We start from the raw sequence: 46523 nt of genomic DNA, 5'->3' as shown, positions 1-46523 counted from the left end.
CTACCCCCGGTACCCGATATCCGCACCGGTCGGTACTCGATACCGCCCTACCGGTACTAAATAGCGTCGCGCGTCAGTGAAAATCAAGAGCTTTGCGACACTAATGAGCTACTGAAGGCTGCGTCAGCTTTTTTCGCGTCGGAACACGACCCCAAACGTCGGAAATGATCCGGTTCATCGATAAATACCGGAATCGTTTCTCTGTCGAGTTCATCTGTAAGACGTTGAAAAATAACCGGGCTGGTGGGTTCATCACCTCGCGTGGTTACCGCCAGTCCAAAGCCCGTGGGTTAAGCGCTCGTCGCCTTCGTGATGCTGTTCTAGTTGAACGCATTAGTGCTGTTCATCGGGATAATTACGGTGTTTTAAGCGTGCGGAAAATGTGGCATGCGCTTCACCGTGACGGAATCGATATCGGTCGTGAGCAAACCGCCCGGCTGATGCGCCTGGCCGGTTTTTCTGGCAAAGGCAAAGGCGGATCACCTATTACAACCCGTAAGCCTAACATGCCGGATCTGCGCCCAGACTTGGTCGAGCGTGAGTTCAAAGCCCAAGGCCCGAACAAGCTGTGGGTGGCCGACATTACCTACGTGCGCACGAAGAAAGGCTTTGTGTATGCCGCATTTGTCACTGACGTTTACTCCCGACGGATAGTTGGATGGGCATTATCGGACTCGATGCGCACCGAGGCATTACCGCTGCAAGCACTCAACCAAGCGATTGTGAAGTGTCCCAGGATCTGTTCCGTTTAAGTAGAAGAGAAAACCTTGGAAACCTCACCGCGCCAACATTAAATGTTGTCTAGTTCGCGAACCCCACAACTCAACAAATTCGGATATGCGGGCAAAACCCCGCTTCCTCCGTGGATATTTATCCGGAAGGAAGCGGGGTTAAAATGTGCCCCTGGTGAGACTCGAACTCACACTGGACGGGTTTTGAATCCGTTGCCTCTGCCAATTGGGCTACAGGGGCAATCAAAAGCGAGTGCCTTTGACTGTTGGAAATACTAGCGCAGGGGTTGGCGCAATTCCTAATTGGGGTCCCTTTCCGGTGAAAAGTCCTGCTCAAGACGGTGAGCTTGGGCGGGGTATCGCCGTGTCCATTGTGTTGCCTAGTATGGGGCAGGTGACTTCCAATAAGACCCGCCTTTTGCTCATTGACGGCCATTCCATGGCATTTCGTGCCTTTTATGCCCTCCCGGTGGAAAACTTTTCTACCTCCGGTGGCCAGCACACCAATGCCGTGTATGGCTTTTTATCCATGCTGTCCAATATCGTCTCTGAGGAAAGGCCGGATGCTATCGCGGTTGCTTTTGACGTTGGCCGGAAGACTTTCCGCACGGAGATGTTCCCGGATTATAAGGCGCAGCGCGAGGCCGCACCGGAAGAGTTTAAGGGCCAAGTAGATATCATTCGCGATACCTTGGAGACCTTGGGTATTACGACGCTCTCGCGTGAAAACTACGAGGCCGACGATATTTTGGCCACCCTTGCCACTCAGGCACAGGACTACGAGACGCTGATTGTCACTGGTGACCGCGATTATCTGCAGCTGGTTACGGATTCGACCACGGTGCTCTATCCCATGAAGGGCGTATCCACGCTGCACCGGTTTACCCCGGAAGCCGTCGAGGATAAATACGGGCTTACCCCCGCGCAGTATCCCGACTTTGCTGCCCTGCGCGGCGATCCTTCCGATAACCTCCCTGGCATCCCCAAGGTGGGAGAAAAGACCGCCACCAAGTGGATAGTCCAGTATGGAGACTTGGCTTCCTTGGTAGAGCACGCCGAAGAAATCAACGGAGTGGTGGGAAATAACTTCCGCGAACGCATCGAGCAGGTGCAGATGAACCGGAAGCTCACCCAGATGATTACAGATATGGATTTAGACGTCGGCCCAGATGATCTGGCCTTTAGAGAAGCCAAGGTTGCCGATGTTGCCGCGAAGTTTGATGAGCTGGAGTTTGGCACCAACCTGCGCGATCGTGTGTTATCCGCCATTCCCAACGATGGTGCAGAGGCTGTTGAGCAAGCCGCGGATGCCCCAGAAGTCGAGCTCACCATCGATGACGCCTCCCTGAGCGAGTGGCTACCTAGCCGCGAGCACGTAGCCGTGTATGTGCAAGGCGAGGGCACCCCGGGCCAGGGCGATGCCTCTGCCATCGCTTTTGTGGACCGCGATCGCCACGGCCTGCAGGTGGAACTCGGGGAACTTTCCGCCGATGAGGAAAAGGCCTTGGTCCAGTGGCTAGAATCGCCGGCCCCTAAGTATTTCCACGCCGCGAAGGCCGCGTTCCACATGCTGGCAGGGCGCGGAATTGAGCTCAACGGGCTTGCGCACGACACGGCCTTGGCGGCGTATATCCTGCGCCCCGGCCAGCGCACCTACGAGCTTTCCGATGTCTACCAGCGCCACCTTCAAAAATCCCTCGGTGCCGCCACTGAGCAGATGTCGTTGCTCGATAGTTCCTCCCTGGTAGATCAGGCAGCGGCAATCATGGAGCTGGCGGAAAAACTCACCGCGGAGCTCCAGGACATTGACTCGTTCGAGTTGTACACCGACCTGGAACTGCCCCTGGTGACCATCCTGGCGCGCATGGAGGCTACGGGTATCGCGGTTGATGTAGACATTTTGGAAACCCAAAAGGATGCTTTTGTGGAGCAGGTGGCGGAACAAGAACGCTCCGCGCGCGAGCTTGCTGGCGATGACAAGCTCAATCTAAATTCTCCTAAGCAGCTACAAAAGGTGCTTTTTGAGACCTTCGATATGCCCAAGACCAAAAAGACGAAAACGGGCTATTCCACGGCCGCGAAGGAAATCGAGCAGCTGGCCATCAAGCACCCGCACCCGTTCTTGGACCACCTTTTGGCCCACCGCGAGTACCAGAAGATGAAGACCACGTTGGAGGGCCTCATTAAGACCGTCCAGCCGGATGGGCGCATTCACACCACCTTTAACCAGACGGTGACCTCGACGGGGCGTTTGTCCTCGACGGAGCCCAATCTCCAAAACATCCCGGTGCGCACGGAGGCCGGCCGCCAGATTCGCTCGGCGTTTATCGTAGGCGAGGGATTTGAGCAGCTAATGACCGCGGACTACTCGCAGATTGAAATGCGCGTGATGGCGCACCTGTCTGCCGATCCCGGGCTGATTGAGGCCTACAAGGCCGGCGAGGACCTGCACAATTTCGTTGGTTCTAGGGTCTTCGATGTACCCGTGGACCAGGTGACCCCTGAGCTGCGCCGCCGCGTAAAGGCCATGTCCTATGGCCTTGTCTATGGCCTATCCGCATTTGGATTATCGCAGCAGCTGGGAATCCCGGCGGGCGAAGCCAAGTCCATTATGGAAAGTTACTTCGAGCGGTTTGGCGGTGTGAAGAAGTACCTGGATGATGTCGTGGAGCAGGCCCGCAAGGATGGTTATACGGCCACGCTCTTTGGCCGCCGCCGCTACCTGCCAGAGCTTAACTCCGATAACCGGCTGGCCCGCGAAAACGCGGAGCGCGCTGCGTTGAATGCCCCGATCCAGGGAACGGCTGCGGATATCATCAAGGTCGCGATGATTCGCGTGGACCGTGCTTTGCGGGACATGAAATCTCGTGTATTGCTCCAGGTCCACGATGAACTGGTGGTGGAGGTCGCCCCCGGCGAGGCCGATCAAGTCCGCGAGATTCTTGAGCGCGAGATGGATTCTGCCATCGAGCTGAACGTGCCCCTCGAAGTCTCTGCCGGCGCCGGCACGGATTGGGATGCCGCGGCCCATTAGTTCGATGATGATGCTCAACCGGCGCGAGCGCGCCCGCATGCGCTTGGCCGCCCAGGGGCTGACAACCCAGCGTTGGCACACCGCTGCAGAGGCGGTGCGCGCCTTTGGCGTCATGCAGGGCCAGGACCTGCATTCGGTGCGCCGCTCCTTGGCATTGCGTTCAACAGATGAATCGGATAAGTCCGCGATCGTGCGCGGCTATGCCATGCGCAACACGCTGTTCGCCGCCTCCGTCAAGGATATGGGCTGGATAACCGAGCTATGCGCGAAGCCTCGCAAGGGCGATGCAGCGGTACGGGAAGCCGTGCTGCAGCTTTTCGATGCCCCAATAACGCGCGCAGAATTGAAAGCACGCGCCGCCCGGGCCTTGCCCGAGCTGCCTTTCTGGCACGTGGTACGCATCGCCATGGAAAGCGGGCATGCGTGTTATGTAGGCGAAGAGCAGCTCATTACTCCGGTGGAGCTAGACGGCATCGAGGTACTTTTTAACGGTGACTCGGTGGCCGCCACGACGGAACTGATGACGCGCTATTTCCGCACCCATGGGCCGGCGACTGTGCAGGACTTTGCCTGGTGGTCCAAGCTGCCCCAAAAGCTCATTCGTCCCGCAGCCGAGAATTTGCCGGATGACCTCATCCGAATAGGCAGGGAAGGCGAGGAGCTGGTCTCTGCAGAGGTGCTGGAGCTGCCAGAGGTGAGAAGGAAGAAATCGGTGCTGCTATTGGGCGCCTTTGATGAATACATTTTGGGCTACCAAGATCGACTTTTTGCCATGTCAGCGGATATGCACCACGCGCTCGTTCCCGGGAACCAGGGCATTTTCCGCCGCGCCATCGTTATCGACGGCCAAGTGCGCGGCATGTGGAATAAGCAGGGCATTGAGGACTGGGGAATTCCTGCCTATGCGGCACGCCACGTGGAACGGCAGTGGAAAGACTGCTGAGAAGTGCGTGAAGCAGATGAGGATTTTAAAGTAGTTTCATGGAGTTTCTCGGAAAACGTATTACCTGGAAGTCCCATCCCTACGTCTTGCGCTTTTTTGAGACTACGTGGGCAGTCATGGTCGCATACCCGGCGGGACAAATTGCTGAGAGCGGCTTAAAAGAAGCAGTAAGCAGCGATAAATCTTACTTCATTTTCTATGCGGTTATAACTTTTGGGTTTTTCCTTTCTGCTGGCAACGCCGCCAGAGAAGGCGAGAACCCGTGGCGCTACCGAATTCAGGCGGCCGGTGTAATGATCGCGGTAACTGTCATTGCCGTGGCCTTCCCGTATTCGTGGGTATTTGCGCTCATTACTATTGCTGCCGTGGTGTACTACCTCTGGCCGCGCATCGCTGTGGAATCCTCCTGAGGTCGCTTTTCCACTAGGCAGCCGGCCAAGAGGTCAAAGGGTGTTTGGCCGATGGCTAAAACAGAAAGGCCTAGAATCGCAAGGATAATGCCGTCGATGTTCCAGCCGGTAAGCGTCAGGGGTGTGAGCAGCAGCCATGAATTGCGCAGGCACGCGGTGACAAGCGGCGAGCGGGCCGGGATGATTTCGAGCTGCATCGACCATTTGCCCAGGGAGGTTGACTTCTTCGTTTCCACCCACACGCGGTAGATATAAAAGATCACGGCGAGAGCGACCGCCTCGTAGATTTCTTGGGGGCGCCCGGCTAAGGGGGTACTGGCAAGGGCATTAATCACCCATCGCACCACGGTGACGATGGCGGCGACGAGAAAGGCGTCGATCCACCATGCCACGGCGCGGCGCAGGGCAATTCCTAGTCTTTCGGCGATCATGTCCTCCACGTTAGCTGTATGCGCGGCAGATGAAAATCATGCTGCCAGGGAAAAGTTCCCCGCGCTGCGGGGACCATTGGCCCCACGTAATGTCCAAGTCTTCGGGCCATTCCGGTTCGATGATGTCCTCGATCAGAAATGGTCCGCGACCTTGGAGCGTGCGGAACCAATCGCTGATGGTGCGGTGAAATTCGGCATAGGTTAGCGTCCCGGCGGAATCGTGTTCCAGATAAGCGCGGTCGAAGTAACTTATCTCAGCGGTGAGGCTAGTGGGATCATCGGGGAAGATCCAGCGCATTGGGTGGGTCACGGAAAATACGAAGCGCCCACCTGGGCGCACAACGCGGGCAACTTCCGCGAGCGCGGCATCGAGATCAGCGAGGAAGGGGAATGCGCCGAATGCAGAGAATGCCACGTCAAAGGAGTCGGTGGCGTAGGGCAGTGCCAGCGCATCGGCTTGGATGAGCGCCAACCCGGGATCTGCGTGGGCGAGCATTCCGCGGGAAATATCGCAGCCGGTGGCAAAGCGGGCGCGGGTGCTGAGCCACTGGGTGCAGGCGGCAGAACCGCAGCCGATTTCGAGGACGGCGGCAGAGGAGACATCGCCAAGCAGCTGCGCATCGGCCTCGTGCAGCATCTCTGGGCACCAATAAAAAGAGGAAAGGTACTCGGGGTGCTCGGCATGGTAGTTGGCCGCATCACCGTCCCAGTGGGATTGATTGGCGTGAGAAGGCGAAGTCACTGGGGTGGGTTACCTTTCTGGTTGGCGTGCAATATTTGCCGTATAAGCTGGACAGATGTAGGCTCTTACAAGCATGTCTATGCCACGGGTTGTTGCAGGCTATTGTAGGAAAGCTTGGGGCAATCACGCGGCGGGATCGAATGTGGCCTCTATCTCCTGTATTTGTGCAGCGCAGATGGGCTTTTAATTCGAGAGACACGCAGTTGTCCACGAACGATTTCCTACATTTATTCGGAGCATTTTTACAATATGCCATCTTCTACTACCCCTCAGGTTGCGATCAACGATATCGGAACCGCAGAGGACTTCCTCGCAGCTGTAGACGCCACCATCAAGTACTTCAACGATGGTGACATTGTCGGGGGTACCGTCGTCAAGGTTGACCACGACGAGGTACTGCTGGACATCGGATACAAGACCGAAGGCGTTATCCCTTCCCGCGAGCTGTCCATCAAGCACGACGTCAATCCCGACGAGGTCGTCGAGGTCGGCGATGAGGTTGACGCGCTTGTCCTGACCAAGGAGGACAAGGAAGGCCGCCTGATCCTGTCCAAGAAGCGCGCACAGTACGAGCGTGCTTGGGGCGCCATCGAGGAGCTGCAGGCCAAGGAAGAGCCGGTTACCGGTACCGTCATCGAGGTTGTCAAGGGTGGTCTCATCCTGGACATCGGCCTGCGCGGCTTCCTGCCTGCTTCCCTCGTTGAGATGCGTCGCGTCCGCGACCTGGAGCCCTACATTGGCCAGGAGCTGGAAGCTAAGATCATCGAGCTGGACAAGCAGCGCAACAACGTTGTCCTGTCCCGCCGTGCATACCTGGAGCAGACCCAGTCTGAGGTCCGTTCCGAGTTCCTGCACCAGCTGCAGAAGGGTCAGGTCCGCAAGGGCGTTGTCTCTTCCATCGTCAACTTCGGCGCCTTCGTCGATCTTGGCGGCGTCGACGGCCTGGTTCACGTGTCTGAGCTGTCCTGGAAGCACATCGACCACCCATCTGAGGTTGTCACCGTTGGTGACGAGGTAACCGTTGAGGTTCTGGACGTTGATCTGGACCGCGAGCGCGTTTCCCTGTCCCTGAAGGCAACCCAGGAAGACCCATGGCGCGTCTTCGCCCGCACCCACGCTGTGGGCCAGATCGTTCCGGGCAAGGTCACCAAGCTCGTTCCGTTCGGTGCGTTCGTTCGCGTCGAGGAAGGCATCGAGGGCCTGGTTCACATCTCCGAGCTGGCTCAGCGCCACGTCGAGGTTCCGGACCAGGTTGTCACCGTTGGCCAGGAAGTTATGGTCAAGGTTATCGACATCGACCTCGAGCGTCGTCGTATCTCCTTGTCCGTCAAGCAGGCTGACGAGGACTACTCCGAAGAGTTCGATCCGTCCAAGTACGGCATGGCTGACTCCTACGACGAGCAGGGCAACTACGTGTTCCCAGAAGGCTTCGACCCGGACACCAACGAGTGGAAGGAAGGCTTCGACGAGCAGCGTCAGGCTTGGGAGGCACGCTACGCAGAGTCCGAGCGCCGCTTCAACCTGCACACCGCTCAGATCGAGCGCAACCGCGCTGCAGCCGCAGAGGCTGCAGAGTCCGCTGAAGCATCCTCCAACTACTCTTCTGACTCCTCCGATGCAGCTCCGGCATCGGAGACTCAGGCAGAGTCCGGCGGATCCTTGGCTTCTGACGAGCAGCTCGCTGCACTGCGAGACAAGCTCGCCGGCAACTAAGACGCCTTTGGAGCTTAGGGTGAGATAGTCCCTAACTCCACGCAGCTGCACTAGCCGCGTCCTTCTCCTTCGGGGAGATAGGACGCGGCTTTGTGAGTTTTATGACAGTATATGCAAACGATTGCCCGGTATTTTTCGTTTGCGGGTTCTTGACCTGCGGCAAAGCAAAGGCGCCTGCAAAAAAGACAACTATCCCCACTTAAGACCACTAAATTGGGCTTTTGTTTGTGTTGCCTCTCACTTATAATCCAAGTGTGACGTAATAGCCAGTTGAGTACTGACTATTGTTTTGTCTTTATGCAAGGAGTTTGAAGTGGCATCTGTGAAGGACACTTCCACACACATCATCGATAGCTTGGGCGGCGCCGATAACATCACGTCGCTGACGCACTGTGCGACGCGCCTGCGTTTTCAACTCGCTGATGTGGGGAAAGTAGATCAGGAAAAGCTGGAAAGCGATACGGCCGTTCTCGGTTCCGTCACGCAGGGTACGCATGGCTACCAAGTAGTCATGGGTGGCGGCGTGGCCAACTACTACGGCGAAATCATCAAGGACCCTGGGGTAAACCCGCCGGATGAGGAGGGCTCCTCATCCAAGAAGAACTACGACGGCGTGCGCGGTAAGTACGACTGGATCGACTACTGCTTCGAGTTCCTCTCTGATACCTTCCGCCCGATTCTGTGGGCGCTGCTTGGTGCCTCCCTCATCATCACGCTGCTGGTGCTGGCGGATACCATTGGCATCCAAGACTTCCGCGCGCCGTTGGAAGAACAGCCTGAGGGCTACCGCTTGGCCCACGCGATGTTCCAGTCGGTCTTCTACTTCTTGCCGGTGATGGTGGGTGCTACCGCCGCGCAGAAGCTGGGTGCGAATATGTGGGTCTCGGCCGCCATCCCGGCCGCTTTGCTCACGCCGGAATTCATGTCCCTGGGTGAACAGGGCGATACCGTCAACGTCTTCGGCCTGCCGCTGGTGATTAACTCTTACGGCTCCCAGGTATTCCCACCGATCTTGGCGGCCATCGGCCTGTTCTGGGTGGAAAAGGGCTTGAAGAAGATCATCCCGAGCGCCGTACACATGGTCTTCGTGCCGTTCTTCTCGCTGCTCATCATGATTCCGGCTACGGCCTTCCTGCTCGGCCCATTCGGCATCGGCGTGGGCAATGGCATCTCTTGGGTACTGTTCCAGATCAATGACTTCTCGCCGTTCATCTTGGCCATTGTCATTCCGCTGCTGTACCCATTCCTGGTGCCCATGGGCCTGCACTGGCCGCTCAACGTGATCATGATTCAAAACATCACCACCTACGGCTACGACTTCATCCAAGGCCCCATGGGTGCGTGGAACTTTGCCTGCTTCGGCGTCACCGGCGCCGTGATGGTCATCTCCATGAAGGAGAAGAACAACTCCATGCGCCAGGTTTCCGTCGGTGCATTCGCGGCCGGCATGCTCGGCGGTATTTCGGAGCCGTCCCTCTACGGCATCTTGCTCCGCTTCCGCCGCACCTACTACCGCCTGCTGCCGGGTTGTGCCATTGGTGGTGCGGTCATGGGGCTTTTCGATGTCCGCGCTAACGCCTTCGTCTTTACCTCCATCTTGACCACCTCAGCCATGACCCCGCCGGTGGGCTACATCATCGGCATCGCCGTGGCATTCTTCACCTCCTTCTCCCTCACGCTGCTGTTTGGCTACCGCACCGCAGAGGAAAAGCAAGCCGATCTTGAGCGCATCGCCCGCGAAAATAACGAGACTGTGGAAGAGGTTGCTAGCCGCTCCGAGTCCCGCATCATCGGCGGATCCGATGATGAGTCCGACGGTTCCGAGAATGCACAGGCTGCAGGGGTTGCTGCTGCCACCGGAATCGCCACCAAGGAAACAGAACAGGCAATCATCAAGCTGGACTCTCCTCTGGAGGGCGAGGCCGTGGACCTGTCTGAGGTACCGGATCCCATCTTTGCCGGCGCCAAGCTTGGGCCGGGCGCTGCCGTGAAGCCAACCGGCAATACCGTCTACGCGCCTGCCGATGGTACCGTGCTCACCGTCCAAAAGTCCGGCCACGCGATCGGTCTGAACCTGGATAACGGCGTACAGCTGCTCATCCATGTTGGCCTAGACACCGTGGAACTGGGCGGCGAGGGATTTGATGTCCACGTGGAAAAGAAGCAGCGCGTTTCCGCTGGCGATAAGCTCATCAGCTTTGACGCAGACTTCATCAAGTCCAAGGACTACAACCTGATTACCCCGGTCGTTGTTACTAACGCCAAGAAATTTGGTTCCGTGAGCGGCGCTACCGGCGCTGTCACCCCAAGCGATGAACTCTTGCAGGTTCATCCAAAGCCGGAAGAAGAACTCGAGTCCTAAAGGCACTCTTAAGTTCCGCAGCAAGGAGCCCAGGCATTCGTGCCGGGCTCCTTTTCGCGTACCCTGGTATCCTATGAAGCTAATCGGATTAACCGGGGGAATCGGCAGCGGGAAATCTACGGTAGCGAAGATGTGCGCCCAGCGCGGCTGGCGGGTTGTGGATGCAGATCGCATTGCCCGGGACATCGTCGAGCCTGGCCAACCGGCCTTGGCCGAGCTTGCGGAGAAATTCGGCGAGGACATCCTGCAGGAAGACGGCAGCCTCGACCGCAAGGAACTTGCCCGCCGCGCGTTCGTGGATAAGGAACACACCGAGCTTCTTAATTCGATAACGCACCCGCGCATCCAGGAAGAGACCCAGCGACAATTTGCCGCCGCGCGCGAAGAGGGCGTTGATTTTACGGTCTATGACATGCCGCTGCTCGTAGATAATGGGCTCGACGGGGACATGGATTTCGTCATCGTCGTTGACGTGGATCCAGAAGAGCGGGTGCGGCGCCTCGTGGAGTTCCGCGGACTCGATGAAGCAGACGCGCGCAAGAGGATTAACGCCCAGATTTCTGATGACAAGCGCCTCGCGGCAGCAAGCCATGTCATTGACAACAACGGCACGCAGGAACAATTGGCAGAGCGCGCGGCTGAGGTCTGCGATGAGATCGAAGCGGCGTCTTCTTAACCTTAACCTTTTTGGTAAGTAGCGTTAACGTCTTTTCCTATTAACGTTTACTTTTGGTCCCTACACTATTTGACCGTGGGAACTTGGGGCACTGGACCATTCGATAATCACGCGGCGCGAGACATACTCGATAGCCTGCGGGATGGTTCTTTTGATCTCCGGCACTTTCAGCGCTCGTGCGGCACTGGAGTGCTCGATTCCGATGAAGCCGAGGCGATCATCGCATTAGGGGCGCTGACGAAGCTGCCTGCCGATGGCCTGCCAGACGGCGTAGCCCCACGGGATCTAGCGTCCCTGTACACGCCGCAATCAAAGGCGTGGCTGCGCCAGCGCATCAATCAAGCGATGTGCTCTGATTCCTCGTCGGTCTACGCGCTATGGGAACCGACAGGGGAGCTCGACCAGTGGTTGCACACCGCCCAGGCCGCGCTGCCGTGAAATGGCTAGCAGGAGCGTATAAGCAGTAGAATAGCGGGCATGGCTTTTGCTGCTGAACATCCCCTTATTCCAAACTCTGAACACCGCGTCGTCGGTGAGGTAGAACGCACCCCCGGCAAGTTTCAGGTCGTTTCTGATTATGAACCCGCCGGTGACCAGCCTGCGGCCATCAAGGAACTTGATGAGCGCCTCAACCGCGACGAGCGCGACGTTGTGCTCATGGGTGCAACGGGTACCGGTAAATCCGCGACGGCCGCGTGGCTGATTGAAAAACAACAGCGACCCACGCTAGTGATGGCTCCCAATAAAACCCTGGCCGCACAGTTAGCCAATGAGCTGCGCCAATTATTGCCCAATAACGCGGTGGAATACTTCGTCTCCTATTACGACTACTACCAGCCAGAAGCCTATATCGCGCAGACCGATACCTATATCGAAAAAGACTCCTCCATCAATGAGGATGTCGAGCGCCTGCGCCACTCGGCCACCTCTGGATTGCTCTCGCGGCGCGATGTCGTGGTGGTCTCTTCGGTCTCGTGCATCTACGGCCTGGGTACCCCGCAATCCTATTTGGATCGCTCGGTCATTATCGCCGTTGACGAGGAACTCGATAGGGATCGTTTCCTGAGACTGTTGGTAGATATCCAGTACGAGCGCAATGACGTGGGCTTTACCCGCGGTACCTTCCGCGTGAAGGGCGATACGGTCGATATCATCCCGGCATATGAGGAGCGCGCAGTGCGCATCGAGTTCTTCGGTGATGATATTGACTCGCTGTACTATATCCATCCGGTGACAGGTGATGTTATCGAGCAGGTCGAAGAAGTGCGCATTTTCCCCGCCACGCACTATGTGGCCGGCCCAGAGCGCATGGAAAAAGCCGTGGCCGATATCAAGGAAGAATTGGCTGAACGCCTAGAAGATCTAGAAAACCGCGGCAAACTCTTGGAAGCGCAGCGGCTGCGCATGCGCACGGAATATGACCTAGAGATGATCGAGCAGGTGGGGTTCTGTTCCGGCATTGAGAACTACTCCCGCCACGTGGATGGCCGCCCGGCAGGGTCTGCGCCAGCTACGCTCTTGGACTATTTCCCGGAGGACTTTCTTACCATCATCGATGAGTCCCACGTGACCGTGCCGCAGATTGGCGGCATGTACGAAGGCGATATGTCGCGCAAGCGAAACCTGGTGGAATTCGGCTTCCGCCTGCCTTCTGCGGTGGACAACCGGCCACTGACCTTCGACGAGTTTGAGGAGCGCGTCGGCCAGACGGTCTACATGTCTGCTACTCCAGGCGATTTCGAAATGACCTCCTCCGGCGGCGAGTTTGTCGAGCAGGTCATTCGCCCGACTGGCCTGGTTGATCCTAAGGTAACGGTGAAGCCCACCAAGGGCCAGATCGATGACCTCATTGATGAAGTCCGTGGTCGCATTGCATCTCAGGAGCGCGTGTTGGTCACTACCTTGACTAAGCGCATGGCAGAAGACCTGACGGATTACCTCTTGGAGCAGGGGATTAAGGTCCGCTACTTGCACTCGGATATCGATACGCTGCAGCGTGTGGAGCTCTTGCGTCAATTGCGCCAGGGTGAATTCGACGTGCTCGTGGGCATTAACCTTTTGCGTGAGGGCTTGGACTTGCCCGAGGTCTCGCTCGTGGCCATCCTCGATGCGGATAAGGAGGGCTTCTTGCGTTCGACGACGTCGCTCATCCAGACCATTGGCCGCGCTGCGCGTAACGTATCGGGCGAGGTCATCATGTATGCGGATAAAATCACCGACTCGATGCAGGAAGCCATCGATGAAACGGAGCGCCGCCGCGAGAAGCAGATTGCCTATAACAAGGAACACGGTGTGGATCCGCAGCCTTTGCGCAAGAAGATCGCCGATATTTTGGATCAGGTCTACGAAAACAATGGGGAAGAGGCAGCGGAGTCGGATCCCTCGGCGGTGGTGGAAAAGCGCGATGTCTCCAGCATGGCTACCGATGAGGTTGAGGCTCTCATTAATGACCTGCAGGCACAGATGGGCGCGGCCGCGCGCGAGCTGAAATTCGAACTGGCTGGGCGGTTGCGCGATGAGATTGCGGATTTGAAGAAGGAATTGCGCGGCCTGAAAGAAGCTGGAATCTAGCAGCACGCGTTAGTCTCCAATAATGCTCTCCCCCTAAAAGTGCGCACTCCTGCAACCTTGGGCTTATTGATTCAGCGTCCTGACTATACTGGGGGCGACTTAATAAGCCGGTTCAATGTGCCGACCTAGTAATTCACCAGCAAGGAGAATCATGCTTACGTATCACACCATCGCCGTCGGTACCGATGGCTCCGAAACTTCCCTGCGTGCAGTGCGCTCGGCGGCATCAATGGCACGGGCATATGACGCCAAGCTCATCATCGTCTCCGCGGCCTATAATCACTCAGGCTCCATGCTTGGTGCCCCCAGCGGGGAAGGATCCCGGCTACCGGTGGTCAGCGAGGAAATGGCCAATACTTACCTCACGAATGCACAGCGGATTGCCGAGTCCGAAGGCGCGGAAAATATTGAGGTGGTCACCACCCCCGGTGACCCTGTCAACGCCTTAATTGAGGTTACGGAGAAATACGACGTGGAGCTCTTGGTCGTGGGCAATCGCGGCGTTAATTCCGTGCGCGGACGCGTTTTCGGTTCAGTGCCTACGGAACTTACCCATAAATCCAAGGTGGATGTCGTGGTGGTCAACACGAGTGAAAAACGTTAATCATTTTTCATTGTTACACTTGCAGTAACGCCAAGTTGGCACACTAGAATAGATAGGGTACACACCCACAAAGAAAGGTCATCATGAGCGACTACAGCACGATTGTTGTCGGTACTGACGGTTCCAAGTCCTCCCTCCTCGCCGTGGAGCGAGCAGCCAAGATTGCCGCTGCATTCGATGCCACGCTGATCGTCGGTTGTGCTTACTACGAGAATCAAGAGCAGGCCTCGAAGACCTTGCGCCAGGATTCCGTCACTATTCTCGGTGATGAGAAGGCTGAAGCTAACCTGCAGGCGGGCAGGGAAGAAGCGGAAAAGCACGGGGTTTCCAAGGTGGAAACCGCAGTCCGCCCTGGCACGCCGGTGCAAGCCCTCATGTCCATTGTCAACGACAATGATGCAGACCTGCTCATCGTTGGTAACCGCGGCATAAATTCCCTGACCGGTCGTTTGCTTGGCTCGGTGCCGGCAGATGTGGCGCGCCAGTCCGACTGTGACGTCATGATCGTGCACACCGTCAATTAACCTAGGCTTTCGCCTTACCGGCATTCGCCTTACCCACCGCAGCGAGTCCTTTTCTGGGGTCGCGGCGGTGGTTTTGTGATCCTAGCGGGGGTTAAATCACATCCCCGGTATCTCCTACCAGGGTCAGCGTCTGCGTGGCCCGTGTGATGCAGACGTATAGATTCTGCAGCCCCTGCGGGGAGGCGTCAACAATCTCGCGCGGGTTAAGCACGATTACGTGGTCGAACTCGAGGCCCTTGACGGATTCGGCGTTCGTGGCGTCAATGACCGCAGTCAGGCGCCCATCGTCCTCGGTGGTGACGCCGGGGGTGAAGTCGGCATCGGCAAGCCGGCGCACCGGCACGCCATCGCGAATAGCAATGGCAGGGGTGGCGTCCGGATTAATGGAGGCCAACAGGCCATTGGCAAGCTCGGTAATGGGCTCAGGTGTGCGGTAGTTGACGGTAAGGAGGTGGTGGCGGAAGCGCTGGGCGATGAACGGCTCCAAGGCCTCGCCCCAGTCATCCACGCCGGCTGGGGAACCCGTCTGCGAGGTATCGCCCACCAGCGTCATCCACCGCGACGGGCAGCGGCGGAAGAGCATCCTCCATTCCATAGGGGTGAGCTCTTGTGCCTCGTCCACGATGATGTGGCCAAAGGCCCACGTGTGATCCTCCCGGGCGCGCTGCGCGGTGGTGCGCGTATCCCGCACCTCCTGGCGCTGCGCCAGGGTTTCCGCGTCGATCACGTCGTGCGCGGAGAGAATTTCCGCCTCAAACATGTCATCGTCATTATCGGTGGATTCAGAAGAAGACAGGATATCCAACGCATCTTCTGCATCCGCGATCTGCTCGCGCCACTCGGCATCCTTGGCCGCCTTCTTCTCCTCAGGATTGGGCAGCCCGATGAGAACGGTCAACTCATCCAAAAGGGCGGCATCGGAATCGGTCCAAGCGTATCCATCTGCGCGGTACAAGGCGGCTTGGGTCTCCTCATCGTAGCCACGGGCAGCCGAGGCAATGAGCTCGCGGGACGACAACAGCGCGGCGAGGACCTCAGAGGGATCAAGCTCGGGCCAGAAATCGTCGATGCAGCTGACCACGGATTCATCAATGGCAAGATCGTCGTGGAATTGGTCCACATCGGCGCGGCTTAAGAGGTTTTCCCCGCCCAGCGGATCGGTGCCAACCTTGGTGGCCATATCTTGGGCGAGGTCTTCCACGAAGTGCTCGATGAATGCCTCGCGCGCCTGGTTGTGCGGCTTGCGGGAGCGGCGGGCGCGAGTGCGCGCCCTCTTCACCATGGATGGAGTGATGGTTAGGCTTAAGCCATCCAAGGTGATGTCCCAAGGCTCACTCGGCACCTGCTGATAATCCTTGACTGCAGCGCTCAAGATTTCCGCCATGGCCTCGCTGCCCTTGATCTCGCGGCCTACCAGCCCCTCGGTGTGGGTGGGGGTAATGCCGGGGAATAGCCCACCGATGGTGGACAGCACGACGCCGGTTTCGCCGAGCTCGGGCAAGACGCGGGAAATATAGTCCAAAAAGTTGGTATTGGGCCCAACGATGAGCACACCGGTGGAAGATAGCAGTTCGCGGTGGGTATAGAGCAGGTAGGCAACGCGGTGTAGCGCGACGGCTGTCTTGCCGGTGCCAGGGCCGCCTTCGACGACCATTACGCCGCGGGTATTATCCCGGATGATTTCGTCTTGCTCACGCTGGATGGTTTCCACGATGGACGTCATGTGCCCCGTGCGGGCGCGTTGCATGGCAAAGTACAGGGCGGACTCGCTTGCCACGCCGGCTTCTTCCTCGCGCACGCCTGGGCCGTTTAGTGCCTCGTCATTGACATTAGTGACCGTGCGGCCGGACATCCGGATCTGGCGGCGTGTGTGCACACCCTCGGGCTGGGCAGTGGTGGCGAGGTAAAAGGGGCGGGCCATGGGCGCGCGCCAATCCAGAAGGAGGGTGCGATAGTTTTCTTCGCGCGCATCCAACCCCATGCGGCCGATATAGCGGCGGTCTAGTCCATCCTCCGTTGGATTATCGCCGGGAGCATCAATATCAATGCGGCCGAACACGAGCCCCATCTGTGCGACGTTGAGGCGATCCAACTTGGCCTGGAGGCCGTGGTATTCCGTTTCGCGGCGCACGAGGGCATCGGCATCGGGAGTCGCCGGGTCAACCTCAGCTTGGACCTCGTTCAAGCGTGCGTTTGCTGCGGCTACCTCGTCATCGAGGCGGTCAAAAAGGCCATCGACATAGTTCTGCTCAGCTTCGATGGCCGAAATTCCAGCGTTATCCGCGCGGCGGTACGAAGATGCGTCAGCGGGAGAATTGGTGGCTGGAGAATTCTTCGGTGCAGAGTTCACGAGACTCCTCAGAATAAAACACGAAAATATGGGGTGGGCACGCATCCGCGTGCCGCGTAGGGGAGATTCGAGTTTAGACCTCGCCGTGACAAAGAACAACGGCCCAGCGTAGGGGCTGGGCCGTATGCGAGGGTTAAGGCGAATTACTTAGCGCGCTTTTCAATCTTCTTGATAGCGGCTTCGATCTTCCTATTAGCCTTCTTCTGCAGCTTATCTGCCTGCTTGGAAGCCTTCTTAGCAGCGCGCTTGGAGTCTGCCTTGTCAAGCTTCGACGCGGCATCATCGGCGCGCTTTTGTGCCTTGTTCGCGGCCTTGACGGCACCCTTGCGGGCGGTCTTAGTGTTGGACTCAGCGGACTTCAGCCATTCCTGCTTGTTGTCGCCAACGTAAGACTTGGCGCTATCTACGGAGTCCTCGATGAATGACTTCGCATTGTCCAAGAAGCCGCGGCCGGAATCCTGCCAGTCTTCCTTGTTGTCATCGACGTAGTCCTTGGCGTCATCAACATAGGACTTTGCGGTATCCAGCAGGCCGCGACCGGTGGACTGCCAGTCATCCTTGTTGTCATCCACGTAGGCCTGCGCCTTCTGAGAGGTTTCGTTGAACCAGTCGCCGGCCTTGTTGGACAGCTCGTTGGCGCGAGCGGAAAGCTCCTCGCGCTTTTCCTGGGACTCAGACTTGGTGGGCAGCGCCTGCTGAATCTTCTTATTGGTGCGCTCACCGGCCTTCTGTGCGCGCCAGCGCAGGGACGGCTTGCCCTCGGTGTCCTGGGTGGTGATAAAGAGCGCGCCGAGCAGGGCGGTATTGGTAATGAAGCCGTTGCGACGGTCTTCCTTGTCCTTCTTATTATCTGCGGCCCAGAAGTTATTCTTTCCCACCAAGTTGGGCAGGGTAGCGGCGGCCAGCACAGCTGCGGAGGTGCGCGGTGCCTTGCCCAGAGCCAAGGTGGTACCTGCACCTATCTTTGCGCCGCCGAGGGCGCGGGTAGCTAGCTCCGGATCATTGGGAATGAGGTTCTTGTACCCGGAGGGGACGAACTTGCGCAGGGTCTTGAGGAAGCCTTCGGTTTCCTTGGTGTGCTCCGAGGCATTGCGCAGGTCGTCTACACCTTCCCATACAAATACCGATGCCAGCATGGGGCGGGCAAACTTGCGAATCATAGTCCTTTAAGCTCCTTAGCTCGTTGTTCTAGACCAATCGTGTGATTGACCATTATACGCTGAAATAGCCGCCTAGGTCACCACCGGCGCTCCCACCAATCACCCAACTTGGGGCGTTCTTCCCCCAAGGTGGTGGGCTTGCCATGCCCCGGGCGGATGATGGCGTTATCTGGGAACTCCTCGAAGACGCGCTTGGTGACGTCCTTATATAGCCGCACGAAGTCGCCTTCAGAGGTCGTTCGGCCCAATCCACCGGGGAATACGGAATCTCCCACAAAGAGGTTGGTGACACCGTCAACGGTGGCCACAAGCGCGACTCCGCCGGGGGTATGGCCACGCAGGATGATGATCGGCAATTTCATGCCTGCAAAGTCGATGGAATCGCCCTCGCGCAGCTCAACGTCCACGTCTTCTGGAATGGCGGGCGAATCAATAAAGGAGGCGTAGTGTTTTGCGTTGGTGGCCTCCAAAACCTCGCCGAGAGCCCGCACGTGATCCCAGTGGCGGTGCGTGGTGAGAACGGCGGTGATGTCAACGCCTGCCTCGCGCGCCATGTCGAGGATGGCGGGGGCGTCATCGGCGGCATCGACAAGCAAGCCTTGATCGCCGGCTGTGAGCAGGTAACAGTTATTGTCCATCTCCGAAACGGAGATTTGGTGAAGTTGTAGCTCGTTAGTCATACATTCCAGCTTACGGGTACATTCAAGGGGAGATTAAAATCTATGATGTGGAGGCTGGAGCGCAGTGGCAGAACGATTGATTGTGCGAGGCGCACGGGAACACAATCTCAAGGGCGTGGATATCGATATTCCGCGCGATAAAATGGTGGTTTTTACTGGGCTTTCGGGTTCCGGTAAGTCCTCGCTGGCCTTCGATACCATCTTCGCGGAGGGCCAACGCCGCTACGTGGAATCGTTGAGCTCTTATGCCCGGATGTTTTTGGGCCAGATGGATAAACCCAACGTGGAATACATCGGTGGCTTATCGCCGGCGGTGTCCATCGATCAGAAATCCACGAACCATAACCCGCGCTCTACCGTGGGCACGATTACGGAGATTTACGATTACCTCCGCTTGCTCTTCTCGCGCGCCGGCACCCCGCACTGCCCCAAGTGCGATGCCGTCATCGAGCGCCAGACGCCGCAGCAAATCGTTGATGCCGTTCTGGAGCAGGAAGAAAAGCTGAAATTCCAGGTGCTTGCCCCGGTAGCGCGCAAGCGCAAGGGTGAATTTGTAGACCTCTTCCAAGATCTTTCGGCGCAGGGCTACTCCCGCGTGCGCGTGGATGGTGAGACCCACCAATTAAGCGACCCGCCGAAGCTGAAGAAGCAGGTTAAGCACACCATTGAGGTCGTGGTGGACCGGTTGCAGGTCAAGGCCTCCCAGAAGCAGCGCCTGACCGATTCCGTGGAAACGGCTTTGCGGCTTGCCGATGGCCTCGTCACCATCGAGTTCGTTGATAAAGAGGAACTCACGCATACTTATTCTGAAAAGGCGGCCTGCCCCAATGGCCATTCACTTACCATCGAGGAGTACGAGCCGCGCGCGTTTTCCTTTAACGCCCCCTTTGGCTCCTGCCCGGTCTGCGATGGCTTGGGCACTAAGCTCGAAGTGGACGTGGATCTGCTGATTCCGGATCCGGATGCCCCAGCCGTCGATGCCGTGCAGCCGTGGCATTCGAGCCCGAACTCCCGGTACTTCGTCAAACTCGTGGAAGGTTTGGGCAAGGCCATGGGCTTTGATCCGCAGACCCCCGTTAGTGAACTAACAAAGGAGCAACGCGATGCGTTGATTTACGGCACCGAAACCGAAGTGCGGGTGCGCTATAAGAACCGTTATGGCCGCCAGCGCAATTGGACCGCGCCGTTTGAGGGCGCTGTTGGCTTCCTGCACCGCAAATTGGACACCACGGATTCGCAGTCCCAAAAGGATCGCCTGCTGCAGTACACCCGCCGGGTGCCGTGTAGCACGTGTAAAGGAACGCGCCTGAAGCCGGAAATTCTCGCGGTGCGTCTGGCGTCGACCTCTCATGGCGAACAATCCATTGCGGGGCTGAGCGCCCTGTCCATCGAGGACGCCTCCGAGTTTTTGGATTCGCTGGTCTTGGGCCACCGCGAAGAAATCATCGCGGGAGCGGTGCTGAAGGAAACCCAGGCCCGCCTGCGCTTCTTATTGGACGTGGGGCTTAACTACCTCACCCTGGACCGCGGTGCTTCGACCCTGTCCGGCGGCGAGGCACAGCGCATTCGCCTGGCCACGCAGATTGGATCCGGGCTGGCTGGCGTTCTGTACGTCTTGGACGAGCCGTCCATTGGCTTGCACCAGCGCGATAATCACCGCCTGATCTCAACCCTGCAGCGCCTGCGCGATATTGGCAATACGCTCATCGTGGTCGAACACGATGAAGACACCATCCGCTCGTCCGATTGGCTGGTGGATGTGGGCCCGCGCGCCGGTGAATACGGCGGCGAAGTGGTTTACCAAGGCGAGCCCGCCGGCGTGGAGAAGGTAGAGAAGTCCTTAACGGGGCAGTACCTGTCCGGTTCCAAGGTCCTGGCCGTTCCGGATCATCGCCGCGAGATCGATAAAGATCGCACCCTCAAGATAGTCGGCGCACGGGAAAATAACCTCAAGGGGATTAATGTCGAGATTCCGCTCGGCGTGCTGGTGTGTATTACCGGTGTGTCCGGATCCGGCAAATCCACCGTGGTCAATGAGATCCTGGCCAAGACCTTGGCTAATAACCTCAACCGCGCCCGTCAGGTTCCTGGGCGCGCCAAGCGCGTGGAAGGCATCGAGCACCTAGATAAGTTGGTGCAGGTGGATCAAAGCCCGATTGGCCGCACACCGCGTTCTAACCCGGCTACCTATACCGGCGTCTTTGATAAGATTCGCAATCTTTTTGCGGAGACCCAAGAGGCGAAGGTGCGCGGCTACAAGGCCGGACGTTTTTCCTTCAACGTCAAAGGCGGGCGCTGCGAGGCTTGCCAAGGCGATGGCACCATCAAGATCGAGATGAACTTCTTGCCGGATGTCTATGTTCCGTGTGAGGTCTGCGAGGGCGCGCGCTATAACCGCGAGACCTTGGAGGTCCACTACAAGGGCAAAAACATCGCAGAAGTGCTGGACATGCCCATCTCAGAGGCGGCGGACTTCTTCGAGCCCATTACCTCCATCCACCGCTACTTGGCCACGCTTGTCGATGTCGGCTTGGGTTACGTGCGCCTCGGCCAAGCCGCCACCACATTGTCCGGCGGTGAGGCCCAGCGCGTGAAGCTTGCCTCGGAGCTGCAAAAGCGCACCAATGGCCGCACCATCTATATTCTGGATGAGCCGACGACCGGTCTGCACTTTGAGGATATTCGCCGGTTAATGTTGGTGATTCAAGGCTTGGTAGATAAGGGCAATTCCGTGCTCATCATTGAGCACAACCTTGACGTTATCAAGGCTGCGGACTGGATTGTGGACATGGGTCCAGAAGGCGGTGCTGGTGGCGGCACCGTGGTCGCGCAGGGAACTCCGGAAAAGGTTGCACAAGTGGAAGGGTCCTATACCGGCGGCTACCTCAAGGAAATGCTGACCTAATCACTAGAGGAATAGTTTCTGCGAAAAATTGCCCTCTTTTTAAAATATGGGCTAGTCTGTGAGGAATGAATCTACGGCGGAAAGTGGGGGCGATACTGGCCACGGTGTCGCTTGCTACCGTGGCGGCGTGTTCGTCTCCCGAGCAGGCGCCGGATACGGCGGGGGAAGGGGCATCGGCAAGCGCGAGCGATAAAGCCGATGCAACACTCACCAAAGATCTAGACCGCGCTGTTGATACGGTATCCAGGCACTATGACGCCAAGGTCGGCGTGGCCATTTCCGCCGGCGAAGAAAAAATCTCTGCGGGAGACAAAGGCGAAGGGCCAGCTTGGTCCACGATCAAAGTGCCCATCGCCATTACCGCGCTGCAAGACGGCGCCGATCCGTCCTTGGTAGATCTAGCGATCAAGGAATCCGATAATGATGCCGCGTACGCATTGTGGTCCCAGGTGCAGTGGGAAGAAGGCGAGGCTTCGGAGGCGGTGGAAAAGTTCTTGCGCGAGCACGGTTCGAAGGCATCCATTGAGGCTGACGCTTTTGGTTACTCCACCTGGCCATTGCAGGAGCAAGCAAATTTTGGCGCGCAATTGCCCTGTATCAAAGAAGCCGAATACGTCCATGCGGTATTAAATGACATCGTAGAATGGCAAAGCGTCGGCCTATCGAAACATGCAAGCACCCGGGCCAAAAGCGGCTGGGGGCTTGATGAAAATAGCGATGATTACACTTTCCGCCAATTCGGTGTCCATGAAAAGGACGGCAAAAGGGTAGGAGTAGCACTAAGCGTCGTCGTCGAAGGCGAGGATTATGAAAGTGGCTCCGCCGCGATTGATGATCTTGCCGATGACGTCCTCAAGGTCATCGACAAATCCATTGAAGATAAAAATCTAGAGCCCGATTCCACCTGCGAGGATGCTTAGTTCACCGCGGTTTGCCTTGAGTGGCAGCGGCTGCTAATCTCATACCTACTACCGCCCAAGGTACCTTTTGCAGGAACCTGGGTCACAAGCGGAGATTCTCCCACCCGATGCCGCGAACTTAAAGCTCGTTGGATAACGGTAAAGGTAACCAGACATTAGTGTCTGGCTCTGTGAGATCTCCCGGCTGCCAGTGGCAGACCGGGTTAGATTCGTTTGTGGTCCACGGTAGGTGAACTCATTACCCAAAACCCCTAATCGAGGAGAACCACAATCAGCGCTGAAGCTCGCATTAATGAGCGTATCCGAGTACCCGAGGTCCGTCTTGTCGGCCCCGGTGGTGAACAGGTGGGTATCGTCCGCACCGATGATGCCCGCAAGCTTGCCTATGAAGCTGACCTGGATTTGGTCGAGGTTGCTCCAAAGGCTAAGCCCCCAGTTGCCAAAATCATGGACTACGGCAAGTTCAAGTATGAGCAGGCCCAAAAGGCTCGCGAATCTCGTAAGAACCAGCAGCAGACCGTGGTGAAGGAACAGAAGTTCCGTCCGAAGATCGACGATCACGATTATGAGACCAAGAAGAGTAACGTAGTTCGCTTCCTGGAAAAGGGATCCAAGGTTAAGGTGACCATCATGTTCCGCGGCCGCGAGCAATCGCGACCGGAGCTAGGTTTCCGGCTTTTGGAGCGGTTGGCCGATGACGTCGCTGAGGTTGGCGTAGTTGAGTCCCGCCCCAAGCAGGATGGTCGCAACATGACCATGGTTTTGGGTCCGGTTCGTAAGGGCAAAAAGTAAACCATATTCCACGTAGGATTTAAGGACTTATACTCATGAAGCAGAAGACCCACAAGGGCACCGCAAAGCGCATCAAGGTGACCGGTTCCGGCAAGCTGCGCCGCGAGCAGGCAAACCGCCGCCACTTGCTGGAGGGCAAGCCTTCCAAGCGTACCCGTCGCCTCAAGGGCACCGAGTCCGTCTCCCAGCCAGACACCAAGCGCGTCAAGCGCCTGCTCGGTCGCGCTTAATAGCGCCCAATCAACCCACATCCACCATCTCAACCAGAATTTAAGGAAGTATTACTGTGGCACGAGTAAAGCGCTCAGTTAACGCAAAGAAGAAGCGTCGCGCGATCCTGAAGTCCGCCAAGGGTTACCGCGGTCAGCGTTCCCGCCTGTACCGTAAGGCTAAGGAGCAGTGGCTGCACTCTATGACTTACGCTTACCGCGACCGCCGCGCGCGTAAGTCCGAGTTCCGCAAGCTGTGGATCCAGCGCATCAACGCTGCTGCCCGCATGAATGACATCACCTACAACCGCCTCATCCACGGGCTGCGCTTGGCCGAGATCGAGGTAGACCGCAAGATCCTCGCCGAGCTTGCCGTCAACGACTTCGAGGCTTTCTCCGCACTGTGCGAGACCGCTAAGGCCGCCCTGCCTGAGGACGTCAACGCACCAAAGGCTGCGTAAGCCTTTCCAGCTACATAGCTGCTCGCCCACTCCACGCCGCTCGACGCGGTGAGGGGTGGGTTTTGTTCTATCTCACTGTCTCAAGCCTGCTAATAATCTGTTCGCTGTATGTGCTAAATTGATGAGTCGATAAAACCAGCATTTGCAAGAAGACCGGCGCGGCATGACGAGCCCATATAACTGCGAGCAACCAGAAGGCAACCCTGGTTCAAGTCAATTTTCCGGCCAGGATCGGCCGTATTACTCCCAGGAATTCCACTCTGGTGGCTATCCGCAGCAGGGCTATCCTCAGCAACAATATGCGGCGACTGGTAACCAAAAGTCCTGGGTAGCTGCGTTGCTTCTGTGCTTCTTCTTGGGCAGTGTTGGAGCGCATAACTTCTACACTGGCCGTACAACTTATGCCATCGTGCAGTTGTCGCTGAATATCCTCGGCTGGTTTACCTTCTGGTTCCTGTTGGGCTTCCTTTTCTGGACCGTTCTAGGAATCTGGGTGTTTATTGAGTTCTTCATGATTCTCCTTGGCGTGGGCGATTACGACAAAGACGCACGCGGAGTTCCGCTAAAGAAATAATACTTTTCCCATGGCCTGCCGGATTTCTGGCAGGGCTTTGTTATACCTAAGGTTCGGAACGTGCGCAAACGTGCCCAAGGTAGGGTAGGGCCTATGAATTTAGACTTTGACTCGGCCTTTACTGAACGCACTCCGCGCATCGTCAACGCGGCGAAATTGCACCGGGCTGCTAGCCGTAAGAAGGCGAAACAGTTCATCATCGAGGGCGAAAATGCTGTCGACGCCGCAGTATCCACGGGGGCGGCGACGGATGTATTCGTGACGGAAAAGGCTGCAGAGCGCTTCGCGGACATCGTTACGGCTTGCGGGTATATGGACGTTTATGTTCACCCCATTACAGATAAGGCCGCGAAGCACTTGGCCGATACCGCGACGACGACGGGAATTTTTGCCTTGTGCAGTTCTTCCGTCTTGTGGTCTGCGGGAAAGATTCTTAATGGGAAGCCGAAGTTGATTTCGGTGCCGGTGCTTACCTCTGAGCCCGGAAACGCGGGTACGTTGATTAGGACTTCGGATGCGATGGGCGCCGATGGCGTGATCTTTGCAGGCGAGACCGTGGATCCCTTAGGCAGCAAGGTTGTCCGCGCTTCAGCCGGCTCCTTATTCCACGTCCCTGTCGCGCGCGATCCAAATATCAAGGACGTATTGGGTCAGCTGCGCAAGTCTGGCATGCAAATCGTTGCCACAGCCGCGGATGGGGAAGTAGAGCTTGCTGATGCCGACCTCTCCCAACCCACCGCCTGGCTCTTCGGCAATGAGGCTCACGGGCTGGGCGAGCTGCTTGAAGAGGCCGATATGCGGGTACGCATCCCACTGCGGGGGAGCGCGGAGTCACTCAACCTTGCCACCGCGGCCAGCATCTGCTTGTACGAATCCGCCAAGGCGCAGGACCAGAACTAGGCCGCAATCGCGTTGCTCCGCGGTAGCGAATGAAAAGGGGGTCCCTGGGGCTGTCCGTGTCCTAGTGACAGAGTAAGATTGCACGCGTTAGTTTTCGCGCGAGAAGAAGGTACGAAGTACGTGTCCGATACACCGCAGATCGAATTGACCGAACAGGCCCTCGGGGCCGCGGCCGATAAGGCTATCGCAGCCTTCGAAGCAGCAGAGACCCTAGAGGATCTCGCCGCTGCCCGCCGCGAGCACTTAGGCGATAACGGGTATATCCCGCAAGCCCGCCAATCCCTCGGCCAAATACCTAAGGATCAACGCAAAGCCGCCGGTAAGGCCGTCAACATGGCCCGCGGCAAGATGGAAAAGCGGTTTGCGCAGGTCAAGGAGGAATTGGAGCAGCAGGCCCGCGAGGCCCAGCTCAAGGCCGAAACCGTCGATGTGACCATTCCTACGACCCGAGCGCAAACGGGTGCGCTGCACCCCATTACGTCCTTATCGGAGCGCATTGCCGATATTTTCGTTGGCATGGGATGGGAAATCGCCGATGGCCCAGAGATTGAGGCCGAGTACTTTAACTTCGATGCCCTGAACTTTAAGCCGGATCACCCAGCGCGCACCCTGCAGGATACGTTCCACGTGGGCAAGGAAGGCTCCAAGCAGGTCCTGCGCACGCACACCTCGCCTGTGCAGGTGCGCACGATGCTCGAGCGCGATGTGCCCTTGTACATCGCCTGCCCAGGGCGCGTTTTCCGTACGGACGAACTGGACGCCACCCACACCCCGGTCTTCCACCAGATGGAGGGCCTTGCCGTGGATAAGGGACTTACCATGGCTCACCTGCGCGGAACGCTCGAGCACCTAGCCAAGGTGCTCTTCGGTTCCGAAACCACGACGCGCATGCGCGTGAATTACTTCCCGTTCACGGAGCCTTCCGCCGAGGTGGACGTCTGGTTCCCCAATAAAAAGGGCGGCGCCGGCTGGATTGAATGGGGCGGTTGCGGAATGGTCAACCCCAACGTGCTGCGCGCGGTAGGCGTTGACCCGGAAGAGTACACGGGCTTCGCGTTCGGCATGGGCCTTGAGCGCACCCTGCAATTCCGCAATGGACTAACCGATATGCGCGACATGGTTGAAGGCGATGTCCGCTTCACCCTGCCCTTTGGCGTACAGGCTTAAAACCCAGAAAGGATAGATACATCATGCTTATTTCCCAAGACTGGGTTACCCGTATCCTTGGCGCCTCCAATCCGAATTGGAGCGTGTCCGCTGCAGATATGGACTCCGGTTTCGTCCGCGTGGGCTTTGAAACCGAAGGATATGAGCCGATCCCCGAGACTACTGGCCCATTGGTTATTGGCCAGGTCGTAGAAATCGAAGAGCTCACGCAGTTCAAAAAGCCCATCCGGTACTGCCAGGTCAACGTTGGCCAGGCAAATGGCACCGGTGAATTGCAGGGCATTATCTGCGGTGCGCGTAACTTCCGCTTGCACGATTACGTCGTAGTCTCCCTGCCCGGCGCAGAGCTGCCTGGTGGGTTCAAAATCGCGGCGCGCGAAACCTACGATCACATCTCCAATGGCATGATGTGCTCCGCTGCTGAGCTGGGCCTTGGCACGCAGGCAAACGGTATCATCGTCCTGGGTGAGGAAGTCGCGGATATGGTTGGCGAAGATGCTCGCCCAGCTATCGGCCTGTCCGATACCGACTTTGACGTCAACATCACCCCAGACCGCGGATACGCGCTATCCGCCCGTGGTCTCAGCCGCGAAATCGCCTCTTCCTTCGATCTGCAGTTTAAGGACGTCGCCGATGATCCAGCGGTGGCCGGAATCGATACCTCTGCGGTGCCAGAGGCAGAAGGCTCGCTTATCAACATCGATCTACGCGAGGAGACAAAGGCGCAGCGATTTGGCGTGCGCAAGGTAAGCGGCATCGATCCGCAGGCGCGCACGCCATTTTGGATGGAGCGCGAACTCATGCTGTGCGGCCAACGCAGCGTCAATGTGGCAACGGACGTGACCAACTACGTTATGTTGCTTTTGGGCACCCCGATGCATGCCTTTGATGCCAATGAAATCGCGGGCGATCTCACGGTGCGCAATGCACAAGAGGGCGAGAAGTTTGAGACCCTCGATCACGTCACGCGCGAGCTCTCTGGTGAAGACGTGGTCATCTGTGATGACAACGGCATCCAATCGTTAGCCGGTGTTATGGGCGGCACGCACTCAGAGATTTCTGATCAGACCACGGATGTCTACTTCGAATCCGCTATCTGGGATCCCATTACCGTGGCCCGTACCTCTCGCCGCCACAAGCTGTCCTCTGAGGCATCCCGCCGATTTGAGCGCGGCGTCGATCCTGCCCTCGTTGAGGTGGCCCTTGATATTGCGTGCGCGCTATTGCACTCCATTGCGGGCGGAACGGTCGAAAAGGGGCGTACCCTCGTCGGAGAGATAGCCGAGCCCCAAGCCATTCGCTTGCGTGCCGAAAAACCGAGCGAATACGCCGGCGTCGAATACTCCCGCGAGACCGTTATCTCCCGCCTTAAAGAGGTGGGCTGCACGGTCGAGGAAGGATCGGATTCGGTTCTGCAGGTTACGCCCGCGACGTGGCGTACCGATATTTCCATGGACGTTGACCTCATTGAGGAGGTCCTGCGCCTGGAAGGCCTAGAGGATATCCCCACCGTTCTGCCCACGCCGGCTGGCGGTCGCGGTTTGACCCCAACGCAAAAGCGCCGCCGCGCCATTGGCCACGGTTTGGCTTATGCGGGCTATGCAGAGGTTTTGCCCACGCCGTTTATCGCAAACGACACCTTTGATTTGTGGGGCCTTGCGGCTGACGATGCTCGCCGCAATACCGTCGCCGTGCAGAACCCCTTGGAATCTGACAAGGCCATCTTGGCCACGACCTTGCTCCCCGCAACGCTTGAGGCTTTGGGTCGCAACGTAGCTCGCGGACGCAAGGATCTAGCCCTCTATGGCCTGCAGCAAGTAGCCTTCAAGCGCGCAGAATCTTCGCCCATGCCGTCTGTTGCGCAGCGTCCTGGCGATGAAGTGGTAGAAGAACTCCTGCGCACGCTTCCTGAACAGCCCTTGCACGTGGCAACCGTTGCAACCGGCAAGATGGAGCACGAGGGGCCGTGGGGCGAAGGCCGCGATTACACTTACGCGGACGCGATTGAATCCGCGCGTTTGGTGGCCCGCGCCGCTGGCCTGGATATCGAGGTCGAAGCCGCGGACCACCTGCCGTGGCACCCAGGCCGGTGCGCCGCCATCAAGGTGGCAGGAGCCGATGACATCGTGGGCTATGCCGGCGAATTGCACCCGCAGGTGCTTGAGGCCCTCAACCTGCCACCGCGCACGTGCGCGATGGAGCTTGATATCACCGCGCTGCCGCTGACCGAGCGCTTCCCAGCGCCGGTACTGTCGGCATTCCCAGCCTTGCACCAGGACATCGCGTTGGTAGTGGATGAGGATATCCCAGCGGAAAAGGTGCGCGCCACGGTGGAAGAGGGTGCGGGAGACCTCATCGAGTCGGTCGACTTGTTTGATATCTTCCGCGGTGAGCAATTGGGTGAGGGCAAGAAGTCCTTGGCCTTCCAGCTGCAATTCCGCGCTGCGGACCGTACCTTGACCGATGAGGAAGTCAACGAGCACCGCACGACGGCCGCCGAATTGGCCAAGCAGCGATTCGGCGCAGAAATGCGAGCATAGGACGGGCCAGAAGCCCAGCCTTTTGCATTAAACGGCGAAGAACCAGACTTTGGTGGAACATAAACCACTCGGGTCTTGGGTCTTCGCCGTTTTGCGTTTTCATGCAACATGTTAATTATTTTCATGCCGCCTGAACTGGGGAAAGTAACCCAATTCACTGAATAACATACAGCGGAACGTATTTCTTGCTATAGTTCCTCGTATGACGATTTCAGTAGCAGTGGCAGGGGCCACAGGATACGCCGGCGGTGAGACACTGCGCCTGCTGCTATCCCACCCTGCCTATCACTCCGGTGACCTGCGCATCGGTTCCTTGACGGGAAATTCCCAAGTGGGCCAGCGCGTCGCAGAAATCATGCCGCATCTGCCGCAGCTGGCAGATCGCGTCATTGCTGACACCACGCCCGAAGAGTTAGCCGGACACGACGTCGTCTTCTTGGGCTTGCCGCACGGGCACTCGGCGCGGCTCGCGGAGCAATTAGGCGATGAGGTCACCATCATCGATTGCGCCGCCGACTTTCGGCTGCGCGAGGAGAGCGATTGGGCAGCCTACTACGGCGGGGACTATGCGGGGCAGTGGCCGTACGGTATCCCGGAAATCCCGGGCAATAGGTCGAACCTTAAAGGTACAAACCGGGTCGCCGTGCCTGGTTGTTTCCCCACGGCCATTACCTTGGGGGCGTTGCCCGCCATTGCCCGCGAGCTCGTGGAGCCCGCCCTGTCCGTCATCGCTATTACCGGCGTCTCCGGAGCGGGAAAGAAGGCATCCGTCGCGCAATTGGGCGCGGAGACCATGGGAAACGTCAAGGCCTATAAACCAGGCGGCACCCACCGCCATACCCCGGAAATCGTACAAAACCTGCAACCATTTTCTCGCGACCAGGTATCCGTGAGTTTCACCCCGGTGCTCGCACCCATGCCCCGAGGGATTCTGGCGACGATTACGGCGGAGCTGAAAGGGGGCATCGGCAAGCAGCAGGTGCGCACCGCCTTCGAAGAATTTTATGCAGATGAGCCTTTCTGCCTCGTGCTGCCAGAAGGCCAACAACCGGAAACCCAGAACGTGGTGGGCACGAACATGGTGCATATCCAAGCCCATGTCGATGACAATTCCCACCGCCTCATCATCACCGCGGCGCTCGACAATTTATGCAAGGGTACTGCCGGTGCCGCCGTGCAATGCATGAACCTTGCGCTGGGATGGACAGAAACTTTGGGATTGCCCCAAGCCGCAGTCGCCCCGTAGGGCTGCGCACTAATTAGAGGAGAATTTTATGACTACACCTGGAATAACCGGGCCCGCCGGATTTAGCGCCGGCGCCGTGAAGGCCGGAATCAAGCCCTCTGGCAAGTCGGACTTGGCATTGATTATCAATGAAGGCTCGCGCTCGGACGCCGCGGCAGTGTTCACGCGCAATCGCGTGGTGGCGTCCCCCGTTAAGGTCTCCCGCGAGGCCGTAGCGGATGGCCAGCTGCGCGCCGTAGTCATCAACTCCGGCAATGCCAATGCGTGCAACGGCGCGCAAGGCGACGTCGATGCACGCGCAATGGTCGATGCCGTATCCCATGGCACGGATATCGCCGTGAAGGATATTGCCATTTGTTCTACCGGGCTCATCGGCGAGCCGCTGCCTATGGACAATGCGCTTGCGGGCATCGCGGACGTAGTCAATCACGTGGGCACGACCCCACAGCACGGCAATGACGCCGCCACTGCGATTATGACCACGGATACCGTTCCTAAGGAATCTGTTTATACGGGTGATGGTTGGTCCGTGGGCGCTATGGGCAAGGGCGTTGGCATGATGGCGCCGTCGCTTGCCACGATGTTGGTCTGCATTACTACCGATGCCGTCGCTGACGCAGCGGTCCTGCAAAGCTCGCTGGAGAAGGCCTGCGCACAGACGTTTAATACCTTGGATGTGGACGGTTCGACCTCTACCAATGACACCGTGATCGTCATGTCTTCCGGGGCCTCCGGCGTCCAGCCCAGCGAAGAGGAGCTGGATCAGGCAATCCTTGAGGTCTGCGCGGATATTGCGGATCAGCTCCAGGCCGATGCTGAGGGAGTGACAAAGCGCGTAAAGATCACCGTCGAAGGCACGGGCTCTGATGAGCAGGCGCTTAATGCCGCTCGCACCCTGGGGCGGGATAACTTATTCAAGTGCGCCATGTTCGGTTCCGATCCCAACTGGGGCAGGGTACTGGCCGCCGTCGGCATGGCGGATGCGGACATGGATCCGGACAATATCTCCGTCTACTTCAATGACCAGCCGGTATGCGTGCACTCGACGGGCGCGCCCGGAGCCCGCGATGTGGACTTGAGCGGGGCGGATATCGATGTCCGCGTGGATCTCGGCACCGGCGGTGAGGGAACGGCGTTCGTCTACACTACGGACCTGTCCTACTCCTACGTTGAGATCAACTCGGCGTATAGCTCCTAGGAGGAGAAATGTTTCCCGGATTAAATAATCAGGAACGCGCTACGGTGCTGGCTGAAGCCCTGCCATGGCTGCAGCACTTCCGCGATAAAATCGTCGTCGTCAAGTATGGCGGCAACGCCATGGTGGATGAGGAACTCAAGGAAGCCTTTGCGGCGGATATGGTGTTTCTGCGCACCATCGGGGCAAAGCCCGTCGTCGTCCACGGTGGTGGCCCGCAGATCAATTCCATGCTGGATAAGCTCGGCATAGAAGGAGAATTTAAGGGCGGTTTCCGCGTCACCTCACCCGAAATCATGGACGTGGTGCGCATGGTCCTTTTTGGTCAAGTCGGCCGCGGACTGGTGAACCTCATCAACTCGCACGGGCCATACGCCGTGGGCACAAGCGGTGAAGACGCAGGTCTCTTCCGCGCCACCAAGCGCTTTGTGGACGTAGAAGGAGAGGCAACCGATATCGGCATGGTGGGCGATATCGTGGAGGTCAACCCGGCAGCCGTCAATGACATCATCGAGGCCGGCCGCATCCCGGTGGTCTCTACCATCGCGCCAGGATCTGATGGCGAGGTGTATAACATCAACGCCGATAGCGCCGCGGGTGCGCTAGCGAGTGCACTGGGAGCAGAACGCCTGGTCATTTTGACCAACGTGGAAGGCCTTTATACCGACTGGCCAAATAAAGATTCCCTAGTGTCCAAAATCGAAAGCGATGAACTTACCGGACTGCTTCCCGGCCTGAGCTCCGGCATGATTCCCAAGATGGAATCCTGCCTCAACGCCGTGCAGGGCGGGGTTTCCGCGGCGCACGTCATCGATGGACGAATAGGCCATTCCGTGCTCCTTGAGCTTTTAACCCCGGGCGGCATTGGAACGATGGTCCTGCCCGATGATTACGAAAAACATGATTATCCCGAAGGCACAGTGTTTAGGAAGGACGATATCGCATGAGCATGCAAGAAACACTAACCGGCCGGTGGTCAGAAACGCTGGCCAATACCTATGGCCAGCCACCGCTAGGCTTGGTGTCCGGGGAGGGCGCCACCCTTACTGATGAAAACGGGAAAACCTACATTGACCTGCTGGCGGGTATCGCCGTTACTTCCTTGGGTTATGGCAATGCGGAGGTAGCAGATGCTGTTGCCAAGCAAAGCCGCGCCCTTGTGCATACCTCCAATCTTTTTGCCACCCAACCCGTGCTAGACGCCGGGGCAAAGCTGATTGAACGGGTGGGCGATAGCGAGGCGCGCGTATTTTTCTGCAACTCCGGATCGGAGGCAAACGAGGCGGCATTCAAACTCGCACGGCTGACCGGTAAGCGGCGCATCCTTGCTGCACACCATGGTTTTCACGGCCGCACGATGGGCTCTTTGGCCATGACTGGGCAGCCCGATAAACAAAAGGCATTCCGCCCACTGCCTAGTGGCGTGGAATTTTACCCCTACGGCGATATCGACTACCTGCGCCAGTTGGTGGAGCAAGATGCCGCGGATACCGCCGCCATAATCTTCGAGCCAATTCAGGGCGAGACCGGGGTCATCCCAGCTCCCGCCGGTTTTATGCGCGCCGTTTCTGATTTATGCGATGAACACGGTATTTTGCTCATCGTCGATGAGGTTCAGGCCGGAGCTGGGCGCACGGGGCAATTCTTTGCCCACGAGCTCGAAGATATTTCCCCCGATGTCATCACCATGGCCAAGGGGTTGGGTGCCGGATTGCCCATCGGCGCCACCATCACCCGCGGTCGCGCCAAGGACTTATTCCAGCCAGGTTCCCATGGGACCACCTTTGGCGGAAACCCCGTGGCGTGTGCGGCGGCCAATGTTGTACTCGATGCCCTCGATGAGAAGTTTTTGAATGATGTCTCCGCAAAGGGCGAGTATTTAACGCAGCAAGTCAAAAAGATTTCCGGGGTCAGCAATGTGCGCGGCCGCGGTCTTATGCTAGGTGTTGTATTAAATGCACCGGTGGCTCGCGAGGCCGTCAAGCGTGGATTTGAGCAGGGGATTATCCTCAATGCCCCGAGCGAGAAGATCCTGCGCCTTACCCCGCCACTGGTCATTTCCCAGCAGGAAATCGATACTGCCTTGGAAAAGCTACGCACCGTTGTGGAGGAATTAGTATGAGCTTGCGCCATTTCTTAGCCGATGATGACCTTAGCCCAGAGGAACAAAAAGAAGTCCTCGATCTCGCGGTTAAACTCAAGGCCGATCCGTTCGCGCGTCGCCCGTTGGAAGGCCCAAAGACGGTAGCCGTCCTTTTTGATAAGACGTCTACGCGCACCCGCTTTTCTTTTGAAACTGGAATCGCGCACATGGGCGGCAGCGCCATTACCGTTGACTCTTCGGGCACGCAGATGGGCAAGGGCGAGTCCTACCAGGATACGGCCGCGGTCCTGTCCCGTTACGTGGAGGCCATCGTCTGGCGTACCTATGCCCACGACAACCTGGAACAGATGGCGGAGACATCGACGGTTCCGCTGGTCAATGCGCTTTCCGATGACCTGCATCCCTGCCAAATCCTGGCTGATCTTCTAACCTGCCGGGAGAACTTTGGCGATCTTGCTGGCCGCAAGGCGGTCTATCTTGGGGATGGCAATAATAATATGGCCAATTCTTATATGATTGGCTTTGCTACCGCAGGCATGGATATTTCCATCGTGTCGCCGGAAGGGTTCCAGCCCCGTCCCGAATTTGTCGAGCGAGCACGGCGGCGCGGCAATGTGACGGTGACCGATGATGTGGAAGAAGTTTCCGGCGCTGATGTGGTAATAACGGATACCTGGGTATCTATGGGACAGGAAAACGATGGCCAGGACAGGCGCACCCCGTTCTTGCCATATCAGGTCTCTAAAGACGTGATGGCTAAGGCAAAGCAAGACGCGATTTTCTTGCACTGCCTGCCGGCCTATCGTGGGAATGAGGTGACCGAAGAGGTTATCGACGGACCGCAGTCCCGGGTTTTTGATGAGGCGGAAAACCGCCTGCACGCCCAAAAGGCACTATTGGTGTGGTTGCTTGATATCAATAAGGAGAACAACTAGGTCATGAGCACTCCGAGCACTCGAACTGCCCGGCAGGCAAAGATTTTGGAAATCCTGGACCGCAATCGCGTCACGAGCCAGGTGCAATTATCGGAGCTTTTGTTGGCAGAAGGCATCGATATTACGCAGGCCACGCTGTCGCGGGATCTTGATGAGCTGGGAGCGAAGAAGGTCAAGCGAGACGGTGGGCGCTCGTACTATATGGTCGCCGGCGAGCTGGAGCAATTCGAAGACCAGGTTGGCGGACCGCGCGAGAAGCTGCGGCGCATGTTGGATGAATTGGTGGTCTCTCACGATTCCTCGATGAATATTGCAATGCTGCGCACGCCAGCGGGCGCGGCGCAATACCTCGCCAGCTTTATCGACCGCGTGGGTCTGCACGACGTGGTGGGGTGCATCGCTGGTGATGACACCATTTTTGTGCTGGCGCGCGAGGGAGTTACCGGCGCAGAATTGGCGGAGACGCTGACCTCGCAGAGGATTTAATAAATGGTGGCATTCTCGCAACCGATCGTATATTATGTAACTAACCGAATTGTTTTCAATTAATTAAGGAGTCTTAGCATGTCTGCACGCGTAGTCTTGGCCTATTCCGGTGGCCTCGATACCTCGGTAGCCATTCCATACCTGGCAAAAATGACCGGCGGCGATGTCGTTGCCGTCTCCCTTGACTTGGGCCAGGGCGGCGAGGACATGGAGTCCGTACGCCAGCGCGCACTCGATTGCGGCGCGGTGGAGTCCATCGTTATCGATGCCAAAGATGAGTTTGCGGAGCAATACTGCGTGCCCACCATCAAGGCGAATGGCATGTATATGAAGCAGTACCCGCTGGTATCTGCCATTTCCCGCCCGCTTATTACCAAGCACCTCGTGAAGGCCGCGCAGGAGCACGGCGGGACGCACGTCTCCCACGGTTGTACCGGTAAGGGCAATGACCAGGTGCGCTTTGAGGTTTCTTTCCGCGCCCAGGATCCATCGCTAGAGATTGTGGCCCCAGCACGCGATTATGCATGGACTCGCGATAAGGCCATCGATTTTGCAGAAGAGATTAACCTGCCCATTGAGCAGTCGGCGGCCTCGCCATTTTCCATCGACCAGAACCTGTGGGGCCGTGCGGTAGAAACCGGCTTCCTTGAGGATCTGTGGAACCCACCGACAAAGGATCTCTACGCATATACGGAAGATCCGGGCCTGGGCAATGCTCCGGATGAGATCATCATTTCCTTTGAGAAGGGTGTTCCGGTTGCTGTCGATGGCAAGAAGCTGACCCCGCTGCAGGTCATCGAAGAGGTCAACCGCCGCGCCGGCGCCCAGGGCATCGGCCGCCTAGACATGGTAGAGGACCGGTTGGTGGGCATTAAGTCCCGCGAGGTCTACGAGGCACCGGGTGCCATGGTGCTCATCCAGGCCCACGAGGCGCTGGAGGATGTCACCGTGGAGCGCGAGCTCGCGCGCTACAAGCGCCTGACGGATGCACGGTGGTCCGAAGAGGTCTACGACGGCCTGTGGCACTCGCCGCTCAAGCGCTCCCTGGACGCCTTCATCGAGGAGTCCCAGGAGAATGTCACTGGCGATATCCGCCTGAGCCTGCACGCAGGTACCGCGACCGTGACCGGCCGCCGCTCTGGCCAGTCGCTGTACTCCTTCGATTTGGCTACCTACGACACCGGCGATGCCTTCGACCAGACCGCTGCAAAGGGCTTTGTCCAGTTGCACGGCTTGTCCACCCAGATTTCCAACCAGCGTGACCGCGAGGGTGGTTTCCCCACCAGCGCAGAGAAATAGGCACCGATGGAACCACACAAGACTAACGAAGGCGCGCTCTGGGGCGGCCGATTCTCCGGCGGCCCTTCCGAGGCGATGTTCGCCCTCTCGGTTTCCACCCATTTTGACTGGGTGCTTGCCCCTTACGACGTGTTTGCCTCGAAGGCGCATGCCAAGGTGCTGCACAAGGCAGGGCTGCTTTCCGATGCCAACCTCGACACCATGCTTTCCGGGCTCACCGAGCTCGGGGAGAGGGTAGCTTCGGGCGAATTTGTCCCAGCACCCACCGATGAAGACGTGCACGGCGCCATGGAGCGCGGCCTTATCGACATCGTCGGTCCCGAGGTGGGCGGCCGCCTGCGCGCGGGACGTTCCCGCAATGACCAGGTCGCCACGCTCTTTCGCATGTGGGTGCGCGATGCCATCCGCGATACGGCAGTGCAGGTCTCCGAGCTTGTCGATGCCCTAGCGGATCAAGCCGCCGCGCACCCCGAGGCCATCATGCCGGGTAAAACGCACTCCCAAGCCGCGCAGCCCATCTTGCTTGCGCACGAGCTGCTGGGCCACGCTCAGCCGCTGTTGCGCGATATTCAGCGACTGCAGGACTTGGATAAGCGGCTAGCCGTATCTCCATATGGTTCGGGTGCACTCGCAGGTTCCTCCCTGCAGCTCGATCCAGAGGCCATCGCCGCGGAACTCGGCTTTGATTCAGCCGCGGAGAACTCCTTGGATGGCACCGCTTCTCGCGATTTCGCTTCGGAGACGGCCTTTGTCTTGGCACAGATCGCCGTTGACATGTCCCGGCTGGCAGAAGAGATCATTTACTGGTGCACCCCGGAATACGGCTACGTCACCTTGGACGATGCATGGTCCACGGGCTCATCCATCATGCCGCAGAAGAAGAACCCGGATATCCCGGAACTTACCCGCGGCAAGACTGGGCGCCTGATTGGCAATCTCACCGGGTTGTTGTCCACGCTCAAGGCACAGCCGCTGGCTTATAACCGCGACCTGCAAGAGGACAAAGAACCCATCGTGGACTCGGTGGCACAGCTCAACCTATTGTTGCCATCGATGACCGGGCTCGTGTCCACCTTGTCCTTTAATGAAGACAGGATGCGCGAGTTGGCGCCACGCGGATTCACCTTGGCCACCGACTTGGCCGAGTGGATGGTGCGCCAAGGCGTGCCCTTCCGCGAAGCACACGAAGCTTCCGGCGCGTGCGTACGCATCGCCGAAGAGCGGGGAGTGGACCTGGTGGATCTCACTGATGAGGAACTCATGGGCGTCGACAAGCGGCTGACCCCAGAGGTGCGTGAGGTCCTCACCATTGACGGTGCGGTCGCTTCCCGCACAACTAAGGGCGGAACCGCCGGGGTCCGCGTTGCTGAACAGCGCGAAACCGTCCGCGAACATGCCGCCGCAGCGCGCAAGTGGGCTACCGAACCGGTGCGCACGCAGAACTAGAAGGGCGACCGATAGGGGTCCTTTGGCTCATCTGGAAGATAAAAATGCTCTCATCAATGAGAGGAAGGGATTCCATGAGACGTTGCGGGCTGGCTCTTTATGCCGCCTGCAACGTTGTGCAGCTTAATGTCACGCTGTTCGGCTTCCTCGGCGAAGGCCGAGATGAAAGTGGCAGATCGCTTGCCGGAGGCGCAGTATACCCAGGCGTCGCTAAGCCCCTCGGACTGCAGGGAATCGAGCAGGGAGCGCACTATCCCTGGATCTTCCTGCCACTCGGACGTTGGTAAGTGGTAATGCTTCGCGGTGGCGTCAAAAAAGAAATCATCGATGGCAGCTTCCCCGGCTTCGCGTACGTCGATAGCCGCGGCGCCTTCGCGCAGATCGTCGAACATCGCGGCGGCAACTTCGGCCCCCAGCACGGTACAGGCAGCGTCACCGTAGTCTTTTTGCAGCTGTGTGGTTAGCTCACGTGCTGGGTCGTGGGGCACGCGGAAGTGAGTGATGGAGGAACTCAGGGCATCGTAGATGCTCAACAAACCTACCCGGTCGCGGTTCATGCCGGTGGCGAACTGAATCAGCTCGGTGGACATCAGGCCCGCGACCACGCTGGTGGTTACGCCCAGCACGCCGGCGGTGGCGCAATCCGGCACGGAATCGGGATCGGGTTGCAGAGGATAGAGATCGCGCATGCCCACGCCCGATTCGGCACCGGGTCCAGACCACCACACTGCGCAGTCACCGCGAAATCGCAGCACCGAACCCCATACCAGCGGGGTGCCGGTGATCTCCGCAGCATCGGCGGCTAGGAACTTGGTGGCAAACGTATCGGAACCATCCACCAGGATGTCCACTCCACGGAGGTAGTCCAACGCATTGTCCGCGGTGAGCCGGTCGCGAATCGCATGCACGACGATGCCTGGCTGTAGCTGTTCGAGCTTTTCGGCGGCGATCTCCACCTTGGATCTACCCAAATCCTCGGCGCCGAACAGGATCTGGCGGTGGATATTGGTGAGATCCACCGTGTCGCCGTCGATAACAGAAATCTCGCCCACACCGGCGGCAGCCAGTTGCTGCATCAGGGGACATCCCAATCCGCCAGCGCCGATGACGAATACGTGGGTGCCGTGCAGCGCTTCCTGCTGGGCGATGCCAAAGCCGGGCAGCAGGGTTTGACGGGCCACTCTATGCAGCTCATCGTGGGGCAGTTGGCTCATTACAGGACCTTATCTTCCCAGCTAGCCAAACCTTCAAACGAGGACGAGGCCACGGCGTGCTGCCTTTTCGGAATGCGACCAGCTTGGCGGGCCAACCGGCCGCCTTCCACGGCGTATTTCATTGCAGAGGCCATCGCCAGGGGATCCTGGCAGCGGTTAATGGCACTGGCTAAAAGTACCCCATCGCAGCCCAGCTCCATGGCCAGCGCCGCATCGGAGGCCGTGCCCACACCGGCATCCAGCAGCACGGGAACCTGGGCGCGCGAACAAATCAGCTCAATATTGTGCGGGTTCAGGATGCCCAGACCTGTACCAATCGGCGAGCCCAAAGGCATCACCGCATCCACGCCCACGTCTTCTAGCCGCTTGGCGATGACCGGATCGTCACTCGTGTATGCCAGCACCACGAATCCTTCAGCAACCAGCATCTCGCAAGCATCCACGAGCTCCACCACGTCGGGCAAAAGCGTACGGTCATCAGCGATCACCTCTACCTTCACCCAATTGGTGCCCAGCGCCTCGCGGGCTAACTTGGCGGTGGTTACGGCATCGCGGGCGGTGCGGCATCCCGCAGTGTTGGGCAGCACGTCAATGTTTAACCGCTGTAAGAGCTCGAAGATGGACTCGCCACCGGGACTCTTAGCGCTGTGCCGACGCATGGCGACGGTGGTGAGCTGCGTACCGCTGGCAACCAGGGATTGCTCCAGCATGTCCTGGCTGCTGGCCCCGCCGGTTCCCATTACTAGGTGCGAATCGAATTGTTTGTCTGCAATAGTAAGCATAGGAGATTCCTACCCGCCCTGTACCGCGATGAGGACATCCAATTGGTCGCCGTCGGTAACCTCATGAGACCAGTTGCTGGCGGGGATCACATCGCCATTAATGGCCACGGCCACGCCCTTTGGCGAGGCATCGCCAGTCTCTGCTTCTACGATGGCGCTCACGGTGATCGGCCCATCGCTGTGGCGGGGCTCGCCATTAAGTGTGTAGTCCATGGTGCTTATTCCTTTCTTGTGAGGCTATTCTTGTGAGGCTATCGGGCGTGGCGTAGCGGATCGCAGGCCGAGATGTCCATCCTCGGGGACGTGCCCATTCCCAACTGGGCACCCACCTTAGCTCCCAGGGCGGACAGGAGGATTCCGTGGCGGAAGTAGCCGGTGGAAACCACTAGCCCGTCGCGTACTTTGCCCAGGTAGGGCAAATCATCGGGGGTGCCAGGCCGGGCTCCAACGATAGCCTCGATGAACTCGCAGTCCTCCAGCCCCGGCACCACGCGGATAGCATCGCGAAGGAGCGTGTGCACACCGTCCACGGACGGGCCCTTGCGGTTGTCCTCGCGGCTGGTGGCACCGATAGCGATGGTGCTGTCGGTGCGGGGGATAACATACACCGGCCGATCCTCCACGAATGCGCGCACCACTCGGGTGATTGGCGCTAGCTCTTCTGGTACCCGCAGCCTTAGCATGTCACCCAACACCGGCCGTAGCGCTAGGGGATTGGCGCCCTCGAACCAACCATCCACGTCTTTGGCGCCCAGACCGTTGCAGAGGTAGATCATGTCGGCGGTGACCAGCTGGGCATCGGCAAGCAGCACAGTGTGCCCGTCGATGCGCGTTGCCGCCGTAGCCACGAAGCGAACCCCGGCGTGCTGCAGGTATTCCAACAGGCACGCGCTGAACATGCGCGGGTTGATCTGGTGATCGCCCGGGATTTCCACTGCGGCGGCCAGCTGGGGGCTGAGCCCAGGCTCTAGCTTTCGGGCCTGCCGAAGTGGCAGCGCGTGGGCATCCATGCCGTGTTTCTGCTGTAGCGCCAGCAGTTCGCGGATGTGCACGCCATCGGCGCGGTCGGCGCCCACCACCAGGGTGGATTCACGGCGATGCCCCGTCGGAGCGGTCGTTTTCGCACTCAACCTGGTTAGCAAATCCGGGAACATCTCGCCTGAAGCAACCATCAGCGGGTACAACGGCTCTTGCCGGTATTGCACCTCCGCCACCGGAGCCAGCATGCCGCCGGCCACGAACGTGGCTCCGCTAATGGGGTGGGGATCGATCACCACGATTTCCCGTGGGTCGACACCCGCATCCACCAGCTCGAATGCGGTGCTAAGCCCGATGATTCCCGCGCCAATGATGGCGTGCTCGGCATTATTCATGTGAACCTGTGGCTGCATTCGCGCGGTCGAAAGCTCGGACAACCGTGGTCGCCAGCGCCGCCGGATCGTCGGAGTCCATAAATGCGCGCACAATCGCGACACCAGCCACACCGGTTTCCGCCAGCGCTTCGGCGTCGGTGGCTTGCACATCACCAATCGCCACCACCGGAACGGCCGAAGCCGCGACGAGCGGGGGATAGCCTTCCAATCCCAGCGGGGCTCGACCAGAGGATTTCGTGGGCGTGGGGCGGAACGGACCCGCACCGATGTAGTCGATCACATCGGCGTACTCGTTAGCACCCTGCACGAGCTCGAGGGTGCCGGTGGTCAACCCGATGATCGCATCCTCGCCAAGAATCTGCCGTGCCAGGCGCGGATCCAGGTCGTCCTGGCCGATGTGTACGCCGTGGATATTGTGCTTACACATTAGCGCGGCGGCCACGTCGACTCGGTCATCGATAAGCACCCGCGTTGCTGAATTGGCCTCTTCGACCGCCGCCGCCACGTCGATAGCAAGCGCGGTCAGATCGCGCACGCTAATGGGCTTACTGCGAACTTGAATCACGCCCGCGCCACCGGCTGCTGCCGCTGCGGCAACCTGTACGACCTTCTCCTGCGGTGCGCCCGTCACGTGGTAGCACCGCAGGTCCAGCTGGTTAGCGCTCACTGTACGCCGCTGCTTCCTTCTGCAGGTCCTCAGAAACTTCCTTGGCCTCGTCCCGGTTTAGGTAGAGCTTGGATCCTGCACGACGGAACTCCTCGGCCATTTCTTCTTCGCCCTCGGCATTAGTGAAGTGCTCTTCGTCCACACTCTGGCGGCCGAAGCCCGGCAAGCCGAGGTCCTTGACTAGCGATTGCTTTTGGTCGGTGGCCAGAGCCTCGTCGATCTTCTCGCCGAACGCGTCGCGGATATCCTGGCTGATGCGCATGGAGCAGAACTTCGGTCCGCACATCGAGCAGAAGTGGGCGGTCTTCGCCGGCTCCGCGGGCAGGGTTTCGTCGTGGTAGGACTGGGCGGTATCCGGGTCCAGGGACAGGGCGAACTGGTCGTGCCAACGGAATTCGAAGCGCGCCTTGCTCATCGCATCGTCCCACTCGTGGGCGCCAGGGTGGCCCTTGGCGACGTCCGCCGCGTGCGCGGAGACCTTGTACGTGATCACGCCGGTCTTCACGTCATCCTTGTTCGGCAGACCCAGGTGCTCCTTCGGGGTGACGTAGCACAGCATTGCGGTACCGCCCATGGCGATGTTGGCTGCACCGATGGCGGAGGTGATGTGGTCGTAGCCGGGGGCAATGTCGGTAACCAGCGGCCCCAGGGTGTAGAACGGAGCGCCGCCGCACCATTCCTGCTCCTTTTCGTTGTTGACCTGCACCATGTTCAGTGGCACGTGGCCCGGGCCTTCGACCATGACCTGAACGTCGTACTCCCAGGCGCGGTGGGTCAGCTCGCCGATGGTCTTTAGCTCTGCGAACTGGGCTGCGTCGTTGGCATCGGCGATCGAGCCGGGGCGCAGGCCATCGCCAAGCGAGAACGCGACATCGTACTTGGCGAAGATCTCGCACAGCTCGTCGAAGTTCTCGTACAGGAAGGATTCCTTGTGGTGGGCCAGGCACCAGCCGGCCATGATGGAACCGCCGCGGGAGACAATGCCGGTCACGCGCTTGGTGGTCAGCGGCACGAAGGGCAGGCGCACGCCGGCGTGGATCGTCATGTAATCCACGCCCTGCTCGCATTGCTCGATCACGGTATCGCGGAAGATTTCCCAGGTCAGATCCTCGGCCACGCCGTCGACCTTCTCGAGGGCCTGGTAGATCGGCACGGTACCGATCGGCACCGGAGAGTTACGCATGATCCACTCGCGGGTGGTGTGAATGTCGTTGCCCGTGGATAGATCCATTACGGTATCTGCGCCCCAGCGCGTAGCCCAGCGCAGCTTGTCTACCTCTTCGCGGATGGAGGAGGTCACGGCGGAGTTACCGATGTTGGCGTTGATTTTCGTGTTGAAGGCATTGCCGATGATCATCGGCTCGGATTCCGGGTGGTTGATGTTATTCGGGATGATCGCCTTGCCGGAAGCAACTTGCTCCCGCACCTTTTCTACATCGCAGTGTTCGCGCAGTGCGACGTATTCCATTTCCGGGGTGATAATACCCTGGCGTGCGTAGTGCATCTGGGTTACGCGCTTGCCGTCTTTGGCCCGCAGCGTCTCGCGGCTTATGCCCTTCCACTCGTCGCTGGCCTCGCCACGCTTGAGGGCGCGGTTACCGTCGTCCAACAGGTTGCGTCGACGCCCCTCGTAGGCCTCCACATCGCCGCGAGCTTCGATCCACTCGCTGCGCAGTGCCTCTAGCCCCTCGGTCGGCTCGGCCCACGGGCCACGGGTGCGGTAGAGCTTCTGCGGCGCGTTCGGTCCGGTCGGGGAATCGTCCAGCTGAACCTCGGTCTCCGGCACCTCAAGGGTGAAGGTCTTGCCGAAGGACTCCACCTGCTTTTCGATGGGGGCGAAGCTGTGCTTCGGGTGGATTTCCGCACCGTACTCGTCGTTCGGGATGGTGGTACGGGTGTGCTGGGCAGACGTATCCGTCATAGTTGACTCTCCTCATTCTTCCTTCGCTGGTTCTAACCAGGCAGGTTCTAGCGGTACTCGCGCAGGTGTACAGCGCGATCTCAGCTCGATACCTCGAGCGCCCGTGTTCGGTTGCGCCTTCCACTGTAACGCACAGCACGCGAGGGTGAAGATATGGGCTAGGGGATTGACCGAGGGGACATCGGCAAGCAACATCAGGGAGTCACTAAATAGGTTGTCTGGGGTACGGGTTAGACTAAGCAGCATGATCGATCAGAAGCTCCTAGAGATCCTCGTGTGCCCCATCGACAAGCAGCCGCTGGAGGATCACGGCGACTATTTGGTGAACCCAAGGCTGAACAAGGCCTATCCGGTGCAGGATGGTATTCCGGTCATGCTGGTCGACGAAGCCAAGGACTGGCCCATTAAGTAGAGCGACGCGCTCTGGAAAGAAAACACGTAATAGGCAACAAGGGAACACCTACGTATGAGCAACACCACGAACATCATCGATGAACTGCAATGGCGCGGGCTGATAAACCAGTCGACAGATCTAGAGGCATTGAAGGAAGCCGCAGAGAGCCCGATCAGCTTGTACTGCGGTTTCGACCCGACGGGAAGCTCGCTGCACGCTGGCCACCTCGTGCCGCTGATTATGCTGAAGCGCTTCCAACAATTCGGTCACCGTCCCATCGCGCTGGCCGGTGGCGCGACGGGAATGATCGGTGACCCACGCGATGTCGGAGAGCGATCCATGCTCTCGGAAGAGCAGATCGCAGAGAATATGCAGGCAATCAAGGACCAACTTGAGGCCTTCGTCGACTTCACTGAGGCGGGCGAGTCCGCAATCCCAGCAGTGATGGTGAACAATGCGGACTGGACTAGCCAGATCAACGTCATCGAGTACCTACGCGATATCGGTAAGAACTTCTCGCTGAATACCATGCTGGACCGCGATACGGTCAAGCGCCGCCTGGAATCCGACGGCATTTCCTACACCGAGTTTTCCTACATGCTGCTGCAGGCAAACGACTTTGTGCACCTGCACAAAGAGTACGATTGTGTGCTGCAAATTGGCGGTGGCGACCAGTGGGGAAACATCGTTTCCGGCGTCGATCTGAACCGTCGCGTGAATGGTGCGAAGGTCCATGGCCTGACGGTGCCGTTGGTGACAGATGCCGAGGGCAATAAGTTTGGCAAGTCCACCGGCGGCGGCAAACTGTGGCTGGATCCTCAGCTGACCAGCCCGTACTCCTGGTACCAGTACTTCATCAATGCTGGCGACGCGGTGGTTATCGATTACCTGCGTTGGTTTACCTTCCTCACCCAGGAGGAGATCGCAGAGCTGGCGCGCAAGGTAGAGGAGGAACCCCACAAACGTGAGGCGCAACGCGTATTGGCGCGGGAGATGACCACCTTGGTGCACGGCGAGCAGGCCACCGAAGCAGTGGAGCTGGCTTCCCAGGCGTTGTTTGGTAAGGCAGAGCTGCAGGATTTGGACGAGGCCACGTTGTCTTCCGCATTGCAGGAAACCGAGATTGCCGAGGTCGACCCAGCGGCCACGATTCTGGATCTGTTGGTTGAGGCGGGACTGGAAAAATCAAAGGGTGCTGCGCGCCGCACCGTGGGCGAGGGTGGCGCCTACGTGAATAACCAGCGCATCGAGGACATCGAGTGGTCGCCGAATTCCAACGATCTGCTGCACGGTTCGTGGCTGGTGCTGCGTAAGGGCAAGAAGCGCTTCGCCGGGGCACGGGTCGTGGATCCTTCCTAAGAGCGTCACCTTAGCTGTTGACTGATCCCTTGGTAATCGCGTTTTGCGTGTTTACCAGGGGATTTGTGTGTTTTTCGGGGTTGGGTGTAACTTTATCGAAGTCGCCGAGAGGTAGCCGGTTGGTTACTTTTGAGTGACTTTTTGTACTGACTTGGCTCGAGTATTTGACTTGGTTCAGGTTGTTGGGTAAGTTGGTACGAGCCGCCAACGAGAGGTTAACGTTTGGTTAATTTTCTTGTGGTGTGTGGATGTTGTTTGAGAACTCAATAGTGTGCCAATGTACTTATTTTTTATTTTTGTGTGCATGGTTGTGTGTTGATTGGTCTGTTGGCCGGCAAGCCGAGTGTGGTTTGTTGGTTGGTGTGTGCCGGTAAGGTGTTGTTATACGCATCTTTTTGAATACTGTTTAGTGTTTCGGCTGCATTGATGGATTGGTTGGCATGTGATTGTGTTCAACTTTTTGTCTCCCTTTTTTGTGCCCCGTCGGGTTGGGGAGGCAGTGATTTTTTCTTTGTAGTAATTTTTGGACGCCAGCATGGGCCTGCTTTTGTGGGTTTGTGGTGGTTTGTTCTTTTGGTTAGGTTTGGGCTTTTCACGGCCTATTTTGGAATTTTGTTGTTCTGAAATTTTTCTTTTTGTGGAGAGTTTGATCCTGGCTCAGGACGAACGCTGGCGGCGTGCTTAACACATGCAAGTCGAACGG

Annotated in this window: 41 protein-coding genes, 1 tRNA gene and 1 rRNA gene; 31 read left to right on the top strand and 12 right to left on the bottom strand. The window is 58.4% G+C overall.

Going from position 1 to position 46523, the window contains the following annotated elements; translation table 11 throughout:
- The first annotated feature begins 164 nt into the window (after positions 1 to 164).
- Positions 165 to 752 (top strand): DDE-type integrase/transposase/recombinase, encoded by a 588-nt coding sequence (locus QP908_RS10290; protein WP_284772211.1) that lies wholly within the window; start codon positions 165 to 167, stop codon positions 750 to 752.
- 146 nt (positions 753 to 898) lie between these two features.
- On the opposite strand, the gene QP908_RS10285 is transcribed toward QP908_RS10290, so the two are convergent.
- Positions 899 to 972, bottom strand: a tRNA-Leu gene (locus tag QP908_RS10285).
- Between the two features lie 144 nt (positions 973 to 1116).
- Between QP908_RS10285 and polA the strand changes: the two genes are divergently transcribed.
- Genes polA through QP908_RS10270 form a run of 3 tightly spaced genes read left to right on the top strand, consistent with a single transcriptional unit; the run spans position 1117 to position 5118 of the window.
- Positions 1117 to 3765, top strand: a complete 2649-nt coding sequence (gene polA / locus QP908_RS10280) for a DNA polymerase I (RefSeq protein WP_284772210.1) — start codon at positions 1117 to 1119, stop codon at positions 3763 to 3765.
- Positions 3749 to 4708: a DNA glycosylase AlkZ-like family protein gene (locus tag QP908_RS10275; protein ID WP_284772209.1), complete on the top strand. Its 960-nt coding sequence runs from the start codon at positions 3749 to 3751 to the stop codon at positions 4706 to 4708. Before polA ends, QP908_RS10275 begins: the two co-directional genes overlap by 17 nt.
- A gap of 38 nt (positions 4709 to 4746) precedes the next feature.
- Positions 4747 to 5118, top strand: coding sequence for a hypothetical protein (locus tag QP908_RS10270; RefSeq protein WP_005280309.1), 372 nt, complete (start codon positions 4747 to 4749; stop codon positions 5116 to 5118).
- On the opposite strand, the gene QP908_RS10265 is transcribed toward QP908_RS10270, so the two are convergent.
- Positions 5082 to 5549 carry an RDD family protein gene (locus tag QP908_RS10265; RefSeq protein ID WP_284772208.1) on the bottom strand — a complete coding sequence of 156 codons (468 nt, stop codon included), beginning with the start codon at positions 5547 to 5549 and terminating at the stop codon, positions 5082 to 5084. The genes QP908_RS10270 and QP908_RS10265 overlap by 37 nt on opposite strands.
- Before the next feature lie 10 nt (positions 5550 to 5559).
- Positions 5560 to 6291 (bottom strand): class I SAM-dependent methyltransferase, encoded by a 732-nt coding sequence (locus QP908_RS10260; protein ID WP_284772207.1) that lies wholly within the window; start codon positions 6289 to 6291, stop codon positions 5560 to 5562.
- A gap of 249 nt (positions 6292 to 6540) precedes the next feature.
- Between QP908_RS10260 and rpsA the strand changes: the two genes are divergently transcribed.
- The 7 genes from rpsA to QP908_RS10225 all read left to right on the top strand — a co-directional run bounded on the left by rpsA (position 6541) and on the right by QP908_RS10225 (position 14741).
- Complete coding sequence (rpsA, locus tag QP908_RS10255) at positions 6541 to 8004, top strand: 30S ribosomal protein S1 (RefSeq protein ID WP_239269876.1); 1464 nt, start codon at positions 6541 to 6543, stop codon at positions 8002 to 8004.
- A gap of 313 nt (positions 8005 to 8317) precedes the next feature.
- Positions 8318 to 10366, top strand: coding sequence for a glucose PTS transporter subunit IIA (locus tag QP908_RS10250; protein WP_284772206.1), 2049 nt, complete (start codon positions 8318 to 8320; stop codon positions 10364 to 10366).
- 73 nt (positions 10367 to 10439) lie between these two features.
- Positions 10440 to 11042 carry a dephospho-CoA kinase gene (gene coaE / locus QP908_RS10245; protein WP_284772205.1) on the top strand — a complete coding sequence of 201 codons (603 nt, stop codon included), beginning with the start codon at positions 10440 to 10442 and terminating at the stop codon, positions 11040 to 11042.
- Between the two features lie 75 nt (positions 11043 to 11117).
- Positions 11118 to 11480: a DUF4259 domain-containing protein gene (locus tag QP908_RS10240; protein WP_284772204.1), complete on the top strand. Its 363-nt coding sequence runs from the start codon at positions 11118 to 11120 to the stop codon at positions 11478 to 11480.
- Between the two features lie 39 nt (positions 11481 to 11519).
- Entirely contained in the window at positions 11520 to 13613 is a 2094-nt protein-coding gene (gene uvrB / locus QP908_RS10235; RefSeq protein ID WP_284772203.1) for an excinuclease ABC subunit UvrB, read from the top strand.
- 151 nt (positions 13614 to 13764) lie between these two features.
- Positions 13765 to 14217 (top strand): universal stress protein, encoded by a 453-nt coding sequence (locus tag QP908_RS10230; protein ID WP_023026527.1) that lies wholly within the window; start codon positions 13765 to 13767, stop codon positions 14215 to 14217.
- Positions 14218 to 14300: 83 nt separating this feature from the next.
- Positions 14301 to 14741 carry a universal stress protein gene (locus QP908_RS10225; protein ID WP_023026529.1) on the top strand — a complete coding sequence of 147 codons (441 nt, stop codon included), beginning with the start codon at positions 14301 to 14303 and terminating at the stop codon, positions 14739 to 14741.
- 91 nt (positions 14742 to 14832) lie between these two features.
- Here the strand turns inward: QP908_RS10225 and QP908_RS10220 are convergent, their stop codons facing one another.
- From QP908_RS10220 to QP908_RS10210, 3 genes are all read right to left on the bottom strand, one after another.
- A complete protein-coding gene (locus QP908_RS10220; protein WP_502868903.1) occupies positions 14833 to 17136 on the bottom strand; it encodes a HelD family protein in 2304 nt (767 codons plus the stop codon).
- Between the two features lie 98 nt (positions 17137 to 17234).
- Complete coding sequence (locus QP908_RS10215; protein WP_284772201.1) at positions 17235 to 18251, bottom strand: DoxX family protein; 1017 nt, start codon at positions 18249 to 18251, stop codon at positions 17235 to 17237.
- Between the two features lie 77 nt (positions 18252 to 18328).
- A complete protein-coding gene (locus QP908_RS10210) occupies positions 18329 to 18931 on the bottom strand; it encodes an MBL fold metallo-hydrolase (protein ID WP_284772200.1) in 603 nt (200 codons plus the stop codon).
- A 64-nt stretch (positions 18932 to 18995) separates the two neighbouring features.
- Between QP908_RS10210 and uvrA the strand changes: the two genes are divergently transcribed.
- From uvrA to argH, 17 genes are all read left to right on the top strand, one after another.
- Positions 18996 to 21836: an excinuclease ABC subunit UvrA gene (gene uvrA / locus QP908_RS10205; protein WP_284772199.1), complete on the top strand. Its 2841-nt coding sequence runs from the start codon at positions 18996 to 18998 to the stop codon at positions 21834 to 21836.
- 104 nt (positions 21837 to 21940) lie between these two features.
- On the top strand, positions 21941 to 22756 hold the full coding sequence (locus tag QP908_RS10200; RefSeq protein WP_284772198.1) for a serine hydrolase: 816 nt from the start codon (positions 21941 to 21943) through the stop codon (positions 22754 to 22756).
- A gap of 270 nt (positions 22757 to 23026) precedes the next feature.
- Entirely contained in the window at positions 23027 to 23548 is a 522-nt protein-coding gene (gene infC, locus QP908_RS10195; RefSeq protein ID WP_081443661.1) for a translation initiation factor IF-3, read from the top strand.
- Between the two features lie 35 nt (positions 23549 to 23583).
- Positions 23584 to 23778 (top strand): 50S ribosomal protein L35, encoded by a 195-nt coding sequence (rpmI, locus tag QP908_RS10190; protein WP_239269865.1) that lies wholly within the window; start codon positions 23584 to 23586, stop codon positions 23776 to 23778.
- 56 nt (positions 23779 to 23834) lie between these two features.
- Positions 23835 to 24218 carry a 50S ribosomal protein L20 gene (gene rplT / locus QP908_RS10185; protein WP_023017886.1) on the top strand — a complete coding sequence of 128 codons (384 nt, stop codon included), beginning with the start codon at positions 23835 to 23837 and terminating at the stop codon, positions 24216 to 24218.
- Between the two features lie 163 nt (positions 24219 to 24381).
- The gene (locus QP908_RS10180) at positions 24382 to 24792 is read left to right on the top strand and encodes a TM2 domain-containing protein (RefSeq protein WP_239275777.1); all 411 of its coding nucleotides are present in this window, start codon (positions 24382 to 24384) and stop codon (positions 24790 to 24792) included.
- A 93-nt stretch (positions 24793 to 24885) separates the two neighbouring features.
- The gene (locus tag QP908_RS10175; RefSeq protein WP_239269863.1) at positions 24886 to 25692 is read left to right on the top strand and encodes a TrmH family RNA methyltransferase; all 807 of its coding nucleotides are present in this window, start codon (positions 24886 to 24888) and stop codon (positions 25690 to 25692) included.
- A 120-nt stretch (positions 25693 to 25812) separates the two neighbouring features.
- Positions 25813 to 26859, top strand: a complete 1047-nt coding sequence (gene pheS / locus QP908_RS10170) for a phenylalanine--tRNA ligase subunit alpha (RefSeq protein WP_239269862.1) — start codon at positions 25813 to 25815, stop codon at positions 26857 to 26859.
- A gap of 23 nt (positions 26860 to 26882) precedes the next feature.
- Positions 26883 to 29399 carry a phenylalanine--tRNA ligase subunit beta gene (gene pheT, locus QP908_RS10165; protein WP_284772197.1) on the top strand — a complete coding sequence of 839 codons (2517 nt, stop codon included), beginning with the start codon at positions 26883 to 26885 and terminating at the stop codon, positions 29397 to 29399.
- A gap of 202 nt (positions 29400 to 29601) precedes the next feature.
- Positions 29602 to 30645 carry an N-acetyl-gamma-glutamyl-phosphate reductase gene (gene argC / locus QP908_RS10160; RefSeq protein ID WP_284772196.1) on the top strand — a complete coding sequence of 348 codons (1044 nt, stop codon included), beginning with the start codon at positions 29602 to 29604 and terminating at the stop codon, positions 30643 to 30645.
- Between the two features lie 28 nt (positions 30646 to 30673).
- Positions 30674 to 31843 (top strand): bifunctional glutamate N-acetyltransferase/amino-acid acetyltransferase ArgJ, encoded by a 1170-nt coding sequence (gene argJ / locus QP908_RS10155; protein WP_284772195.1) that lies wholly within the window; start codon positions 30674 to 30676, stop codon positions 31841 to 31843.
- 8 nt (positions 31844 to 31851) lie between these two features.
- A complete protein-coding gene (gene argB / locus QP908_RS10150; protein ID WP_284772194.1) occupies positions 31852 to 32787 on the top strand; it encodes an acetylglutamate kinase in 936 nt (311 codons plus the stop codon).
- The gene (locus tag QP908_RS10145; protein WP_284772193.1) at positions 32784 to 33962 is read left to right on the top strand and encodes an acetylornithine transaminase; all 1179 of its coding nucleotides are present in this window, start codon (positions 32784 to 32786) and stop codon (positions 33960 to 33962) included. Before argB ends, QP908_RS10145 begins: the two co-directional genes overlap by 4 nt.
- Positions 33959 to 34879 (top strand): ornithine carbamoyltransferase, encoded by a 921-nt coding sequence (gene argF / locus QP908_RS10140; protein WP_284772192.1) that lies wholly within the window; start codon positions 33959 to 33961, stop codon positions 34877 to 34879. The genes QP908_RS10145 and argF overlap by 4 nt, the downstream gene beginning before the upstream one ends.
- 3 nt (positions 34880 to 34882) lie before the next feature.
- Positions 34883 to 35365 carry an arginine repressor gene (locus QP908_RS10135; RefSeq protein ID WP_005282729.1) on the top strand — a complete coding sequence of 161 codons (483 nt, stop codon included), beginning with the start codon at positions 34883 to 34885 and terminating at the stop codon, positions 35363 to 35365.
- 78 nt (positions 35366 to 35443) lie between these two features.
- A complete protein-coding gene (locus tag QP908_RS10130) occupies positions 35444 to 36664 on the top strand; it encodes an argininosuccinate synthase (protein ID WP_284772191.1) in 1221 nt (406 codons plus the stop codon).
- A 6-nt stretch (positions 36665 to 36670) separates the two neighbouring features.
- Complete coding sequence (gene argH, locus QP908_RS10125; RefSeq protein WP_284772190.1) at positions 36671 to 38110, top strand: argininosuccinate lyase; 1440 nt, start codon at positions 36671 to 36673, stop codon at positions 38108 to 38110.
- A 53-nt stretch (positions 38111 to 38163) separates the two neighbouring features.
- Here the strand turns inward: argH and QP908_RS10120 are convergent, their stop codons facing one another.
- The 6 genes from QP908_RS10120 to thiC are packed head-to-tail and all read right to left on the bottom strand — an operon-like array spanning position 38164 to position 44067.
- Positions 38164 to 39324 (bottom strand): ThiF family adenylyltransferase, encoded by a 1161-nt coding sequence (locus tag QP908_RS10120; RefSeq protein ID WP_284772189.1) that lies wholly within the window; start codon positions 39322 to 39324, stop codon positions 38164 to 38166.
- Complete coding sequence (locus QP908_RS10115) at positions 39324 to 40106, bottom strand: thiazole synthase (protein ID WP_284772188.1); 783 nt, start codon at positions 40104 to 40106, stop codon at positions 39324 to 39326. Before QP908_RS10115 ends, QP908_RS10120 begins: the two co-directional genes overlap by 1 nt.
- Before the next feature lie 9 nt (positions 40107 to 40115).
- Positions 40116 to 40319 carry a sulfur carrier protein ThiS gene (gene thiS / locus QP908_RS10110; protein WP_284772187.1) on the bottom strand — a complete coding sequence of 68 codons (204 nt, stop codon included), beginning with the start codon at positions 40317 to 40319 and terminating at the stop codon, positions 40116 to 40118.
- Positions 40320 to 40357: 38 nt separating this feature from the next.
- A complete protein-coding gene (gene thiO, locus QP908_RS10105) occupies positions 40358 to 41479 on the bottom strand; it encodes a glycine oxidase ThiO (protein WP_284772186.1) in 1122 nt (373 codons plus the stop codon).
- The gene (locus tag QP908_RS10100; protein ID WP_284772185.1) at positions 41472 to 42146 is read right to left on the bottom strand and encodes a thiamine phosphate synthase; all 675 of its coding nucleotides are present in this window, start codon (positions 42144 to 42146) and stop codon (positions 41472 to 41474) included. Before QP908_RS10100 ends, thiO begins: the two co-directional genes overlap by 8 nt.
- Complete coding sequence (gene thiC, locus QP908_RS10095) at positions 42136 to 44067, bottom strand: phosphomethylpyrimidine synthase ThiC (protein WP_284772184.1); 1932 nt, start codon at positions 44065 to 44067, stop codon at positions 42136 to 42138. Before thiC ends, QP908_RS10100 begins: the two co-directional genes overlap by 11 nt.
- A gap of 244 nt (positions 44068 to 44311) precedes the next feature.
- Here thiC and QP908_RS10090 point away from each other — a divergent pair, with 244 nt between their 5' ends.
- From QP908_RS10090 to QP908_RS10080, 3 genes are all read left to right on the top strand, one after another.
- Positions 44312 to 44479 carry a Trm112 family protein gene (locus tag QP908_RS10090; RefSeq protein ID WP_023017904.1) on the top strand — a complete coding sequence of 56 codons (168 nt, stop codon included), beginning with the start codon at positions 44312 to 44314 and terminating at the stop codon, positions 44477 to 44479.
- 54 nt (positions 44480 to 44533) lie between these two features.
- Complete coding sequence (gene tyrS / locus QP908_RS10085) at positions 44534 to 45820, top strand: tyrosine--tRNA ligase (protein WP_284772183.1); 1287 nt, start codon at positions 44534 to 44536, stop codon at positions 45818 to 45820.
- Between the two features lie 634 nt (positions 45821 to 46454).
- Positions 46455 to 46523 (top strand): 16S ribosomal RNA (locus QP908_RS10080); the annotation flags it as partial.

Origin of the sequence: Corynebacterium sp. MSK204 (assembly GCF_030229885.1) — a bacterium.
Taxonomy (GTDB): Bacteria; Actinomycetota; Actinomycetes; order Mycobacteriales; family Mycobacteriaceae; genus Corynebacterium.
This window is presented reverse-complemented; position numbering and strand designations above follow the sequence as displayed.

Excerpts from the sequence above, each read along its gene's own strand:
- QP908_RS10290 (WP_284772211.1), top strand. The coding sequence starts at position 165 with ATGATCCGGTTCATCGATAAATACCGGAATCGTTTCTCTGTCGAGTTC.
- polA (WP_284772210.1), top strand. The coding sequence starts at position 1,117 with ATGGGGCAGGTGACTTCCAATAAGACCCGCCTTTTGCTCATTGACGGC.
- QP908_RS10275 (WP_284772209.1), top strand. The coding sequence starts at position 3,749 with ATGCCGCGGCCCATTAGTTCGATGATGATGCTCAACCGGCGCGAGCGC.
- QP908_RS10270 (WP_005280309.1), top strand. The coding sequence starts at position 4,747 with ATGGAGTTTCTCGGAAAACGTATTACCTGGAAGTCCCATCCCTACGTC.
- QP908_RS10265 (WP_284772208.1), bottom strand. The coding sequence starts at position 5,549 with ATGATCGCCGAAAGACTAGGAATTGCCCTGCGCCGCGCCGTGGCATGG.
- rpsA (WP_239269876.1), top strand. The coding sequence starts at position 6,541 with ATGCCATCTTCTACTACCCCTCAGGTTGCGATCAACGATATCGGAACC.
- coaE (WP_284772205.1), top strand. The coding sequence starts at position 10,440 with ATGAAGCTAATCGGATTAACCGGGGGAATCGGCAGCGGGAAATCTACG.
- uvrB (WP_284772203.1), top strand. The coding sequence starts at position 11,520 with ATGGCTTTTGCTGCTGAACATCCCCTTATTCCAAACTCTGAACACCGC.
- QP908_RS10230 (WP_023026527.1), top strand. The coding sequence starts at position 13,765 with ATGCTTACGTATCACACCATCGCCGTCGGTACCGATGGCTCCGAAACT.
- QP908_RS10225 (WP_023026529.1), top strand. The coding sequence starts at position 14,301 with ATGAGCGACTACAGCACGATTGTTGTCGGTACTGACGGTTCCAAGTCC.
- QP908_RS10220 (WP_502868903.1), bottom strand. The coding sequence starts at position 17,136 with ATGCGTGCCCACCCCATATTTTCGTGTTTTATTCTGAGGAGTCTCGTG.
- QP908_RS10215 (WP_284772201.1), bottom strand. The coding sequence starts at position 18,251 with ATGATTCGCAAGTTTGCCCGCCCCATGCTGGCATCGGTATTTGTATGG.
- QP908_RS10210 (WP_284772200.1), bottom strand. The coding sequence starts at position 18,931 with ATGACTAACGAGCTACAACTTCACCAAATCTCCGTTTCGGAGATGGAC.
- rpmI (WP_239269865.1), top strand. The coding sequence starts at position 23,584 with ATGAAGCAGAAGACCCACAAGGGCACCGCAAAGCGCATCAAGGTGACC.
- QP908_RS10180 (WP_239275777.1), top strand. The coding sequence starts at position 24,382 with ATGACGAGCCCATATAACTGCGAGCAACCAGAAGGCAACCCTGGTTCA.
- QP908_RS10175 (WP_239269863.1), top strand. The coding sequence starts at position 24,886 with ATGAATTTAGACTTTGACTCGGCCTTTACTGAACGCACTCCGCGCATC.
- pheT (WP_284772197.1), top strand. The coding sequence starts at position 26,883 with ATGCTTATTTCCCAAGACTGGGTTACCCGTATCCTTGGCGCCTCCAAT.
- argC (WP_284772196.1), top strand. The coding sequence starts at position 29,602 with ATGACGATTTCAGTAGCAGTGGCAGGGGCCACAGGATACGCCGGCGGT.
- argJ (WP_284772195.1), top strand. The coding sequence starts at position 30,674 with ATGACTACACCTGGAATAACCGGGCCCGCCGGATTTAGCGCCGGCGCC.
- argB (WP_284772194.1), top strand. The coding sequence starts at position 31,852 with ATGTTTCCCGGATTAAATAATCAGGAACGCGCTACGGTGCTGGCTGAA.
- QP908_RS10145 (WP_284772193.1), top strand. The coding sequence starts at position 32,784 with ATGAGCATGCAAGAAACACTAACCGGCCGGTGGTCAGAAACGCTGGCC.
- argF (WP_284772192.1), top strand. The coding sequence starts at position 33,959 with ATGAGCTTGCGCCATTTCTTAGCCGATGATGACCTTAGCCCAGAGGAA.
- QP908_RS10135 (WP_005282729.1), top strand. The coding sequence starts at position 34,883 with ATGAGCACTCCGAGCACTCGAACTGCCCGGCAGGCAAAGATTTTGGAA.
- QP908_RS10130 (WP_284772191.1), top strand. The coding sequence starts at position 35,444 with ATGTCTGCACGCGTAGTCTTGGCCTATTCCGGTGGCCTCGATACCTCG.
- argH (WP_284772190.1), top strand. The coding sequence starts at position 36,671 with ATGGAACCACACAAGACTAACGAAGGCGCGCTCTGGGGCGGCCGATTC.
- QP908_RS10120 (WP_284772189.1), bottom strand. The coding sequence starts at position 39,324 with ATGAGCCAACTGCCCCACGATGAGCTGCATAGAGTGGCCCGTCAAACC.
- QP908_RS10115 (WP_284772188.1), bottom strand. The coding sequence starts at position 40,106 with ATGCTTACTATTGCAGACAAACAATTCGATTCGCACCTAGTAATGGGA.
- thiS (WP_284772187.1), bottom strand. The coding sequence starts at position 40,319 with ATGGACTACACACTTAATGGCGAGCCCCGCCACAGCGATGGGCCGATC.
- thiO (WP_284772186.1), bottom strand. The coding sequence starts at position 41,479 with ATGAATAATGCCGAGCACGCCATCATTGGCGCGGGAATCATCGGGCTT.
- thiC (WP_284772184.1), bottom strand. The coding sequence starts at position 44,067 with ATGACGGATACGTCTGCCCAGCACACCCGTACCACCATCCCGAACGAC.
- QP908_RS10090 (WP_023017904.1), top strand. The coding sequence starts at position 44,312 with ATGATCGATCAGAAGCTCCTAGAGATCCTCGTGTGCCCCATCGACAAG.
- tyrS (WP_284772183.1), top strand. The coding sequence starts at position 44,534 with ATGAGCAACACCACGAACATCATCGATGAACTGCAATGGCGCGGGCTG.